Annotated in this window: 63 protein-coding genes and 1 tRNA gene (1 of these 64 running past the window's edge); 42 read left to right on the plus strand and 22 right to left on the minus strand. The window is 37.9% G+C overall.

Features of this window, described 5'->3' with window-relative positions; genetic code table 11:
- The first annotated feature begins 68 nt into the window (after window positions 1-68).
- The 7 genes from ispF (at window position 69) to rpoS (ending at window position 6,022) form a co-directional block, all read left to right on the plus strand.
- Window positions 69-557 (plus strand): 2-C-methyl-D-erythritol 2,4-cyclodiphosphate synthase, encoded by a 489-nt coding sequence (gene ispF, locus ABVT42_RS01510; RefSeq protein WP_353873458.1) that lies wholly within the window; start codon window positions 69-71, stop codon window positions 555-557.
- Entirely contained in the window at window positions 550-1,644 is a 1,095-nt protein-coding gene (gene truD, locus ABVT42_RS01515) for a tRNA pseudouridine(13) synthase TruD (protein WP_353873329.1), read from the plus strand. The genes ispF and truD overlap by 8 nt, the downstream gene beginning before the upstream one ends.
- Window positions 1,637-2,386, plus strand: a complete 750-nt coding sequence (surE, locus tag ABVT42_RS01520; protein ID WP_465251055.1) for a 5'/3'-nucleotidase SurE — start codon at window positions 1,637-1,639, stop codon at window positions 2,384-2,386. Before truD ends, surE begins: the two co-directional genes overlap by 8 nt.
- Window positions 2,383-3,051, plus strand: a complete 669-nt coding sequence (locus ABVT42_RS01525) for a protein-L-isoaspartate(D-aspartate) O-methyltransferase (protein WP_353873330.1) — start codon at window positions 2,383-2,385, stop codon at window positions 3,049-3,051. The genes surE and ABVT42_RS01525 overlap by 4 nt, the downstream gene beginning before the upstream one ends.
- A complete protein-coding gene (locus ABVT42_RS01530; protein WP_353873331.1) occupies window positions 3,048-3,632 on the plus strand; it encodes a YqaA family protein in 585 nt (194 codons plus the stop codon). Before ABVT42_RS01525 ends, ABVT42_RS01530 begins: the two co-directional genes overlap by 4 nt.
- 267 nt (window positions 3,633-3,899) lie before the next feature.
- Window positions 3,900-4,886 carry a peptidoglycan DD-metalloendopeptidase family protein gene (locus ABVT42_RS01535; RefSeq protein WP_353873332.1) on the plus strand — a complete coding sequence of 329 codons (987 nt, stop codon included), beginning with the start codon at window positions 3,900-3,902 and terminating at the stop codon, window positions 4,884-4,886.
- Window positions 4,887-5,053: 167 nt separating this feature from the next.
- Window positions 5,054-6,022: an RNA polymerase sigma factor RpoS gene (gene rpoS, locus ABVT42_RS01540; protein WP_353873333.1), complete on the plus strand. Its 969-nt coding sequence runs from the start codon at window positions 5,054-5,056 to the stop codon at window positions 6,020-6,022.
- 176 nt (window positions 6,023-6,198) lie between these two features.
- On the opposite strand, the gene ABVT42_RS01545 is transcribed toward rpoS, so the two are convergent.
- Genes ABVT42_RS01545 through ABVT42_RS01555 form a run of 3 tightly spaced genes read right to left on the minus strand, consistent with a single transcriptional unit; the run spans window position 6,199 to window position 7,413 of the window.
- The gene (locus ABVT42_RS01545; RefSeq protein ID WP_353873334.1) at window positions 6,199-6,462 is read right to left on the minus strand and encodes a BolA family protein; all 264 of its coding nucleotides are present in this window, start codon (window positions 6,460-6,462) and stop codon (window positions 6,199-6,201) included.
- A 31-nt stretch (window positions 6,463-6,493) separates the two neighbouring features.
- Window positions 6,494-6,793 (minus strand): YciI family protein, encoded by a 300-nt coding sequence (locus ABVT42_RS01550; RefSeq protein WP_353873335.1) that lies wholly within the window; start codon window positions 6,791-6,793, stop codon window positions 6,494-6,496.
- A 2-nt stretch (window positions 6,794-6,795) separates the two neighbouring features.
- Complete coding sequence (locus tag ABVT42_RS01555; protein ID WP_353873336.1) at window positions 6,796-7,413, minus strand: inner membrane-spanning protein YciB; 618 nt, start codon at window positions 7,411-7,413, stop codon at window positions 6,796-6,798.
- 388 nt (window positions 7,414-7,801) lie between these two features.
- Between ABVT42_RS01555 and ABVT42_RS01560 the strand changes: the two genes are divergently transcribed.
- The 11 genes from ABVT42_RS01560 to ABVT42_RS01610 all read left to right on the plus strand — a co-directional run bounded on the left by ABVT42_RS01560 (window position 7,802) and on the right by ABVT42_RS01610 (window position 16,442).
- The gene (locus ABVT42_RS01560; RefSeq protein WP_353873337.1) at window positions 7,802-8,641 is read left to right on the plus strand and encodes a PHP domain-containing protein; all 840 of its coding nucleotides are present in this window, start codon (window positions 7,802-7,804) and stop codon (window positions 8,639-8,641) included.
- A 208-nt stretch (window positions 8,642-8,849) separates the two neighbouring features.
- Window positions 8,850-9,470, plus strand: a complete 621-nt coding sequence (locus ABVT42_RS01565) for an L-threonylcarbamoyladenylate synthase (protein ID WP_353873338.1) — start codon at window positions 8,850-8,852, stop codon at window positions 9,468-9,470.
- A 189-nt stretch (window positions 9,471-9,659) separates the two neighbouring features.
- Window positions 9,660-9,744 (plus strand) — tRNA-Leu (locus tag ABVT42_RS01570).
- 443 nt (window positions 9,745-10,187) lie between these two features.
- Entirely contained in the window at window positions 10,188-11,273 is a 1,086-nt protein-coding gene (locus ABVT42_RS01575) for a PP2C family protein-serine/threonine phosphatase (RefSeq protein ID WP_353873339.1), read from the plus strand.
- The gene (locus ABVT42_RS01580) at window positions 11,266-12,348 is read left to right on the plus strand and encodes a serine/threonine protein kinase (RefSeq protein ID WP_353873340.1); all 1,083 of its coding nucleotides are present in this window, start codon (window positions 11,266-11,268) and stop codon (window positions 12,346-12,348) included. Before ABVT42_RS01575 ends, ABVT42_RS01580 begins: the two co-directional genes overlap by 8 nt.
- Complete coding sequence (locus ABVT42_RS01585; protein WP_353873341.1) at window positions 12,345-13,421, plus strand: serine/threonine-protein kinase; 1,077 nt, start codon at window positions 12,345-12,347, stop codon at window positions 13,419-13,421. Before ABVT42_RS01580 ends, ABVT42_RS01585 begins: the two co-directional genes overlap by 4 nt.
- A 108-nt stretch (window positions 13,422-13,529) precedes the next feature.
- Entirely contained in the window at window positions 13,530-14,723 is a 1,194-nt protein-coding gene (locus ABVT42_RS01590; RefSeq protein ID WP_353873342.1) for a tyrosine-type recombinase/integrase, read from the plus strand.
- A gap of 91 nt (window positions 14,724-14,814) precedes the next feature.
- Entirely contained in the window at window positions 14,815-15,162 is a 348-nt protein-coding gene (locus tag ABVT42_RS01595) for a hypothetical protein (RefSeq protein ID WP_353873343.1), read from the plus strand.
- Window positions 15,155-15,478, plus strand: coding sequence for a YkvA family protein (locus ABVT42_RS01600; protein ID WP_353873344.1), 324 nt, complete (start codon window positions 15,155-15,157; stop codon window positions 15,476-15,478). The genes ABVT42_RS01595 and ABVT42_RS01600 overlap by 8 nt, the downstream gene beginning before the upstream one ends.
- Before the next feature lie 10 nt (window positions 15,479-15,488).
- Window positions 15,489-15,956 (plus strand): hypothetical protein, encoded by a 468-nt coding sequence (locus ABVT42_RS01605; protein WP_353873345.1) that lies wholly within the window; start codon window positions 15,489-15,491, stop codon window positions 15,954-15,956.
- Between the two features lie 66 nt (window positions 15,957-16,022).
- Window positions 16,023-16,442: a DUF2787 family protein gene (locus ABVT42_RS01610; RefSeq protein ID WP_353873346.1), complete on the plus strand. Its 420-nt coding sequence runs from the start codon at window positions 16,023-16,025 to the stop codon at window positions 16,440-16,442.
- A 148-nt stretch (window positions 16,443-16,590) separates the two neighbouring features.
- On the opposite strand, the gene ABVT42_RS01615 is transcribed toward ABVT42_RS01610, so the two are convergent.
- From ABVT42_RS01615 to ABVT42_RS01625, 3 genes are all read right to left on the minus strand, one after another.
- Window positions 16,591-17,508, minus strand: a complete 918-nt coding sequence (locus ABVT42_RS01615) for a hypothetical protein (protein WP_353873347.1) — start codon at window positions 17,506-17,508, stop codon at window positions 16,591-16,593.
- Window positions 17,509-17,618: 110 nt separating this feature from the next.
- Window positions 17,619-18,104, minus strand: coding sequence for a hypothetical protein (locus ABVT42_RS01620; protein ID WP_353873348.1), 486 nt, complete (start codon window positions 18,102-18,104; stop codon window positions 17,619-17,621).
- 48 nt (window positions 18,105-18,152) lie between these two features.
- Window positions 18,153-19,034 carry a helix-turn-helix transcriptional regulator gene (locus ABVT42_RS01625; protein ID WP_353873349.1) on the minus strand — a complete coding sequence of 294 codons (882 nt, stop codon included), beginning with the start codon at window positions 19,032-19,034 and terminating at the stop codon, window positions 18,153-18,155.
- A gap of 238 nt (window positions 19,035-19,272) precedes the next feature.
- Between ABVT42_RS01625 and ABVT42_RS01630 the strand changes: the two genes are divergently transcribed.
- Entirely contained in the window at window positions 19,273-19,644 is a 372-nt protein-coding gene (locus ABVT42_RS01630) for a hypothetical protein (protein WP_353873350.1), read from the plus strand.
- A 394-nt stretch (window positions 19,645-20,038) separates the two neighbouring features.
- Here ABVT42_RS01630 and ABVT42_RS01635 read toward each other — a convergent pair whose 3' ends face one another.
- Both ABVT42_RS01635 and ABVT42_RS01640 read right to left on the minus strand, forming a co-directional pair.
- Complete coding sequence (locus tag ABVT42_RS01635) at window positions 20,039-20,644, minus strand: translation initiation factor IF-2 N-terminal domain-containing protein (RefSeq protein ID WP_353873351.1); 606 nt, start codon at window positions 20,642-20,644, stop codon at window positions 20,039-20,041.
- A 166-nt stretch (window positions 20,645-20,810) separates the two neighbouring features.
- Window positions 20,811-22,127 (minus strand): hypothetical protein, encoded by a 1,317-nt coding sequence (locus ABVT42_RS01640; protein ID WP_367023369.1) that lies wholly within the window; start codon window positions 22,125-22,127, stop codon window positions 20,811-20,813.
- Window positions 22,128-22,411: 284 nt separating this feature from the next.
- Between ABVT42_RS01640 and ABVT42_RS01645 the strand changes: the two genes are divergently transcribed.
- The 4 genes from ABVT42_RS01645 to ABVT42_RS01660 all read left to right on the plus strand — a co-directional run bounded on the left by ABVT42_RS01645 (window position 22,412) and on the right by ABVT42_RS01660 (window position 26,995).
- Entirely contained in the window at window positions 22,412-23,455 is a 1,044-nt protein-coding gene (locus ABVT42_RS01645) for a tyrosine-type recombinase/integrase (RefSeq protein ID WP_353873353.1), read from the plus strand.
- Window positions 23,456-23,585: 130 nt separating this feature from the next.
- Complete coding sequence (locus tag ABVT42_RS01650; protein ID WP_353873354.1) at window positions 23,586-23,843, plus strand: helix-turn-helix transcriptional regulator; 258 nt, start codon at window positions 23,586-23,588, stop codon at window positions 23,841-23,843.
- A gap of 89 nt (window positions 23,844-23,932) precedes the next feature.
- Window positions 23,933-24,181, plus strand: a complete 249-nt coding sequence (locus ABVT42_RS01655; protein ID WP_353873355.1) for a hypothetical protein — start codon at window positions 23,933-23,935, stop codon at window positions 24,179-24,181.
- A gap of 75 nt (window positions 24,182-24,256) precedes the next feature.
- Window positions 24,257-26,995 (plus strand): hypothetical protein, encoded by a 2,739-nt coding sequence (locus ABVT42_RS01660; RefSeq protein WP_353873356.1) that lies wholly within the window; start codon window positions 24,257-24,259, stop codon window positions 26,993-26,995.
- Between the two features lie 118 nt (window positions 26,996-27,113).
- On the opposite strand, the gene ABVT42_RS01665 is transcribed toward ABVT42_RS01660, so the two are convergent.
- Complete coding sequence (locus ABVT42_RS01665; RefSeq protein WP_353873357.1) at window positions 27,114-27,923, minus strand: ImmA/IrrE family metallo-endopeptidase; 810 nt, start codon at window positions 27,921-27,923, stop codon at window positions 27,114-27,116.
- Window positions 27,923-28,264 (minus strand): helix-turn-helix domain-containing protein, encoded by a 342-nt coding sequence (locus ABVT42_RS01670; protein WP_353873358.1) that lies wholly within the window; start codon window positions 28,262-28,264, stop codon window positions 27,923-27,925. The genes ABVT42_RS01665 and ABVT42_RS01670 overlap by 1 nt, the downstream gene beginning before the upstream one ends.
- A 540-nt stretch (window positions 28,265-28,804) precedes the next feature.
- On the opposite strand from ABVT42_RS01670, the gene ABVT42_RS01675 reads away from it, so the two are divergent.
- The 12 genes from ABVT42_RS01675 to ABVT42_RS01730 all read left to right on the plus strand — a co-directional run bounded on the left by ABVT42_RS01675 (window position 28,805) and on the right by ABVT42_RS01730 (window position 39,458).
- A complete protein-coding gene (locus ABVT42_RS01675; RefSeq protein ID WP_353873359.1) occupies window positions 28,805-29,158 on the plus strand; it encodes a YegP family protein in 354 nt (117 codons plus the stop codon).
- A gap of 37 nt (window positions 29,159-29,195) precedes the next feature.
- A complete protein-coding gene (locus tag ABVT42_RS01680) occupies window positions 29,196-29,978 on the plus strand; it encodes a hypothetical protein (RefSeq protein ID WP_353873360.1) in 783 nt (260 codons plus the stop codon).
- A gap of 10 nt (window positions 29,979-29,988) precedes the next feature.
- Entirely contained in the window at window positions 29,989-31,044 is a 1,056-nt protein-coding gene (locus tag ABVT42_RS01685) for a lipase family protein (RefSeq protein ID WP_353873361.1), read from the plus strand.
- Window positions 31,045-31,061: 17 nt separating this feature from the next.
- Window positions 31,062-31,712, plus strand: coding sequence for a hypothetical protein (locus ABVT42_RS01690; protein WP_353873362.1), 651 nt, complete (start codon window positions 31,062-31,064; stop codon window positions 31,710-31,712).
- A 13-nt stretch (window positions 31,713-31,725) separates the two neighbouring features.
- The gene (locus tag ABVT42_RS01695; RefSeq protein WP_353873363.1) at window positions 31,726-32,010 is read left to right on the plus strand and encodes a hypothetical protein; all 285 of its coding nucleotides are present in this window, start codon (window positions 31,726-31,728) and stop codon (window positions 32,008-32,010) included.
- A 29-nt stretch (window positions 32,011-32,039) separates the two neighbouring features.
- The gene (locus ABVT42_RS01700; protein WP_353873364.1) at window positions 32,040-33,410 is read left to right on the plus strand and encodes a hypothetical protein; all 1,371 of its coding nucleotides are present in this window, start codon (window positions 32,040-32,042) and stop codon (window positions 33,408-33,410) included.
- 1,331 nt (window positions 33,411-34,741) lie between these two features.
- On the plus strand, window positions 34,742-34,894 hold the full coding sequence (locus ABVT42_RS01705; protein WP_353873365.1) for a hypothetical protein: 153 nt from the start codon (window positions 34,742-34,744) through the stop codon (window positions 34,892-34,894).
- A 152-nt stretch (window positions 34,895-35,046) separates the two neighbouring features.
- Window positions 35,047-35,508: a hypothetical protein gene (locus ABVT42_RS01710; RefSeq protein ID WP_353873366.1), complete on the plus strand. Its 462-nt coding sequence runs from the start codon at window positions 35,047-35,049 to the stop codon at window positions 35,506-35,508.
- Window positions 35,453-35,923, plus strand: coding sequence for a hypothetical protein (locus ABVT42_RS01715; RefSeq protein ID WP_367023373.1), 471 nt, complete (start codon window positions 35,453-35,455; stop codon window positions 35,921-35,923). Before ABVT42_RS01710 ends, ABVT42_RS01715 begins: the two co-directional genes overlap by 56 nt.
- Window positions 35,924-36,492: 569 nt before the next feature.
- Window positions 36,493-36,738: a FeoA family protein gene (locus ABVT42_RS01720; protein ID WP_353873368.1), complete on the plus strand. Its 246-nt coding sequence runs from the start codon at window positions 36,493-36,495 to the stop codon at window positions 36,736-36,738.
- A gap of 104 nt (window positions 36,739-36,842) precedes the next feature.
- Window positions 36,843-39,179, plus strand: a complete 2,337-nt coding sequence (feoB, locus tag ABVT42_RS01725) for a Fe(2+) transporter permease subunit FeoB (protein ID WP_353873369.1) — start codon at window positions 36,843-36,845, stop codon at window positions 39,177-39,179.
- 18 nt (window positions 39,180-39,197) lie between these two features.
- Window positions 39,198-39,458 (plus strand): FeoC-like transcriptional regulator, encoded by a 261-nt coding sequence (locus ABVT42_RS01730; protein ID WP_353873370.1) that lies wholly within the window; start codon window positions 39,198-39,200, stop codon window positions 39,456-39,458.
- 97 nt (window positions 39,459-39,555) lie between these two features.
- On the opposite strand, the gene ABVT42_RS01735 is transcribed toward ABVT42_RS01730, so the two are convergent.
- The 3 genes from ABVT42_RS01735 to ABVT42_RS01745 are packed head-to-tail and all read right to left on the minus strand — an operon-like array spanning window position 39,556 to window position 42,023.
- Window positions 39,556-40,104, minus strand: a complete 549-nt coding sequence (locus tag ABVT42_RS01735; protein WP_353873371.1) for a TlpA family protein disulfide reductase — start codon at window positions 40,102-40,104, stop codon at window positions 39,556-39,558.
- Between the two features lie 5 nt (window positions 40,105-40,109).
- Window positions 40,110-41,030, minus strand: coding sequence for an NAD(+) diphosphatase (gene nudC / locus ABVT42_RS01740; RefSeq protein WP_353873372.1), 921 nt, complete (start codon window positions 41,028-41,030; stop codon window positions 40,110-40,112).
- A 57-nt stretch (window positions 41,031-41,087) separates the two neighbouring features.
- Window positions 41,088-42,023 carry a YeiH family protein gene (locus ABVT42_RS01745; protein ID WP_353873373.1) on the minus strand — a complete coding sequence of 312 codons (936 nt, stop codon included), beginning with the start codon at window positions 42,021-42,023 and terminating at the stop codon, window positions 41,088-41,090.
- Between the two features lie 173 nt (window positions 42,024-42,196).
- Between ABVT42_RS01745 and ABVT42_RS01750 the strand changes: the two genes are divergently transcribed.
- Genes ABVT42_RS01750 through ABVT42_RS01760 form a run of 3 tightly spaced genes read left to right on the plus strand, consistent with a single transcriptional unit; the run spans window position 42,197 to window position 44,357 of the window.
- Entirely contained in the window at window positions 42,197-42,583 is a 387-nt protein-coding gene (locus tag ABVT42_RS01750) for a GntR family transcriptional regulator (protein WP_353873374.1), read from the plus strand.
- Window positions 42,583-43,440 carry an ABC transporter ATP-binding protein gene (locus tag ABVT42_RS01755; protein WP_353873375.1) on the plus strand — a complete coding sequence of 286 codons (858 nt, stop codon included), beginning with the start codon at window positions 42,583-42,585 and terminating at the stop codon, window positions 43,438-43,440. The genes ABVT42_RS01750 and ABVT42_RS01755 overlap by 1 nt, the downstream gene beginning before the upstream one ends.
- The gene (locus tag ABVT42_RS01760; RefSeq protein ID WP_353873376.1) at window positions 43,437-44,357 is read left to right on the plus strand and encodes a hypothetical protein; all 921 of its coding nucleotides are present in this window, start codon (window positions 43,437-43,439) and stop codon (window positions 44,355-44,357) included. Before ABVT42_RS01755 ends, ABVT42_RS01760 begins: the two co-directional genes overlap by 4 nt.
- Window positions 44,358-44,970: 613 nt before the next feature.
- On the opposite strand, the gene ABVT42_RS01765 is transcribed toward ABVT42_RS01760, so the two are convergent.
- Complete coding sequence (locus tag ABVT42_RS01765) at window positions 44,971-45,285, minus strand: DUF2288 family protein (RefSeq protein ID WP_353873377.1); 315 nt, start codon at window positions 45,283-45,285, stop codon at window positions 44,971-44,973.
- A gap of 360 nt (window positions 45,286-45,645) precedes the next feature.
- Between ABVT42_RS01765 and ABVT42_RS01770 the strand changes: the two genes are divergently transcribed.
- Window positions 45,646-46,152 (plus strand): DUF3016 domain-containing protein, encoded by a 507-nt coding sequence (locus ABVT42_RS01770; protein ID WP_353873378.1) that lies wholly within the window; start codon window positions 45,646-45,648, stop codon window positions 46,150-46,152.
- 14 nt (window positions 46,153-46,166) lie between these two features.
- Here ABVT42_RS01770 and ABVT42_RS01775 read toward each other — a convergent pair whose 3' ends face one another.
- The 8 genes from ABVT42_RS01775 to metG are packed head-to-tail and all read right to left on the minus strand — an operon-like array spanning window position 46,167 to window position 53,902.
- Window positions 46,167-46,805, minus strand: a complete 639-nt coding sequence (locus tag ABVT42_RS01775) for an electron transport complex subunit E (RefSeq protein WP_353873379.1) — start codon at window positions 46,803-46,805, stop codon at window positions 46,167-46,169.
- Complete coding sequence (gene rsxG, locus ABVT42_RS01780) at window positions 46,802-47,500, minus strand: electron transport complex subunit RsxG (protein ID WP_353873380.1); 699 nt, start codon at window positions 47,498-47,500, stop codon at window positions 46,802-46,804. Before rsxG ends, ABVT42_RS01775 begins: the two co-directional genes overlap by 4 nt.
- Before the next feature lie 8 nt (window positions 47,501-47,508).
- Window positions 47,509-48,564 carry an electron transport complex subunit RsxD gene (gene rsxD, locus ABVT42_RS01785; RefSeq protein WP_353873381.1) on the minus strand — a complete coding sequence of 352 codons (1,056 nt, stop codon included), beginning with the start codon at window positions 48,562-48,564 and terminating at the stop codon, window positions 47,509-47,511.
- Window positions 48,565-48,589: 25 nt separating this feature from the next.
- A complete protein-coding gene (gene rsxC, locus ABVT42_RS01790; protein ID WP_353873382.1) occupies window positions 48,590-50,236 on the minus strand; it encodes an electron transport complex subunit RsxC in 1,647 nt (548 codons plus the stop codon).
- 13 nt (window positions 50,237-50,249) lie between these two features.
- Window positions 50,250-50,837 (minus strand): electron transport complex subunit RsxB, encoded by a 588-nt coding sequence (gene rsxB / locus ABVT42_RS01795; protein WP_353873383.1) that lies wholly within the window; start codon window positions 50,835-50,837, stop codon window positions 50,250-50,252.
- A complete protein-coding gene (gene rsxA, locus ABVT42_RS01800; protein ID WP_353873460.1) occupies window positions 50,837-51,418 on the minus strand; it encodes an electron transport complex subunit RsxA in 582 nt (193 codons plus the stop codon). The genes rsxB and rsxA overlap by 1 nt, the downstream gene beginning before the upstream one ends.
- 56 nt (window positions 51,419-51,474) lie before the next feature.
- The gene (locus ABVT42_RS01805) at window positions 51,475-51,831 is read right to left on the minus strand and encodes a hypothetical protein (protein ID WP_353873384.1); all 357 of its coding nucleotides are present in this window, start codon (window positions 51,829-51,831) and stop codon (window positions 51,475-51,477) included.
- A 40-nt stretch (window positions 51,832-51,871) separates the two neighbouring features.
- Window positions 51,872-53,902 carry a methionine--tRNA ligase gene (gene metG, locus ABVT42_RS01810; protein WP_353873385.1) on the minus strand — a complete coding sequence of 677 codons (2,031 nt, stop codon included), beginning with the start codon at window positions 53,900-53,902 and terminating at the stop codon, window positions 51,872-51,874.
- Between the two features lie 179 nt (window positions 53,903-54,081).
- Here metG and apbC point away from each other — a divergent pair, with 179 nt between their 5' ends.
- From apbC to ABVT42_RS01825, 3 genes are all read left to right on the plus strand, one after another.
- On the plus strand, window positions 54,082-55,188 hold the full coding sequence (gene apbC / locus ABVT42_RS01815; protein ID WP_353873386.1) for an iron-sulfur cluster carrier protein ApbC: 1,107 nt from the start codon (window positions 54,082-54,084) through the stop codon (window positions 55,186-55,188).
- Between the two features lie 148 nt (window positions 55,189-55,336).
- Window positions 55,337-55,900, plus strand: coding sequence for a dCTP deaminase (gene dcd / locus ABVT42_RS01820; protein WP_353873387.1), 564 nt, complete (start codon window positions 55,337-55,339; stop codon window positions 55,898-55,900).
- A 498-nt stretch (window positions 55,901-56,398) separates the two neighbouring features.
- Window positions 56,399-57,010 carry the 5' portion of a DUF599 domain-containing protein gene (locus ABVT42_RS01825; protein WP_353873388.1) on the plus strand. The gene runs 114 nt beyond the window's last position, so the window shows 612 of its 726 coding nt (coding positions 1-612); the start codon lies at window positions 56,399-56,401; the stop codon falls past the right edge of the window.

Consider the following 57,010-nt stretch of genomic DNA (forward strand, 5'->3'; position numbering starts at 1 on the left):
ACATGACAAAGTACAAGTTGAAATATTGTGCAAAATAAATTGCTAAATTTAGGAGTCGAGTGTCTGTGATGCGAATAGGTCATGGTTATGATGTGCATGCATTTGGTGGTAATAAACCACTGATTATTGGTGGTGTCAAAATAGATAACCATATAGGTTTAATTGCACATTCTGATGGTGACGTGCTGTTACATGCGGTATGCGATGCCTTGTTGGGAGCCGCAGCTCTTGGTGATATTGGTCGCCATTTTCCCGATACCGATCAAAAATTTGCCAATGTTGATAGCCGTGATTTATTGCGCAGAGTTTATCAATTAATTGCTGATAAAAGTTATTTAATCAGTAATATTGATATCACGGTGGTTGCACAAACACCCAAAATGTCACCTTACATTTCACAGATTTGTCAAAATCTGGCGGAAGATTTAGCAATTGGTATTGACCAGATTAATGTAAAGGCAACCACAACAGAATCTTTGGGTTATATTGGCCGAAAAGAGGGGATCGCAGTACATTGCGTTGTAATTATTGAAAAAATGCCTGATTCCAATGATTGAATTACCACTGCCAAATGAATTATTTGAACAACTGCCGCGTCTCAATCAGCAACCTCTGATTGACGCTCATTTACGCACGGTTGCGGATGATTTTCAGGTTAATGAGATACTTTCATTTGAGCCTGAGGGAGTTGGTGATCATTTATTTTTATATATTGAAAAACAAAATTGCAATTCTGATTGGGTAATTTCTTATCTACAACGTCATTTTAAATTGAAGCCTGCCGATGTTGGCTATGCGGGAAAAAAGGATCGCTACAGCATTTCTCGTCAGTGGTTTAGCCTTTATTTTCCAGAGAAGAGAAGTAATGAAGTTTCGGCTATTGTCGAGACCATTGATAATGATTCTTTTAAAGTATTAACCGTAACCAGGCATGTGAAAAAGTTGCGTGTTGGTGCAATTTCTGAAAATCAATTTTGCATAACTTTACGTGGTTTGACTGAAAAACTTGACGAACAAATTTTTGGCTCATTAATTGCGAATGGTTTTCCTAATTACTATGGTTATCAGCGCTTCGGTCATCAGGGAAATAATCTTAGTAAAGCATTGCAAGTTTTGGCCGGTAAAATAAAAGTGAAATCTCGCTCTCGTCGAGGTATCTATTTATCTGCTTTGCGCAGTTATTTATTTAATATTCAAGTCGCGTATCGTATCAATCATCAATTGTGGTCAACAGCCCTTGATGGCGATTGCTTCAGTTTATCTGGCAGTCGCTCTTACTTTCATTGTGATAAAGTTGACCAGCCAACTATTGAACGATTAGCGCAGGGCGATGTAAGTATCAGTGGCTGGTTAGTTGGACAGCAAGCCTCAGAAGTGACTGGTGCTGCTTTAACGTTGGAACAATCTGCATTGACTGATTTTCAACCGGTTATTGCTCTCATTCAAAGTAGCCCTCTAGGCCAAAGATTACAATCTGCGCGTCGGCCTATACGAGCATTTGCACGTGATTTTAAGGTTTTGGCTAGCAATCAGCAGCAACTCACCCTACAATTTGGCCTGCCAAGTGGCAGTTATGCAACATCATTGTTAAGAGAGTTGTTTAGAATAAAGGATTTGGCCCTGTTAGAGAATCGAAATGATTAATATATTGCTAAGTAATGATGATGGTGTAGATGCGCCTGGGATAATTATTCTCGAAAAAGTACTTTCTCAAAAGCATACTGTAACTGTTGTTGCACCACACAGAAATCGCAGTGGTAGCAGCAATGCATTGACATTAGATAATCCTATTCGCTGTAAGCAGTTAGATAATGGTTATTATTCAGTATCAGGCACGCCTTGTGATTGTGTTCATTTAGGTTCGCATCGCATTATGCATCAAATGCCTGATATTGTGATATCGGGCATTAATCGCGGTGCAAATCTTGGTGATGATGTTCATTATTCAGGCACCGTGGCTGCTGCGATGGAGGGGCGTAGTATGGGATTTCCCGCAATTGCTGTCTCTCTGGCGGGTAATGAATGTTATAACTATGTGACTGCGGCAAAAGTGATTGAACGAATGCTACAGCATTTAGGTGAATATCCATTAACTTCAAATATTATTCTTAATGTTAATGTACCCGATTTACCTATCGAAGACATAAAAGGTTATCAAATTACCCGTTTAGGTAGCCGTCATCGTGCAGATACAATTGTCGCTGGAGAAGATCCTCGCGGCGAAACAGTTTATTGGCTTGGGCCACCTAGTCAACCTCAAGATATTGGTGAAGGGACTGACTTTAACGCCTTAATAAATGGATATGTTTCAATTACACCTTTGATCATTGATTATACAGCTTATCAAAGTTTTAATGCTGTAAATGAATGGATGTCAAAATTATGATTTCAAAAAATCTTGCCGGTATTGGAATGACTTCGCAGCGAACGCGCAGTCGGTTAATTCAGCGCTTGCGAGATAAAGGCATTGTAAGTGAACAAGTACTTGCGGTAATGGAAAAAACACCGCGCCATATTTTTATTGATGAGGCTTTATCGCATAGAGCCTACGAAGATTCTGCTTTACCAATTGGTATGGGACAAACCATTTCTCAACCATATATAGTTGCTCGAATGACAGAATTGTTAGCAATGAGTGGCAAGCTTGATGATGTACTTGAAGTGGGTACTGGGTGTGGTTATCAGACCAGTATTTTGGCGGGTGTTGCGCGCCGAGTCTATACAATCGAGCGAATTAAGCCTTTATTAAAGCAAGCTGCGGAACGATTTAAAACATTACAATTGCATAATGTTACTTTTCAACATGGTGATGGATATTTGGGGTGGCCCGCTCAAGCACCTTTTGATGGCATAATTGTTACCGCTGCACCAGAGCAAATTCCACAACCATTGATTGATCAATTAGCCATCGGTGGTCGTATGGTAATTCCTGTGAGTATGCCACAAGGTATACAGCAACTCCATTTACTCGAAAAATCAGAAGAGGGTATCAGCCGCATGCGGGTTGAAGAAGTTAAGTTTGTTCCTTTACTCGGGGGAATTATAGAGTGAAAATTTTTACTCCCATGTATGAAACCTGTTTGCGTTGGGCAAAACACCAATACGCCACTTATTATTTAGGGGTGATGAGTTTCGCTGAATCGATTATTTTTCCAATTCCAGTTGATGTGATGCTGGCACCCATGTGTTTGGCCAGATTAGACAAAGTTTGGCACTATGCACTGGTGGCCACAGTGACGAGCGTGCTCGGAGGTGTGTTTGGATATTTTTTAGGCATGTTCTTTTTTGAAAGTCTGATTTATCCTTTACTGGAAAAATTTAATTATGTACCAACTTACGAACATGCTGTGCAGTGGTTTGATAAGTATGGAGTCTGGGTAGTTTTTGTGGTTGGTTTTGCTCCGATCCCTTATAAAGTCTTTACCATTAGTGCTGGAGCGCTAAACATGGCACTTATTCCCTTTATTATTGCTTCAATTTTTGGTCGGGCAGGGCGTTTCTACTTGGTCGCCGGTTTAATGAAATTAGGGGGAGTAAAGATGGAGAAAAAACTCCATCAGACGATTGATTATTTAGGATGGGGAGTTGTGATAGTTGCTATTTTTGCTTATTTGTTGTACAAATATGTTTAATAGTTAATTAAAACAACTAATTAAGCCATTAACCTAACCTATTACTTGAGATGAAGTATTATCTAGCTTAATTGATATGTTTAATATTTATACGAATTAATTGAATTAATTCAATACTTACCCACGCTGAGCCGTTAAATGCTGCGTAAGTTGAAGGTGCTGTGCTGACTTCAGCAGTGCCTTAAAAAAAGCCGTTAACGGAACCGTCGGTTTGTGATTCGCCGTTATTAACTATGCGATAGGTTTTTCAACAATTCAGTGAAAACATTGGACAATAAATTTTTCACCCAAACCTCAAAGTATTTTGTGGTGACTTTTTTATTTACTGCATTAATCGCGTGCAGTAATCATGCGCCTGCACCCGTATACGATCTATATTCCCATTCTTCTCCAACTCAAAAAGCGGGCAGAGTTAAGTCGGTTGAAAAAGATTATCAGAATGTTGATGTACGCGAAGTTAACTCTGATAAACAATTTCATTTAGTGAAACCCGGAGACACATTATTTTCTATTGCCTGGTATTACGCACGAGATCATGAAGAATTGGCGAGTATTAATCATATTAAAAATAATATTATTTATCCTGGACAAAGAATTTATTTACAGTCAATAAAACAACAGCCATTATTTGATCCCGAATCACTTATTTTAGCCTTAAATAAAGAAGTTTTAAAAAAGCCTGTTGAGTTATCTCCAAAAAATACTGCGCCGGTGCGTATCGCGAAAGTTGCAAAGCCCCTACCGGCTACTCGACTAGAAAAATCATCAGATAAGACGTCTATCACTAGGCAAAACTTAAAAAAGTCGGCTAAAGTTAATATTGTTGATAAAAAAAATAGAAGACCAAATACCTACCAGTCTATCGAAAATGACAATTCAATTAATTGGATATGGCCGACGGAAGGAAAAATTCTTAACCGGTTTTCTGCTAAAGGTAATACCAGTCGCGGCTTGGATATAGCTGCCTCAAAAGGTCAACCGGTTAGAGCAACAGCCCCAGGACGGGTTGTTTACGAAGGTAATGGATTGCGAGGTTATGGGAATCTGGTAATTATAAAACATAATAATAATTATTTGAGCGCATATGCGCATAACCATAAAGTGCATGTCTCTGAAAATGAGTTTGTAAATGCGGGTCAGAGAATTGCTGAAGTCGGAAGTAGTGGTACGCATATTGATAAGTTGCATTTTGAAATTCGCTACAAAGGTAAGCCGGTAGATCCACTAAACTACCTGCCGAAAAAAAATTACTAATTTTTTTTTTAAAAACCTAAAGTTATATTAATGACAGCCGATAAACTTCTTAAGGCTATCAAATAACAACAGTAGCAATAAAGTATAGTCGTGTTTTTTCGGGTTTTCATGTGGAGAAAACTCCAACTTTTTCAGGGACATGTGTCCGTATGGTGGAGAGCAAAACAATGACAAAAGAAACTGCAAGTTCCGTTACCCCATTTGATGATGATGATTTGGACCTACTTGAGCCTGATATTTCTCATTTAAAGGAAATTGATGATCAGGAAAAGTTCAAACAGGAAGATAATCGTAGAGAAGGTGGCTTTGATGCTACTCAAATGTATCTCGGCGAAATTGGTGCATCTCCCTTACTTTCTGCGGAAGAAGAAGTTTATTATGCTCGAAAAGCACTTAAAGGCTGTGAAGCTTCTCGTAAGCGAATGATTGAGAGTAATTTACGTCTGGTTGTAAAAATTGCTCGTCGCTATAACAATCGTGGTCTGGCCTTATTAGATTTAATTGAAGAGGGCAATTTAGGACTGATTCGAGCGGTAGAAAAATTCGATCCTGAACGTGGATTCCGTTTTTCAACCTATGCAACTTGGTGGATTCGTCAGACAATAGAGCGTGCGATAATGAATCAAACTCGCACGATTCGATTACCCATCCATGTAGTTAAAGAATTAAATGTTTATTTAAGAGCATCTCGCGAATTGGCTCAAAAGCTTGACCATGAACCAACTGCTGAAGATATCGCTAAAAAACTAGGTAAACCCGTTGAAACAGTTGCTCGAATGCTCGGTCTTAATGAAAGAATATCATCTGTCGATTGCCCCATTGGAACCGACAATGATAAGCCGCTTTTAGACACAATTGCTGATGAGCGCGAATGTGGTCCATCTAATCGTTTACAAGAAGAGGATCTAAAGCAAAGTATCGAATTTTGGTTGAACCAACTCGGTGAAAAACAAAAAGAAGTACTGGCCCGTCGTTTTGGATTATTAAACTATGAGGCTGCGACTTTAGAAGATGTGGGCTTAGAAATCGGTCTCACTCGAGAAAGAGTGCGTCAGATTCAGGTTGAAGCGTTGCGTAGACTTCGTTTTATGCTTGAACGCCAAGGTTTAACGCTATCTAGTATTTTCAATGTTTAAATCGACACTTAAACATTAATAAATAAAAAAAGCACAATATTAGTTGTGCTTTTTTGTCGCTGCTATTTTACTAGTTAACTCGTTATGAGCTGATAAACAAATCAAGCCTTATTGTTAATTATCGTCTTGAAACTCAAATTACAAAATACAATCACTGAATGGTTGGATACTTATTGTTATTCACTAGAGTTGATGACTAAAGCATGAATATCCGTTTGCATCATATCGCCAAGTGCTTTGTAGACTAATTGGTGCTGTTTGATGGTTTTTAGATCGGCGAACTGCTTGCTTTTAATCTTAACCGTGAAATGTCCCTTACCACTTCGTGCACCTACGTGACCCGCATGAAGGTGACTATCGTCGATAATTTCAATATGAGTTGGATCTAATGCCTCACTTAGGAGTTTAGTCATTTTTTCAATACGCGCTTGATTGTCCACCAGAAAAAACCTCATGAAAAAAGCTGTCTTATTAGGGTAGTACTTTTTTGAACGGTTTGACAGTCACAGATTGATAAACACCTGCTGCCAAATAGGGATCTTCATCTGCCCATACTTGAGCGTCAGCAAGTGAGTCAAATTGTGCAACAATTAGACTACCACTAAATCCGGCATCACCAGGCTCAGCATTATCAATCGCTGGGTGCGGGCCTGCCAGTATTAATCTGCCGTCTTCATTGAGTTGTTGTAATCGAGCAAGATGGGCAGGTCTTGTCGATAGTCTGAGTGATAAACTATTTTTTTTATCTTCAGCAATAATTGCGTAAAGCATGATTATTCCTTTTCGTTAGATTTATTAGGAGATGTTTTTTCAGAAAAATCAGTTTGTTGGTTTGATTCTTCTTTAGGTATATAAGGAAATATTTTACTGATTGTATAAATAACTAATGTCAAAGTTAGTCCCATTAAACCAAACAGTTTGAACTTTACCCAAAATGCTTCTGAAAAATTGAATGCAATATAAAGATTTAGAAAGCCAAAAAGAATATAGCCAACAGGCCATATTAGATTTATTTTTTTCCAAATATTTTCTGGGACATCAAGATTCTCTTCGATGGCAGCAGATAGCATTTCTTTGATAAAAAGCTTATTTAATATAAATTGACGGTATAAAAATATACCAGCCATTACCCAAACTAAAATGCTGGCTTTCCATTGAACATAAGCTGCATCATGAAAAACCACGGTCATCGCACCAAATACTGAAGTGATTAGCAACGTCCAAAGATGGAGTTTTTCAAATTTTCCGGTTAATAGCCGAGACCCGACAGTTTGAATCGCAGAAGCAATAATTAACCCTATTACAGCAGGTTGCATAGGGTCTTTTACGCCCGAATAAAAATAAATGCCGACAAAAACTAAAATAGGGAAAAAATCGAGGAAAATTTTCATAAAGTTAGTATCTCTTTCTCAACACGCTTTTGCAGTAGGGGATAATACTTATACAATTGTGTGGTTAAGTTGCTAATTCAAAAAGACAAATTAATCACTAAATTGTTATTCTATAAGCAATTTTAAAATACAGACCCGCTATCATAACTGGTAAAATCTAACTTGGCCAAGAAAGATTAGACAATTCAGCTTAATCAGTATTGAAAATATGTATTATATTTCCCTGAATAAGTCCAAAGGACTGATATGATGCGTCAATTAATATCAAAAGGTTTGAATAAAAACTAAGTCAACTACTTAACTCTGGTTTGATAAATTGAGTTGTCATTGATTTTGTCACTAAATGATAGAATTACCGGATAAGTAAGTTGATTAACAGGACTAAAATATGCTTAAGTTTGACTTTCACTGTCATAGCTGTTTTTCTGATGGCGCGTTAACCCCGACACAATTAATAGACTATGCCGTTGAAAGAGAAATTAAACTGCTGGCGCTAACCGACCATGATTGTATACATGGATTGAGCGAAGCTCACAATCATATTCTCGAAAAACAGTATGATATTGAATTAATCAATGGAGTTGAACTAACGGCTCTTTGTGAATTTGGTGAAGTGCATGTTGTGGGATTGGGAATCGATTCTACCAATACATCTCTTTTAAGCACATTGGCGCAACAACAAGCTGAGCGCAAAAAACGTGCAAGGCAAATTGATGAAAAACTGAACTTGCTAGGTGTACACGGTGTTCTCGAGTACTGTAATCAAATGTCTCCAGTTGCGCTGACTCGAACACATATTGCACAAGCGATAGTTGCTCTAGGCTATGCCAAAGATATGAAAGCCGCATTTAAGAAGTTTTTGGGCAAGAATGGAAAAATTAAAGTTGCGAAAAACTGGATTGATTTAAGTGTTGCCATTGAACTAATTAAACAAGCCGGGGGAGTGGCTGTTTTAGCTCATCCAACTAGGTATCCACTATCAAATCGAAAGTTGGGTTTACTTATTGCCCATTTTGCACAATTGGGGGGAGAGGCAATAGAAATGGCTTATCCAAGTTTGAGTAAAGATAAAATTGAGTGGTTGAAGTTACATCTTGAAATGCATCAGTTGCAAGCATCTAGCGGTTCTGATTTTCACTATCCAGGGTTAAAGTGGACTGACCTTGGAAAATTTCCCTTCTTGGATCGAAGCATACCGCATATCTTTGAAGAGCGTATACAAATCTGAGCTAAACAGTAAATAGCACTATTAATATTCATTAACAATGCTATGATTGTCGGCCAAACTTAGTGTGTATTTTAAAGAGTTAACATATTCAGGCGGAGAGTGGTTAAAATAGACCTTAACAATTCTAGCGCCAATGTTTTACAACAATTGAATTTGATAGGCTTGTTAATTTGCATTTTAAACGCTTTATTATTTTCGAGGACATCAAATGACACAGTTTTTTCAAGTTCATAGCCAAAATCCTCAACCACGACTGATTTCACAGGCGGTTGCCTGCATCAGAAATGGTGGGCTGATTGTTTATCCCACTGATTCTGGTTATGCGCTAGGCTGTCATATTGGAGATAAGAAGGCGTTAGATCGAATTCGGCGGATTCGCAAGCTCGATAGTAAGCATAATTTTACTTTGGTGTGTCGTGATTTGTCAGAATTGGCTATTTTTGCGAGAGTTGATAATGCGGCATTTAGAGTACTAAAAAATTATACACCAGGACCATATACTTTCATATTAAGAGCATCACCGGAAGTCCCAAATCGGTTGCAACATCCAAAGAAAAAAACTATCGGAATACGTGTTCCAGATAATAAAATTGCGTTGGCATTATTGGAGTCGCTTGGCGAACCGTTAATGAGTACCAGTTTGATTTTACCCGACATGGAAGAAACATTGGCAAACCCTGAAGAAATATTTGAAACACTCAAAGGCAGAGTTGATTTGGTCATCGATGGTGGTTTTTTAAGTGATATGCCGACCACAGTTATTGACATGCTTGATGGGGTGCCTAAAGTAGTAAGACGTGGGGCTGGTAATCCTGACGAATTTGAGTAACAATTTGATTGAAATTCGATCAAATTCAAAAAGAATTAAAAAAACTCATTTAATTGATTGCATTCGATAAAACTTTCGATATAATTGCTCGCTCGATTTGGAGCCAGAGTGGCGAAATTGGTAGACGCAGCGGATTCAAAATCCTTTGCATGGACAGCAAAAATCTTGAGAAAACACAGTTTATATTGTGCCAGTGTGATGGAATTGGTAGACATAGGGGATTCAAAATCCCCCGCAGCAATGCGTGGCGGTTCGAGTCCGCCCACTGGTACCATTCCCTTGAAAAATAAAGAGTTTTTCAAGATTGTAAGCCGACGTAATGTCGGTTTTTTTGTGCCTTAAATTTGCCTTTTTATACATTTTTGCTGTTATAAACACCCCTTTGGGACTATCTTCATAGCCCTATAACTAGTCTAAAACTCTACCTCTCCGGTCTATATCTGGTCTTTTGTCTGTGCGTATTCTGTGAGTGTTGAAACTTAATAAAAGCTATTAATATTCATCGCTGTTTGTAGTGGTTTTCATCAGGATATCTGATGTTAATTAATGCCTTCTCTGGTCGATTTTAGGTTTCCATTTTGTGCTGTTGTCTTTTTCTTGGAATACTCCTGTTCTTGATGCTAAATGCTAAATGCTTGTAATTTCAATTCTAAATTTCAGTCACATACTGTATATTAGAGCTAAAGTAAACCAAAAGCTGCTCGGTCAAAATAATTTATGGAACAAGATGCAATAAAATTACAGATCCAAGACTGGTTATGTAGAAAAACTGCTAGCGTTGGAGTGCGTGAGGTGCTTGGCTTTCCTGTAGCTGTCGGATCGGATATTGGGAATGTTAGAGCTGAGAATCAAGATAAAGCTGTTATTTTGAGAGCTCAAGTTTCTGCTAATAAGTTTTTTTTAGTTGGTATTCTGTGTGATGGCATGGGAGGAATGGAAGAAGGCGCGGACTGTGCTTCTTTGGCTGTAGCGTCGTTTGTTTCTAGTTGTATAAGAAATCGAAATTTGCAGATAAAAGATCGTTTACTTCAAGGTGTAGAGCTGGCTAATCAAGAAGTTTATAACAAGTATAATGGTGATGGTGGAGCTACACTGACAGCCTTTATTTTGGATAGTGACGAGCAGTTTGAAGCTATAAACGTCGGCGATAGTAGAATTTATGTGGGACAACGTAACAGTCTGAACCAAGTGTCAGTTGACGATACAATTGCAGGTCAGCTAAATCAACATTCACCCGCTTCTCAATTGAGTAATAAATTGCTTCAATTTGTTGGTATAGGTAGCGATATAGAGCCGCATTTGCTAGATATGCCAGCTTTACACTCCATAGAAAAAGTTTTATTGACTAGTGATGGTATTCATTACATAGACGAGAGTACTTTACAGTCCATTTCCATGCAAAAAGTAACTTCGCTTGAGTTATCAAAAAGGTTAATTCATGTAGCTAAATGGTGTGGTGGACATGATAATTCTACAGTAATCGCTCTCTCTGATTTAGCATCACTTTTTAACTCATCTGAAAATGTAAGAACTGGGACTGTACAACTTTGGGATGCCTTTGGCGATGTACAGTTCATAGGTATTGAAAAAAGTCCGTCTTACGAGCAACGCCTTGCTACCGCGCCAGTTGTAGCAGATATTTGTGATGCCTCATTAGAAAAGAGTGATTCATCTATTGAAAGTAGTGAGCCTGAGCCCACCGAAATGAAAAAAACAGTTAGAAAGCGAAAGCGCAAGAAAGTAGAAACTGTAGAACCTAAGAAAGCTAAGAAGCCTCAATTAAGGATTGATTTTGATGACTAGTAGTATAGCCCCCGAGCTTCCGCCTCGTTATGTTCCTGATGGTAGTATAGGTAGTGGTGGATTTAGCGACGTATTGTTTTGCACAGATATCCATTTGGATAGAAAAGTGGCAGTTAAAACAATTAAAGATTTGTCTGAAGTTGCTCGGCTTAAGGATGAAGTGTCGGCATTGATGAAGCTTCGCTCAAAGCATGTGGTTCAAGTTTTCGATATTGTTGAAGGGAGTGGTGATTCATTTGCTATTGTTATGGAATTCATCGATGGTGTTGATTTATTTAACTTGGAATACAAAAATCTAGACTCGATAGCATTGCTGAAATTGCTTTGGCAAATAGCGTCTGGAATTACTGATATACATGCTGCAAATGTAATTCATAGAGACATTAAGCCAAATAACATGAAGCTCGATGGTGAAGGTATTGTAAAAATATTTGATTTCGGGTTAGCTAGAAATGTTGGTAAGGACGCTAAAACAGTAGGTTTTAAGGGAACTGTAGGGTTTTCTGCCCCCGAACAATTTACGCTTGATGAAGTTTATTTTACTTCTGCGATTGATGCTTACGCATTTGGAGCAACAGCCCTATATTTAGCTACACAAGATCTACCAACAGAACTTAAGGGGAGTTTTCCGCCACAGCCAATACCTAGTAATTCGTTCGAATGTGATTTATTGAAGCCTTACCCTCAGCTAATTAAGTTGTTTGAGCAGTGCCTGCTACATGATCCTAAAGCTAGGCCTACAATGTCTAAGGTTCGTGATGAAATTGCTAAATACCTACTGTTTGATAAGCATCAAGCGTTAGCTGTAATAAATGGTCAACCTCATATTATTAATAAAGACAGAAGAAGTGCAAAGTTAGGGTTAGGTAAAATTGGTTCATTTGAACTTAGCTATAATGGTCTGAACTTCTCATTAAATAATGTGGCTGGTGAGGTTTATGTTAATAATATGCATGTAACAGGTGACATTGAAATACCTAGTGCGTGTGTTGTTGGTATAGGAGCCGCGCACCGTCATTATACAGAACGGAGTTTTGTTACTTTTGATGTATCTAACCCAGAGGTAGCGCTATGAAAGGACCACATACTAAAGGTAATCGTGTAGCATCCAGATATGAAATCTTAGATTTTGTTGGCGAGGGAGGGATGCAATTCGTTTATAAAGCACATGACGAAGTTCTTGATAGATTTGTCGCGCTTAAAACGCCTAAAGATGCGACAGCTGAAAAGCGTTTTCATCGAAGTGCGGTTGTTTCATCAAGAGTTAACCATCCTAATGTAGCAAAGACACTAGACTATGTTGAAGAAAATGGACGTCCCTACCTAGTTGAGGAATTGATTGAAGGTTTTGACCTGTCTAAAGCGATTTTGAAAGAAGTGGATTTTTTAGACCCTTTTCTTGTTGCAAAAATTTTTCACCACCTCTCAAAGGGGTTAGCTGCATCACATCATGCGGGTGTTGTTCATCGAGATTTGAAACCAACGAACATAATGGTGACTGGTAAATACCAACTAACTGAGTTGAAAATCACTGATTTTGGTATCGCTAAAATGGCGGAAGAAGAAATAGTTGAAGCTGCTGAAGGTGGTGATATAACTAACAGTACATCTGCAACTGCGGTAGGGGCGCTTCCTTATATGGCTCCTGAAGCCATTGACACTCCTAGAAATGTAACCTTAAAAGCGGATGTATGGTCATTGGGGGCTATGATGTACGAATTGTTGACAGGATTTAAGCCTTTTGGTTCAGGTCTACGTGCTGTTAGACACATTGTCGAAGGGAAGTATGACCCATTCCCTGCATTTATAACTTCAAACCCTCAATTCAGTTATCTTTCATCTGAGCTAATCTCATTAATTGAGAGCTGTTTAAGTGTTGATGTGAACAAAAGACCTAGCGCTGATCAGCTAGTCGAAAGATGTAGTTTACTATGCTATCAAGTTAGTGAACGCTTTGTAGGAACCATGAAAAATATTAATCATGGGAAGTGGGGCTTTATATCTGTACCTGAACAGGATGATGTCTTTTATCACGTTGATAGTATGTATGGCACAAAACCGATTATCGGTGAGAAAGTGATGTTTTCCAAATATGTAGGTGGTGGTGCTGATAGAGCGTTACCCGTGGTTAGGTTAAAACACCTCTAGTTATTACACTAACTTGATCTTAGGTGCATATAACTCTTACCCCCGCGACATATTAACTTTTAAACACATATCAAAACCTCGGTTATAACCAATCAACCGAGGTTTTATATGAAGAAAAAATTCAAATTCACCAATGCTAGCATCAAGGCATTACCAGCTAATCCCAAAGATGCTAAAGGTACTGACTTAGAAGTATCAGATACTGAAATTATTGGTCTTAAATGCCTATCTGGTAAGAATGGCAGTAAACGCTTCTTACTCAGGTATACCTTTCAAAGTCGAAAATGCAGTATCGCACTGGGCAGGTTTCCCGAAGTCGATGTTGGTGCTGCTCGCCGCATCGCTAGCAAATACAAGTTGCAACTGGCCGAAGGCGTTAACCCGCAGAGCGCTAAAAGCTCAACCAGTAACATGCCTACCGTTTCAGAGTTTTTCTGGAGCACTTACTTACCTGTAGCAAAACAACGAAAGAAATCTTGGGACGATGATGTATCTCGCTTTGAACATCATTGTAAATCTATCTGGAATATCCGTTATGACGAGCTAAAAGCAAGTCATGTTCAAAATGTGCAAAACGAAATGATGGCGACGAAATCAAAGCGCGGTAACTACGCACCAGCGACCTGTAATCGTGTATTAGCCTTGGTCAAAACAATAGGTTCATTAGCTGAAAAGCTGCTAGATATTCCTAATGTTGCTAAAAAGGTGTCAATGTTGCCTGAAAATAATGCTCGTACTCGTTACTGCTCTATTGAAGAAGTACAAGCCATTATTAAAGAAGCAAGGCGTTATCATCAATTCACGATTGGTGCCTACATTGCCATGTTGTTTCTAACTGGCTGTAGAGCTTCTGAAATGCGATTAAGGAAGTGGGAAGATCTTAACTTAGCTGAGCGAACACTGACTATAGGTAAAACCAAGAACGGCACACCTCATGTTGTATATCTTACAGATATGATGCTTGAGATTATCTGTGATTTACCTCGTGTAAGTGGTAATGCTTATATATTTGCAGGCACAAAGGCAAACAGGCCTATTTGTGAAGGACGTTACGCATTTGAGACTATAAAGAAACGGGCGGGAATACATAAGCCAGAGGAAGTTGTATTTCATACAGCTAGGCACTCTTTTGCGAGCAATATGCTAAGTCATAGCAGAGAAACAGGCGCGGATATTCGCACTGTACAAGTGCTGCTGAATCATAAGGATTTAAGTTCAACGATGCGTTACAGCAAGATATCACCAGATAAGCAGCGCGATACCATGAACAGCTTGGATGGGTTACTCACGTCTAACTCGTAACAACACTCATATTAAACACATATCACTAATACGACATTAACAGCCAGAACCTTTGCAGGTTCTGGCTTTTTCATTTCTGGAGTATTTAATCATGCAGATCATTAACCATTGGCCTGATGCCGACGAAATAGGTTTACCAGTCAAAGTCTCGTCAGAGCTAATCAATTATCTAGTAGAGCCATTTGCTAGCGAGTCAGAGGCACAAGCGTTCTGGCAAGAATGCCCTAGCACCATAATAGTGCTATACGAAAATACAAATTTGGTAGAGCTTAGTGGTTCTATACGTCAATCAATTTCATTTTGCCTTAACTATCCTGAATTTGAAGAAGCGTTACCAAATGGCTATCGCTTGTTGCTTGCGATTATCAATGATGAAGGCGCAGGGTGTTATTTAGTGTTGCCATCAAACCTTGATATGACTGAGGTGGTGGATGGCTAGGAAAAAGCAAAGTCCTTTCAGTCATACTAAAACATGGCAAAAGCTCAAGCAGATTAAAGGCATTAAGCAGCTTACAGAAAGCGCACTTTTGCTTTACAGCTTAATTCTTGATGGCGATACACCGAAGTGGGTTAAAGCGGTTTGTATCACTGCTATCGCCTATCTAGTTTTTCCGATGGACTCTATCCCTGATGCACTTCCTACATTGGGCTACAGCGATGACTTGTTATGTATTAGCACTGCAATTGGTGCTGTAACGAGTCATATTCAACCACATCACAAAGGCCAAGCTAACGATATTTTCAACCAACTATAGGAGGCCAATCATGGCTCGTAAAACGACAAAAGATCAAAAGGAACATAGTAAAAAAGCGGATGCTGAGCAATTACCAGAAACCCATCAAATTCTGATTGATGATAAGGCAAGTAAACTCAGCCCTAAGCAACCTGGATTTATTTACTTTGAGCTGGGTAAGCACTTAGAAACTAACGAACTTGAACTTCGACTGAAAGGTAATGATGGTGGCGGTCTGCACTCGAAAGAATGGGTGAAACTATCTACCATCTTAGAAATATTAGACCAGCAAGAGGAAGATAAACCGTTCAAATCTGGTGTATTCAAGCCAGTATTTGAAGGTAAGAGCGCCAATAACGCTTCTTTCATTGCTGCGGCTTTACGCTGTAGTGCTATAGCACTGACAGATTCAACCGAAAACTCTATCTTTCTTCATGTGCTTAATAAGAATTTTAAGAGCAGAAGAGAGACATTACTCAAGCTCGCCAATAGTAAGTAAATAGCACCAGCTCATACTGGTATCTCGCCGCTAGGGTTCTCTAGCAAACTAAAAAAGGAAATCATAATGAAACTGACTTTTGACCAAAGCCAGTGCTTTGCTGTGCCTGAAAAACTGTTCTCAGTATTAAACATTGAACTGGCTAAATGGTCTAACGCTAATCAATCAGCTACTAGCATTATCTTTAATTTCAGAGATGTTAATTACAGTCCTGAAAACGGTGGTTTTCACCCTGTCGAGATAAGACTGATTAAGCGAAAGGCGTTATGGCATTTTGATTACATCACTGACTTTAGCTACCACGGTACTGGATACCCTGAATTGGTGAAAGAAATTGATGTATGTTTTCAATCAGCTGAAGTAACCCATTTGCATTTAGGCTTGCTGACCAAAGTGAGTGCAGATGAACTAGTCGAGCTGTTTCTAACCAACTTCATTGATTATGTCGAAATGGATGTGTTCACGGTTGAAATAGCGTTTAGCTAAGCTAAAAGTAACGGGAAAAGACCAGAAGACACGGAAGGTCTTCTGGTTATTTCTCACATGTAGGGCTACAGGCCTTACCTAGTAAGAGGTTTAGTTTTTTACTTTCAGATTGACGCGGCGGATTCCGTATCCGCCGTTTTTAACCTTGTTAGGAAAATTTATCTTTTATTTGATATATATAAGCCGCTTCTTCATATTTTGATAATGATGCACCAATCTCTTTTTTCTTCTTATGAGAAGCTACTAATGCATCAAATAACTTTTCTCCTATTTTTAAGTAATTCCCTTGAAGCAAAGCACTTCCTATTGAAAATGCTTTTTCTTTTAAAGAGGTATTTACTTCTTTCTTACTCTTCTTTTTAGCTTTTTCTATTGCAATATCTATATGTCTGGCCTTGAGTTTTAGATCGAGAGAAAAAGATTTTTGTGCTTGTTCATAGATATCACTTATATTGGGTTTGTTACTTTCTAACTCTCTAGCTACTTCATTAACGAATTTTGATATATATATTAGGTAATTCTGCCTTTCTTCAGCAAACTTTTCTTTAAAAGCGTCAAGTTCGTTAGTATCGAACGCTTGTATTGAGGGGAGTGTTAGCGTAATACCGCAGCTAGCTAGCAACATTAGAATCGACTCTTGAGAATAGTTGTCAATTTGTCTAATGGTGTGTGCATTAATGAAAGCGTCAGGTGATATTACAATTGAACTATTATTTTCAATGCTAGGAATCATTGAATTTAGCACTTTATTTACTGCTTTTGGGTCAATCCAATCTGAAGATATTTCGCGGACGGCATTTTCAAAGGAAGTAGGAGTAGAGTTTTTCGAAAATAGGTCACATTTTGTAATTTCGCTTAAAATATAACTGTCACCTTGTGCCTTTGGTCTGAACTCTTCCACTTCGTCAAATACAAATCGGACTGCATTACATTGTTCCTCAAACGAACTATTTCGCGACGAGTAACCTCTAGTTATAGACATCAACGCACTCATGCAGTTTGTATTTTCTATTGATATAGCTTCATTAGCATTAAATTTAATCGAATCAGATATAATCGCTTTCATATAGCATCCTTACTAACTATTAAGGATAATCATTTTAGGTCGCACATTTCGATTGTTCAAATATTGAGTTAACTTGTTTGGATGAAAAAATAAAGCTAACGCAAAGCGCGTTAGCTTCTAAATCCATAAAAACTGGTTAGTTCCCACTTTATCGGTTCAATAAAGTCTTCAGGATCGTTACCCATTGGGCAAGGGTTCCAGTCTTCTTTTGGCAGTGTTGGGTAGCCTTCGATTTGCCCGATAATATCTTCACAGCAGTCGTTGATAGGCTCGTGACAATAATGAATCAGCTTGTCTTGCTTATTGAAGATCGCAACGCCGAAGTTGGTGATATGCTCTACTCTGCCTATGATGCTACAGCGGATCAGATCATCGTTTTCAGTGTTGATGAAGCTCCGTAGATCGGATTCCGTCGCTTTTAGTTCCTCATACAGCGATAGCTTTAGCTGATCCAGAGACTGACTTTCATCGGAAAAGAGTCGGTCAAGAACATTGCCTTCTAAGTCGAAAATGCTGATGAAGCCATGTGCTGATGTTATTGTTTGGCCTACTGATTCAGGTGCAATATCTAGCGCCATTAAGATAGATTGAGACATAAGAATTCCTTAGTTTGAACATGTTCAATCTATTGTTCTCCACTGCGCCTATTTACTCATTTTGTCTATGGAAAACTGTAACTCTGTTAATAAGGCTTGTTTCAATTCTTTAGGCGATAAAATTTCGATATCAGGCAGCCAATACTTTAGTACTGGGAGTATTTGATTTTTGTCTGTTATTAATGCTGTTGCTAATAGGCAACCGTCATCAAGCTCTTTGATGATGTTTTGCTCTGGCAGCAGGTTGCTAGAGGTAAAATGACTGGCTATTGCAGCATCAATTTTTACTACGACTTCTATTGGTGTTTCTGTTAACCATAACATGGCCTGTTGTCGAATCTGCTGCTCTACAGAAATGTCATATTCGAACTTTTCAGGAGCTATGTTTACCTTACTTATCTTAGTAACTTTAAATGATTTCAAAGTCCCATTATGTAACGCAGATAAATACCAAACCCCACGGTCATTCACGAGCTTATAAGGCTGAGAAAAAAGATAAGTCTGTTGCTTGTATTCAAAGTCGACCAAATGATGATTTTGAATGGCCAAAGTAAGTTGTTTGAAGGACTCGGTGTATTCGGATATATCTTCAACTTTAATATCTCGAAACAAGAATGGCGGTTGCTTGTTTGTAGGTCTGTTAAGTGACAAAACATCAAAAGATGGAAACATTGAAGCTAAGCCCAGTTGTTCTAAAACTGGCTTAAGATCAGCTTTCCTACTTCTACCTAAGTACACTGGATTTAGAGAATAAGTCGAGCCGTCTCTTTCAATTGGCAGATAACAAAGTCGCTCATTGAAATCTCGCTGAAGTGTTCTTTCGGTCACATTAAACTCTTGTGCTAGAACGGACAAAGTTAAGCGCTCACCAGAATTTAATCGAGTAAGTATCAATCCTAACCTTTTAGCCAGAGTGTCATGTTCAGTCATCCACATAATTCTATGGGGGCACTGCGAAAAGAGGTGACGTCCATGTGAAAATTTTTACGAATCTAGCTTTATTACGCTAAGCCTTTTGACATAAGGCTTTTAGCTCTTGGCTTAGCTCTCCGAATAGCCAAAACACCTCGCATTTTATTTAAACCAACTGATTCGGCGCGACACAACCTGTCGAGCAGACTAGTTACACTTGAATTAACTATTGAAAGATCAATAAGAAGGAATAGACATGGAATCATCGAAGAATAAGTTCATCTTAGCTGTAATCTCAGCACTATTATCAATCTATATATTTTGGCTGGCTTGGGGTGCTGACGAATTCAACCTAGGTAGAGCTGTATTTTCTAGCGTATTAGGCGTTGGCTTTGCCTTATCAGTGCTAGCAGTTCTGCTTGGTGCAAAATCGCAGCTATTAAACAAAGCTACAATGCTTCTAGTTGGAGTTCCTTCTCTCATATTGCTTGCGTTATTTGTGTGGTTCTTAGTTGATGGGACTTGGGATTTCACATTGAGTAAGGCTGCTGGTGTATTTGCATATGCTTACGGTGTTTATATCGCAGGGGCACTGGCAAGTCATTCAGAGCAACAGGAAGCATCCTAGTTATGAGTTCGCTCATTTACTTCATTGTTTTAGTAGTGATTGTTCTAGTACTAAATAAGATATTTGAAGATCCGAAAGCAGCTGTATTAGCTGCTTTTTTCTTTTTAGTACTTGTGACTTGCGCGGGGTAAAGTCTATGTTGTCTTTCTTAATTAGCTTTATAATTTACTTAGTGCTGGTGATTGTAATTGGAACGCTATTTGAGCTGCCACCTAAAGTGGTTCTAATTGCGTTTGCTATTGGGGTTTGGTGGTTGTTCTTTTAGTTAACCCAATCGTTCCTGCAATTATGCGATGACGTGCAGGTCTTTTGGCATTGTTAACTGAGACGGGCTATTAATCTTTAGAATATCTGAATTATTAGAGGCAATCACAATTGTGATTGCCTCATAGTGTTAGTCGAGAGTATCTACCATCCATTGCAGTATCGCTTTAATAGAGTGAGCTGAGGATGTTTTATTGTTTTCGTCCTTGCTAGGGTTACTGATAGGTGTATTGTCGGTTTTAATACTAGTATCACTAAAGTCATCAACGGGTTTATTTTTTAAATAGACGAGCAGCGTCTCTTTATCAGCTTCTGATACTTGGCTGAACTCATCTTTAATGTTTAGGCCAGCTTCGTTAAGTTGTTTTAACAAATAGCTTGGGACTACACCCATTTCCTTAGCAAGTGTTTTCACAGTTGTCTTTGGTTTTCTTTTTAACTTTAATTTTTTTGAATGGGGATTAAGATAAACTGGTTGTAACTCGCTCACTACACTATCGTAAAGAGAAAAGAAGTTCTCAGGCATATCTTCTTCTGAAAAGTTTTCTTCATGGACTAGCTTATTGCGAGCAGCACCTAAAGCTTTTAATTTTTTTAATTGAGGTTCAGTTAAAGAGTTTTGTACGGATATAGCTTGGCTAATAATACTATCACCTGTAGCGCCAAGCTCATTTTTTAACAATAGTTCTATATTCTTAGCCGCTTCGATATAGTCTTTATATGTCGGGTTTTTCATGGCTTTCGTTTACTTCCATTTATCTTTAATTCTGAGAGGGTAAATATCATTAGACTGGTGATTTAGTGCCTCTTTCACTTCTAATTTCGTTTCTATTTTTAAGAGTAACATATTGAAGTTACTAACTTTAGTTAACGTGTGTTTTTATATTATGGGGGTTGTAATGCTACCACGCCTCATCAGGATCAATTCTAGGCATTGATCTATATATTTGCCCCAACAAATCTGCGTCGTCATTAACATTAATACTCTTTGCTAGCGTGTCAGCCATGAGTTTATGCATTTGTGAATCAGTCATGTTTTCTAAGTCATTATATTGAATAGCTGAGCCGTCTTCATTAGTCGGAAGCGTTGATACATCATATTCCTCAGGCTTATTAGCTGTTTTCTTTTTCTTAACGTCTTCTATAAATTTTACCAATCCAATAGGAGCAATGACCATAGGTGTATTAAGCTGCCAGTGCTTCATTTTAGCACCAACAGGCTCAATAGGAATTTGTAATGTGATGGCTGTGCCTGATGTCATGCAGAAGAGGTAATTTAATGCTAAACGAATGTTTTTGGCGCTATTAATGAAATGGCTAGGATCTTTACGGCCTCTGTCTTTCAATGCCGATGTACTGGCGAATTGGATTTGTTTTTTTGTCTTTAATTCAACAGAAGGTAAAGCTAATAATTTAACTAATGCGGGCTCATCAACAGCATTGGCTAATTTATCCGAAACCGTTAGATAAGCTGAGTTGTCCAATGTTTGAGTGAAGATATTATCGACTCTTTCTGGTGCAGTACCGTTAGTTTCTATCCAGTCTCGGTATAAAGCTGAGTCATAGAAATGAAAGTCATTCAGTGAATTGCTGGTATTTAGTAGGTTGTAGAGCAGCTTGGAACCATTCTTTTTATCAATCGAAGTATTGGCTAATCCCATGAATGAAAAGGCCAGAAATAGCTTAAGTGACCAAGTAGGATCAGACTCAATCTGAGATTTAACCTGATTTTTCCTTAACTTGTACCATTGCCACTTGGCGTTATAGCCTTCTAGTTCATGGTGTTGTGGTTCTTCACTGCCTTTAATCTCTTGATTAGGTAGTAGCAGAGTAACATTAACGTATTCTTTACTAGGCGCATCCAATGGACATAAGTCATTAATGAGCTTAAATAACTGGGTTTCGTGGTGGCCGTATTTTTGATCTTTACCAGCAATAGCCAATAACTTCCCGAATAAATTGGAAACCTTAAACCAAGTGCCAGAAAGGGTATTTTTAGTGTAATTAGGTGCTGGAGTGTTATGTAATAAATACTGGTAATGATGCTCTTCTAGTTTGGTTTCTATCCCATCTAGTCTTTTTGAAGGGTAAGTGAGGTTTTCGAATAATTCTTCACTAGTTAAACTGGAGTCGATACCGAGTGCGTATTTTATAGCTTTAACTTGTGTCTCATTGGAGCCTAGTCGAAGTAAATACTCTTCAGAAACCGATCTTATCACCTTGTCCATTATTCCAATCTTCCCCGTTATCGACTACTTACTGATAAAAACATGATGCAATTTCCCGCTTAACTAAAAAATGGGAGAAGACCATGTTCATTGAAATTGATTATACGAAAAAAGCATTCGAAGCGGCAGCGAGAATTGATGATAAAGATACTGAGTATAGGGTAAAGGGCAAGCCTCACTTGCGATTGATTGTCTATAGCCTTCGTAAGTCACTATTAGTTAGAAAGTGCTGGAAAGGTAAGCGCTATGTAAAAACTCTTGGTTCCTTTCCTACCATGAGCCTTAAAACTTTTGAGCGATTAGCTAATGAATATTGTGAACGAATTGAATCGGGAGAGTTAAACAAGTTATCTCGTCGAGTCACTTTAAATCGATTCTTTGACCGTATTTGTATTGAACAGGCCAAGAAGAATAAGAAGAGCTGGAAGAGTGACTTAGGCCGCTACAACCTCTATATACGTGAAAGTATTGGTAATCACTGGCTTGAAGATATTAAAAGCTTCAATGTGGAATGTTTACTAAATGATTTACCTGAGCATTTATCTGATAGAAGCCATGACCTTATCCGCGCATTATTGTCAGGTATCTTTTCTTTAGCCGTTAAATATGAGCTATTAGATAAGAATCCAGTGTCTGTTGTGCCAGCCCGTAACAACTGTAATGTGAACACCCGAACGCTGACAGAGGCTGAGCTAGTCGCCTTCATTCGATCTTGCTTGGAAGAAGCTGATCCCACCAAAGATAACTTCTCGTTTCATGCTCTATGCTTATTGCTGATGATATTTACGGGAATGCGCATTGGTAACTGCTGCACTATTCGCAAAGAAATGGTTTCGCCTGATTTCAGCGCAATATATCTACGTGATACTAAGCAGGGTAAACCGCAAACCATCTTCTTATCTAAACAAGCACAATGGATAGTGAGAACCGCAACTAGTCTAAGCTGGAATGAATATATTTTTCCGTCAGCTTTAAAAGACAACGCGCCTATATCCTATCCGAGATCTGTGTTTGTACGTATCTGTAAACGTGCGGGTATTGCGGTTAATGGTAGCAATCACCCGATACAAGCAGGCTTTCCAACTGAGCCATTTAACATCCATGCTGGGCGTAAAAGCTTTTGTTCTCATGTACTAAAGCAAACAGGTGATATTCGACTTGCTAGCACTTTGCTAGGCCATTCCTCTTTGTCTGTCACTGAAAAGCATTATGCTTTTTTTCAAGATGACCGTTTACAAAATGTTGTGGATGATGTGGCAGATGACATGACAGCCAACATCCTTAATTTTCCTGCCCTAGAAGCCGATTCCTCTTGCTAATAATAAACATCATTTAACCTTAATAAGGTTGGGTTAACTTTCCCAACCTTCCCCGCCTTTTCTAAATAAATTCAGAACTCCCTCATTCTATCCCTACCGATTAAACACGAATAGCACTCAGGTTTGGGGGATGGAAGAAACATTTTTAACTAAGCAACAAATCGCAGAGCGTTATCAGCTCTCGGTTAAAAGCGTGAACACCATGTGTTCCGTAAAGGGTGAAAGGTCTTTACCTCCTTTCATCAAAATTGGACCACATGCCAATAGTCCCATTCGATTTCGATTGACTGAAGTATTGGCATGGGAAGAAGAGCAAGCGCAATTACAGCGTCAACGTGATGCGGAAATTGAGCAGCAAACAAACTTAGAAGACTTACTGGGTTTGTAACAACTTAGTCGTCAATGCAGTGCATTGGCATTTATTAACCGAGCTTGGCGGCTCACTAAATGAATATTTTTAACAAAGAGGAAAACATTATGTCTACAGCTAGAAAATTAAATAAATCGAACTTCATTCGCACACCAGTAGGTGCGTTTAACAAGAATCATGCAATTTCTATTACTCCAACTGATACAGGCGTTGCCGTTTTAGGTGAGAATAATGCATTGCTGTTTTGGCTTCCTGAGTCAGATACCAAGAAAGCTCAGCTGGTAAGTGACGCATTATCAAATGCAATAATTGAGAATAAGCCAATTGATTGGAAACGACTAGGCTACGAGGCCTAACCAACTTTTAACCTTTGCCGTCAAGCATTTTCAAATAGCCCTGAATATCAGGGCTTTTTTTATGAGTTTTTTACTATGATCGAATCAATTAATACTAAACAGCCATATTTTAGCATTTCGCCCAGAGCTGGATTTAATACCAATATGGCTATGCCGTCCTTTGAAACGGCTGGAAGCTATTCAAATAATTCTATTGATATTGAAGCTCTATTAACCGAGAAGCGCAACGCGCTTGAAGAGCAATTATCGGGTAAAAAGAAACGTCAGCGAAAACGCCATGATATGCGATTAAGCCCTATCTTCGGTTTTGATACTGAGTACCAGTATGACGAAGATGAAGATAAGAATACCGTAATAGCCTACTCCTATTGTATTCACTATGACGGGCAGCAGTGCAGCGGTGTGTTTAAAGTTAAACAATTTGACGAATCAGGTCGAATGAAGTTCGATAAGTTCTTCGTCAAAGCTATTGAAGCCGCAATTAAAGCTGAAGTATTAGCAGGTTGGGAAGATGCAGAGCATGTAGTGATGGCGGCTTTTATGATCCGCGCTGATTTGTTTAGCTTTTCAGGTGCGTTTAAAGACTTTAAGACTCGCTTAGATGGTGTGCGAAAATCAGTAGTAACCATTAAAGAAGACTATGCCGTAGATATCGAAGCGGTCTATAACCGTGGCTTAGATTTTAGCGAGCAGAAGCTATGGGATAAAAACCGCAACCGCCGTGAAGTAGATATATCTTTCTATGACTTAATGTTACTTGCTCCAGCAGGCTTTAATCTAAAGAAAGTGGGCGAATTAGTAGGCTTACCGAAAATAGATATTGAAGCGCCATATAGCATTGAAAGAATGATCGAGTTCATGCTTGAAGCTCCTGAAAAGTTTGATGAGTACAGCATACGTGATAGTGAAATTGCGGCCTTGTATATGGAAAAGATGATTGAGTTTTGTTGTGATGAATTAGGCTTTTCTTCCGTGCCATATACAATTGGTGGTATCGGCGTTAAGCGCTTTAAATCCCTTCTTGAAGGTGACTTTAACGAGGTATTTGGTTTCGAAGAAATCAAAGAAACGGTTTGGTCACATAAGAAAGCCAAGCCCGTTACCATGAAAAAGCGAGTAGTTAGCTTGCTACGCTCTATCTTTGAACAATTTGCAATTGAGGGTTATCACGGCGGTCGGAATGAAAGCTTTCTGAATGGTTTGTCTCCTAAAGGTCGATGGAAAGACTATGACGCCCCTTCTTGCTACACCACCATTCTTAATAGGTTGCGACCATTGGATTTCGAGTCTTTCCGAACAACCAAGAACCCTCAAGATTTTGTAGGGGACAAGTTCGGTGTTGCATACATCAAGTTTAAACATCATGGAAATCCGCGTGTAACTACGTTGCCAGTTAACGCTGGTAGCAAAGGTCTGTTTTATGTCAAAGAAGGTGAATGTGTTGTTGGTAGTTCTGAAATAGAAGTTGCATTAAACGCTGGCGTGGAAATTGAAATAATTCAAGGCGTGGTCGGCGATTGGGTAGATCCTAACAATCGTATTTTCTTAGCATTTATGCAGGAAGTTCGGGCAGAGCGAAATAACTATGAGACTGGCTCTTTTGAAGAGCGCATGTGGAAAGAAATTGGAAATAGTTTGTATGGAAAATTAGCACAGGGACTTAGGAAGCGTGCCGTGTTTGATACATCTTCTGGTTTAAGTAAACAAATACCGCAATCACCAATAACTAATCCTTTATTTGCTTTAATTGTGACAAGTGATGCTAGAGCATTAATGACAGAGATGATGTTGAGCATTCCAGAAGAGCATTACATAGGCAATGTAACGACTGACGGCTTTACAACAACTGCTGATTTAGACAAAGGTGAGATAAATCTAAACGGTGCTATTTGCCAGCGTTTTCGTGAGTGTTATCACATGATTGAATCTAGCGATAAGGAAATTCTAGTTAAGAAGCATGAGGTTGCTCGTTTGAATTTTATGAAAAACCGTGGTCAGGAAACCGTTGAATTCATTGATGGCGAAGAGCCGATTCAAGCACGTGCAGGCATCACCCTACCTAAAGGAGTTGAAGACAAGCACCAATATATGCGTGATTTGTACTTTAATCGTTATGTAGGTCAGGAGATAACAACTAAGCACTTAATCTCTAACCGTGAAATGTTCATTGATGAGCGTGACTTTGTTTCTGTTGAACGAACTCAGGTGATGAACCTTGAGTGGGATATGAAAAGAGAGTTAGTTAACCCCGTAGAAATGACTCATGACGGTGTTACCCATATTTTCTGTGAAACAGTGCCGCATAAGAACTTGGATGAAGCAATGGAAATGCGCGCTCGCTTCGATGGCTGGCGTGTTAATCACTGCCTTAAACGCCTGAGTGATTGGGAAAGTTGGGAAGATTATTGGCTGACTACACGTTTAACCTTGCCTACGGGTATACGTTACCAGTTTCTTAAAGGTGAAGATGGAAAAGTATTGAAAACCAAGGATGGTCAGAAGATTGGTGAAGGTAGTGATGGCATTCTACGTAGGCTGTTCATACGTGCCTATATGCAAAATTGTTGTGGTTTAAATAGTAGCAGCGTTGAGCGTAAAGAATTAGCTGAATGGTTGACTGATAATGGCTACATTACAACGGCCAACGAAGTGCGTGGTGCTGCCAGAGCCTTGTTTGTTGAAGGTGTTGTTCCCGTCACTGATAAGGCGATTAAGCTATTGCACCTGTTGCTAGAACGCTTCCCTGAATTTGAATATCAGGCTTTGTTTGATCCCGAACAGTTAGACGAGTTAGAGCGAAGGCTTATCGCTTAAATAACTGAAAGGCTACGAAATACTGTAGCCTTTTTCTTTTTGATCGTTTGATGGTTGCTTGCCAAGTCTTATGTTTTATTGGTTTTAGGAGTCGTGTGTTGCAAGGTTATGGGGGTGTCTATTTCTCTCTTAGTAGGGTGACTTTATATCCATTTTTCTGAAAAAATGTTTGCTCTATCATGATCTCTGGGAGCTTATGTTTTTCGGTATTTTTAAACCAACAAGAAGCTTGAACCCGCACTTCCTCTGATACGCTTTGCTCTTTGACCTTCAACTGTCTTGCTTGGCTAGACTCAGGCAATAACTCGCCTTTATCTATATTCAGTGCGTAAGGAACTTTCTTAAAGTCGCGCCAACAATACCTGAGTTTATCATCCTTAGAATAAAATAAAGCGAAAGGTTTTGAACCGTATTTGGTGCACTTGTTTGCAGTAGCTTCAAAGCTCATTTGAAACAGGTCTGAAATCTCTTGTAGGTTTTCGATACTAGGCAATAAACTATCGAATTCTTTCTTAAGAAGGTGTTCGGGTAGCAGCAGTAATTGAGAAAAGTCGTTAGCTTCTTTTTCGATTGTGTCTAAAGAATACGACGAAAAGGACACATCAGCATTACTGCATGTTCTGTTGCCATTGTGATGCAACAACAAAAAGTGCCCTAATTCATGCCCGATTGTAAATCTCTGTCTACCGATTGGCCGATTATTAGACTTGTTAAAGTATATGACGCCATACTCTTTGCCTTCGCCAGTAACTAACATTCCTTCGATGCTTTCAGTGTCAATGGGCTCTATTTTTATTATACCAGCCGCGTAAGCTAGCTCTTTAACTGGCACTGGCGGTGTAATATCTGGACATTGCCTATAGATTTCATCAACCAACTCCTTTGGAGAAAAAGCATCAGCCAACTCCATGGTATCTAATTTCAGCATTAAACTCCGTCTTTTTTAGTTTCCAAAAATGATAAAGCCATTTCTATGGCTGTTTCAATAACTTTCAAGTCTTCCTCTGATTTATTATCGGGATCAATTTGTCTTAATAAGGCTGTAATTTTTTGATTTTTAGGCTGCTCATCTGACTCTCCAGCAAGAAAATCAATAGTAACGCCATAATATTTTGCCAACTTCTTTAATAGCTCTAATGACGGGTTTTTAGTTTTTCCTTTTTCTAGCTCCCATACATGAGGCTTTGAAACCCCGATAGCATCAGCAACAACTTGCAGTGATACTTGTCTATTTGCCCTTAGATCTCTTAGCTTTGCAGATAACGACATTTTACTCCCCAACCTTTTTTCAGTCCGTATGATATATCTAACTTTAGCATAAAGATAGATCTTGACAAGATATTTTGTAAGGACTAATCTAACAGTCGTTAGAAATATCTAACGATGTTTAACGCTTTTTATTATGAGGTAACACAATGGCAAAAAATGGCGTATCAGGTGACAACAGAAGACATGGTGCAGTGCGAGGTCGCTCACAAACCCGAACTTCAAGTGGTCATTGGGTAAAAAGGGACTCTACGACTGGTCGATTCATGGATGTGAAAACAAGTGATAAGACACCATTCAAAGGTGTCACAAAAGAAAGGTAGGTATCGACTAATAGTCAATACCTGTGTTCAGTGGACATAAAGGTTTAGATTGGCAGATCTTGAACCTTCAGGCTGTAAAACTGAGGTCGCAGCCTCTTGGTTAAACTTAAACACCGTCAGAACGTGATTAAGCATAACTGTAGTTGATCCGCAAAACAAGTGATCTCGTGTGAAGACCATATTGGTCAATATTTATTAACTTATATAGGAATGTTTAATCATGACTAAATTTGAAATTTTTACTGGTGCAGATAACCAGTTTTACTTCCGTTTAAAAGCTTCTAATTCAGAGGTCATTTTGAAAAGCGAGGGCTATACAACCAAACAAAATTGTCGAAATGGTATCGCGTCAGTAAAAGCTAATGCTCCTACTGATTCAAACTATGATCGACTAACTTCTAGTAATGATAAGTATTACTTTAATCTTCGCTCTGCTCATAATCATCAAATTATTGGAACAAGCAGTGAAATGTATGAATCCGCTCAAGGCCGAGATAACGGAATTGAATCTGTTAAGCGCAATGCGCCAATTGCAGATGTAGTGGATTTAACTACTAGCTCGGTATATAGCTAGGGCTCTTTGCTCTAGCTTTTCTGCTTGAGAGGTATGCATGTTTGAGCAATGGTTAAACAGTAATTTCACACATAGCTTGCTGCTGTCGCCTTTGATGGGAATAGTTTTTGGGGCTTTGTTTGCAGGGTTAACAAAGTCAGCGGACAATCAAACGCCAAGAACAATCATAAAGACGCGAGAAGTTTATAAAGAGCGCGTTATTTATCGGAATGGAAATCGTAGTAAATCGAATAATGATGATGGCGGAATCGTAATTGCCGCGGGAGTCGGGCTGTTATTTATCATATGGCAGTACGCGGTTTGGGCTGTTGAAGTTCATCAATATTTGAGCTTTACATTATTTGGGGTTTTAAGTTTCTGCTTAACAACAACTGTTATCTCTCTCTTCAAGGGGCAGTTTACTAGTAATGAATGGTGGGTTTATATTCTATTTCCTTTAGCGTTTTTGTCTTTGTCTGTTTATTTACTTGGAGAAGTAAAAAGTAGATTTGATCCTGAGCTAACGCCCTTAGCTAAAGAAGCTGGAGTGTACAAATTTTATTTCAAATCACTTAGCGATTACGGAAGGACATTTATGATAACTCACGTTTTGGGTGTCGCTTGTTTAACTGTACTAATTCTAACTACAACATTTGTTGGTGTTCATTATTTAAGTTTAATGAATCAGAGAACTGGAGGTGTGATGCAGGGCTTCTGGTCTTTCATGGTTAGAGCTACCGAAGTTGTATCGGGCAGAAAAGGAACTGTATTAAGTACTTTCTTCGGAGTCCTTTCTTTCTTACTTATAAATGAGCACATTGCTCGATGGACTAGCCAATAGGGGATAGGTCATGAAAAAAATAATTGCTCAAAATGCAGTAGAAGTTGAAATGGTCGATAATTTATTGGCTAAAGAAGTACCTACCTATCGTCAAGCATATAGTGACAGAACATCATGGCTTATGGCCTGCTTTTCTGAGTTGGCTTATATCCGTTTTAACCCGCTGTTTACAAGTACTGTACAGAAAGATCTGATTACAAAGTACTTGGAAGAGTTTGCGGAAAAGACGAAGAAATCTAGTCTACTTAAGTTAATTGATATTGTTGGCTATGACCATGAAGCAGAAACCGAGAAACTGGTAGCTGAACTTAGCTCTTTAAATGCGGAGTTGATTACAACTTTCGATTCCAATGGTACTCAGGCTATCTTAGTCTCGACCAATAAATTTATTACTTTATCTTTTAGGGGCACTGAGGCAACCAGTATAAAAGATATTAAGTCAGATGCTAAAGCGAATACTACTAAATGTGACAGTGGCGGTAACATTCATAGTGGTTTTAAAGGTGCCTTTGAAGAAGTTGAGCTTGATATTCAAAACTTCCTAAACAAAGAAAAGTATTCAAACAAGCCGCTATTTATTACTGGCCATAGCTTGGGTGGGGCACTAGCTACAATTGCTGCTAAGAAACTAAAGCATGTTGGTGGAATTGCTGCGTGTTATACATATGGAGCTCCTAGAGTTGGTGACGAGGAGTGGATATCAAACATTAAAACTCCCCTTTATCGTGTAGTAAATGCAGCTGATTGTGTGACTATGATGCCTCCTGGCTCAGATACGATTTCTGCACTTAGCTGGCTGTTAGGGCTTATACCACGAGTCGGGAAAAGTATTAGGCGCTTTCTTCTATCCAAATTTGGTGGTTATCTTCATGGTGGCAACATGCGCTATCTAACTAATTGTACTGGTGGGAATTATGACGCGGTTAACTTGCTGTATTCTGTGAGCTTCTTCTACCGCATAAAAATGCTTTATGTTAAAGCATTGCCTTGGAGCAAGCCATTGGCTGACCACTCTATAAGTCTTTACCGTAAAAAGTTAGCCATTGTTGCTACAAACCGAAATTAAAAGAGGAGGATTTCAACATGCGTAATTATATCCTGTTAGCCATTTGTTTAGTCGCTATATCTGGTTGTGCAACAATTCCTGCTGAAGCCCCTAGTTTATCAAGTGAATTAGGGAAGAGGATTTCAGCATTAGAAAGTGCCAACGTTACGTTATTAAACCGATACTTTGACCAGAAAAGGTTAGAAGTAGATAGGTTTATTCAAGAGGTATGGCTGCCAGAGTTTGCCAGCGAATTCTTTCAAAAGCCTTTCATGGCTGATGCGTGGAATACTATTGTTTCAGAGAATGATAAGAAGCAGCGGTTAATGTTTTTGATGAAAACTGGGCCGAAATTACAAGAAGCTATAAATAAAAAGCGACTTGAGTTGATACAGCCTCTTGATGAATTAGAAAGGCATATTACAAGCAATATTAAAGCTGAATACGAGCAAGCAAGAGGGATAAATAACAGTATAACAAGTTTTTTACTATCAGCAGCGAAAGTTACGGAAAATAGAGACAGGTACTTAGATATGCTCGGGGTCACGGATGATAAGCTTGCAACTCTTATAGATAGAACAGATACCGCGGTGTCAGGTTTACTGGTTGAAGGTCGCAAAGCAAATGATAAAGCTGATTCAGTGAAGAAGTTTGTAAAGAAAATCAAAGATATTAAAGAATCAATCTAATAAGGAGGCTCCTATGCCTATTAATTGGGAAGAATTTGACCAAAACGTAGATCAGGCTATTACAGAATCAGTCGATGCCGTTGATACAAAGTTAGCATCGCACATTTCATCTATTACGAGGTTAACCGATGATGAAGTTAATGAGTTATTTCCGGAACCGGCAGATCTCAAAAAGTTAGCTGAGCTATTAAAAATAGTTAAATCAGCAGAAACACGAAACAACAAAGTTAATTCAATCATTAGTAATTCAGAAGAGTTTGCAGGGGTTGTACTTACTTTATTGACAAAACTAACGTAAATATAATTTAGTTAAATAGGAATATATAAATGTCAGAAAAAACTCACCAACAAGTTCAACCACAACGGCAGTCGCAACCTCAGTCACAACCGGAGCGGCGCTTTGTTTCATTAATTGAACTGTTGTTCGTAGTCTGGTGGTTATATTTATATAGTTTTTTGGATGGAAGCAAAGTAGTAGATGCAAACTTATTTGCTTCTATTATTTATAGCTTCTTCTTCTGTAAGTACTTTTTATCAAGGTTCGTTAATTCCTATAAGTTGTACCGTGATCACTTCAAAAGTGGAGCTGAATTCTCGGAGAAGTATAAAGGCTACTTATTTAGGAGTTTGATTACTTTTTTCGTTTTTGCTGTAGGAAGCTTTTTGTTATCACAAGAAAAAATTATATATCTTCTTAATATCGTTCTTCTTTCCGGGTTAGGGTTCATTTTAACGATAAAAGTCTTACTTTTTAAATCATTTATTATTTTTGAATATAAGGTGGATGCATGGGCTAAGTCATTGGATAAATTTGAGCAACCGCCTAATTATTTTCATTGGTTTGGTTTAATCGGCAGTGTTTCAGCTCTATTTTATGTTGGACTTTTTTCTAAACTTGACTTGGTCAGTAATTTAACAATTTTTGTTTTTAGCTTTATCATCTGGTCATTCTCTGTTTTAAGTCTTCATAATAAACTTAAATTAAATGATAAAATTTTAAAGTCTATTTTCTTTGAATTTAATTTGAATAAGTTGGTTGTGGTAACAGCATCTTTATTTATCACAGTTGTAACTTATTCTAAACTCAATACTTTATCAGGGTTAAATGGTTCAGATTACCCTTTAACCTTGTCTACAGTTTTTATATTCACGCTTGTTCTTATTCCAATCTGCTATTTGGTTTACTCTGGTATAGCGATGATGCCTTACCTACCACCATTGGCAAAAAGTGGCTACGGTCAAAAAATAAAATGGTTGTTTAAAGCACTGTTTAAAGGTGATAGCTTTACATCAAGTGATGATGTTACAGCATATAAAGGTCTTCAAATTAGAAGCTTTTATGCTATCCACTATGTTGCGATCTATTTTTATATTGGTGTATTTGCTCTTCCCTTTATTAAGAATATTGATAGTAACCTGGGTAATGTTGCATTTGAATTTGATTTAAATGATAAAGTGCATTGTGGTGAGCTGATAAAGCAATGTAGCGATATCATGCCTGATCATAAATATGTTTATTTAGATCCTAGTAAAGTTAAGTTTTCTGGGGTTACTTTGGAACACCGAGTAGTTTTTAATGGTCAGTGCAATGTGAACGGTACTGGTGACATAACCTTTTTGAATGAAAAGCTTCTAATTAGTGATGGTAACAAATTAGATGATTGCAGAAGAAAACTGAGTGAAGCTTTTAAAATATAAAAAAACGGGTAATAAACTTGAATTGGTGTGCCTATTCTATGCGTGACATAATCAACGGATATAGATTGTTTTTAATCGATATCCGTCGCGTTGAAGTGTTTTAAATTATTGATATCTATATGTGTTTATGGATTTTTAACGCCTTGCAAACAATTCAAAATCCGCCGGTGGCAACACTGTGCCGGTTCGAGTCCGGCCTCTGGTACCATACTCTAAACGAGCATCTTACATCTTGTTAATTCTTGTCGCTTTATTTTACCCAATAAGATAAAACCTCCCTTTATATTTTTTTAGAAAATACTTTTTTAATACTAATGTTCATTTAGTTAAATTATCGCATCGAAATATCGAATCCTAAGTAATATATTTTAAAATATAGTGTCTTTAGGTTTAATTTAAATCATCGGTGGATTTGAGAATAAACCTATCCCTATAAGTATTTTAATCTCGGTATGAAATTAAAAGAGATTAAATTGAATACTTATAGCACATAAAAAATAAGCTACTCGTTGACTTCATTAATCAAAGTTTTATTTTTGGGTTAAGCTATTTTTATTTATTGCTCGTTATATTGTTAAACGAAACTAAGTTTTTAAAGTTAATTACTTACATCTGAATTTTTCAAATTATCTCTCTCAATAATTAAAACTAGAAATGTAAAAAAACTGATAAATAGATGATTGAAAAAAAATTATTTATCAACTACTTTTCATCAAGGTGCTTTGTTAAATTGCATTATCAATACAATAAGTCGAATGCGCTAAATTCTTATTATTTCAAATAAACAAAGTAATAAATGATAACGTTATTTTTGATATTGCTATTAAATAGCGAATCGTTTTGGTTGGTTGCAAGTTGGTTTTTGGTTGTTGTTTTTTTGTTGTTTATATAAAAGAGATTTAGAGTGAAACTTTTGATTTTATGGTTTAATTGATTGCTTAAATTTGTTGTGTTTTTTAGGTGTTTTTTTAAATCATAAAAGTGTATTTTGGAAAAAATAATTTCAAGGTTTTTGCTGTTGATTTTTTGAAAAAAATAAAAAAATAGTATTTTTAAAAACTGTCTAGTAGCTCTCGCTTTTAAAGTTGCTTGAAAATCTTTAGGTATGTTTTCATAACAAAGGATGTTTCAGATTATACATCATTAAAAAATAATACTTATTTCTGTAAGTTTTATATTTGCTTTTATTAAATTAGATTTTTATTGAATGTAAATGTTGGTTTCGAAACTAGTTGTTTTTTAATAAAGTTGAACATTCATTGTATGAAGAAGTTGTAGCAATAATGCCATAGCTTTTTCGTTAAATTATGAGTATATTATGGAGCGCAAAGATGATAGAAACTTTATTGGTATTTTGGATTTCTCTGTTTGGCGGTGCTGAACCGGCATCATTGGAAAAAGTGACAAAAGACACCGAAGAAGTTATCCCTTATGGCAACGGCGGTGGTGCTTGCCCAGGCGGTGTTTGTAAACAAAAAGAATGATATAAGCAAAACCGATAATTATGTTTATTCAATGGATTGAGTCAATCCAAGAGCACGGCCATCAGATTTGGGTTGGTCTGTGCGTTACGACTCTTATAATAGGATTTGCACTGTGCGCTGGCAATTTGAGGCGGCGTATTCTTATTGGCATCATGATCGCGTTTTGGGGTGTCAGTCAAACTTTTTATACTGACTTTTATAATGCACCAATTGCGCGTTATTTGTGGTTTCCGTATTGGGTAGTGTTGGAATGTATTACAATATTTAGTATCTATTATGCTAAACCATTAACTTTATATTGTGCACGCCAATTTAATTTAAAAGCAAATTCACCAAGTCGAGACGAATTACATCAAGAATTAATCATTGCCGTATTAGCTTTTATTGCACTTTGTTCTAATATTTTTCAGTTAGCATCGGCTTTAAGCGGGTATGGCTTTGAAACCGCTGAAATTTACACTTTAATTAATCGACTGACACTGGGAATGACCGTTATCGCTTTGATTATTCCTGGAAAGAAAGGGCTAATGTCATTCAAGGATCTGTTTAGTGAAAAAAATGCTGATTTGGCTAGTGATCGGATTAACAGTAACCAGTCTGTCGATCGTTTTTGAGTCAAACATTGCTATTTTAATTTCTATGGCTTTTTTAATCATGCCACCAATAGGTGTCATTGTGATTAAAACTGTTGTACGCAATATTTCATTAGCAAAAATTTTAACTCGTAATAAAAAAAGCCAATTAGTTTTAATTTCATCGCTGGGTGTTCATGCACGTAAAAGTCGCCAAGAGCGTATGCGGAGCGAAGCCATTGAATTACAAAATGAACTTGAACGAATTAACCAAATTACTGACCACAGTATCAAGTTGCTCAGAATGGGGCAGTGGAAAATCAAAGCAGATATTCATCACCAACTATATGCGGACATTGAAAACCATATAGATGATTATTCTGATGAGATAAAACTCGAACTTGGCTTGATGGATAACCAATCCGCAGAGTGTTGTTGTAAATTGGCTCAGCGTTAAGAATTATTTATATTTGAGAATTTTTATAAAACTCTCCTTTCAAACTTTGCCTCAATAGCATTTCTCTTCTGTATCTACTCATTTATATCATTTTAGGGATATTGCAATTTAGTGATTTAAATATATTTATGCTGTTTGGGGATTTAGTGATTCGCTGATGAAGTAGTGGATAGGCAGATCGGTTAAAGATATAGGCTAACTGCGAGATATTGAAAATTACTCTAATCGAAAATCAAATAGCAGATTTGAAGCAATAATCTTGTTGCCACAAGTGAAAATCAGCTTAATAGGGTTGGATTTATAAGTTATTGAATTAATTAAACATTTTTTTGGATTTTCAAAACTGCAACAATATTTGATCTTAATCAGTAAAAATCTGCATTCGAAAACACTAATGTAGTTGAAAATAATTCGCATTTTTACTAGTATCTACTCAATCAGGTTTTTGATTTTTAATAAATCTCAGCGATTTATAAATTTCACAACAACCAATTTAAACCAAAGAGCTAAGTAATCATAAATTATACCAATTTAAGATTGCAATTAAGTAAATTTACTGGAGAAAGTCGATGACCTTTAGTTTGGCCGAAGTAGAAGCTAAACAAAAAGTAAAAGTTGTGAGCTTAGGTTCTGCTAACAGCATTTTTCGCAAAAAGTTGTTGGCAATGGGACTGACTCCAGGTATTGAAATTGATATTACCAGAAAAGCCCCCCTTGGTGGCCCACTAGAGCTTTATCTTAGAGGATTTTCGCTAAGTTTACGACGTAATGAAGCTTTGGGTATTCGAGTCGAATTGCTCGACTCCGTAGGTTAGTGAATTAAGCTGACAGATCCCGTAAATTTTATCTGTGTATACCGCAATAAACGATTATCACTCGATATCAATTAATGCTTGTTGCACCTGAAATACTTTAAACTATGCCAGAGCATTCCAAAACAACTCAACCAATTGTCGCATTATGTGGTAACCCCAATTGTGGTAAGACAACCATATTTAATTTACTGACAGGCTCTCGACAAGAGGTCGGAAATTGGCCTGGAGTAACGGTAGAGAGAAAATCTGGCGTATTTTCACTCGATAATACCAGTTATCAGGTGGTTGATTTACCCGGTACATATTCACTTGATGTAGTTGATGAATCAGTAGCACTCGATGAAAAAATAGCCAGAGACTATATTCTTTCGAATGGTGCTGATCTGATTGTCAACATTATTGATGCATCTAATATTGAACGTAATTTATATTTGACCACGCAATTATTAGAAATGGGTAAGCCGGTCATCATATTACTCAATATGATGGATGTTGCTAAAAAGAATAATGTTGATATTCAAGTAGAGCAACTAGCGAAACTAATTGGTTGTCCTATTTTGCCTATTTCGGCACGTCGCATGCGAAACCCAAATGAATTGCGACAGCAAATCACTTATTATTTGAAGAATTTACCTGAAACAACCAATTTACAGCTCGAACTTGAAGAGCCCTTAAACTCTACATTTTCTAAAATTAAGCAGATTTTAACGCCATATGCGCAGTCAATTGGGGTGAATGCCAATTGGTTGGCGCTTCGTGTCATGGAAGATCAGCGCAATCAACTACCAGAAGAATTAAAACCTCAAGTTCAGCAGACTTTGCAACCTTTGAAGCAAGCATATGGTGAAGATGTTGATATTGCGGTTGCTGAATCACGTTTCAATAAAATTATTCAATGGGTGGAAAAGTGTGTTAATAAAAATGGTCAGTTATCTCGTCAGGTATCAGTAAAACTCGATAAGCTTTTCTTAAATAAGTATTTAGGCGTCCCCGTATTTCTATTGATGACTTATTTGATGTTTGTATTTACCATTAATGTTGGCGGTGCATTCATTGATTTCTTCGATATTGCATTGGGTGCGATTTTAGTTGATGGCGCGACTATTTGGTTACAACAGCTGGGGACTCCTGATTTATTGGTAACGCTTATTGCAAATGGAGTTGGCGGCGGGATTCAGGTGGTGTCAACCTTTATTCCGATTATTGCAAGTCTCTATCTGTTTTTGTCGGTTATGGAGGATACCGGTTACCTTGCACGAGGTGCTTTTGTCATGGATAGATTTATGCAGTCCATTGGCTTACCTGGAAAATCATTTATTCCACTCATGGTGGGATTAGGTTGTACCGTTCCTGCAATCTATGCAACACGTTCACTTGAGTATCAAAAGGATCGTATCATGACTGTGATGATGAGTCCTTTTATTTCTTGTGGTGCTCGACTGCCCGTTTATATTCTTTTTGGCGCAGCATTTTTTCCAGATAATGCACAAAACCTGGTCTTCGCACTTTATTTAATTGGTATCGCTATTGCCGTATTTACTGGGATAGTACTCAAATACACTTTACTGAAAGGTGAAAATACGCCGTTTGTTATGGAGTTACCAACCTATCATTTACCCAATGTACGAAATGTTTTACAGAAAACCTGGGAAAAGCTCAGTTCATTTGTATTAGGTGCAGGTAAGTTAATTGTGCTGGTTGTTGTCATATTAAGCTTTTTAAATTCTCTTGGAACTGATGGTTCATTTGGAAATGAAAACTCTGAAAAATCAGTATTGACCAATATTGGAAAAGCCATTACTCCAGTATTTGCACCGATGGGAATTAAAGAAGAAAACTGGCCCGCAACTGTGGGAATATTTACAGGGATATTTGCTAAAGAAGTTATTGTTGGGACTATTGATGCACTTTATTCCAGTCAACTACCGACTGTCGAACATACCGAAGAAGCGCCATTTGATCTGCTTCTTTCGCTAAAAAAAGCTGTGGGCACAATTCCTGAAAATTTATCTGGTGTCTCGAATAGTTGGTCCGATCCTGTTGGTATTGATATTGGTGATGTGTCTAATCTTGATACAGTTGCAATAGATCAAGAAGTACACCGAAATTTATTTGATATTTTAAATAGCGTATTTGACGGAACGCTTGGTGCATTTTCATATTTGTTGTTTATTTTACTTTATTCACCCTGTGTATCTGCAATGGGGGCAACCTTTAAAGAAACTGGTGGACGCTGGACAATTTTTTCGGTGAGTTGGACTACCTTTTTGGCATATAGTCTAGCAACAATTTGCTATCAGTTAGGCCAGTTAAATATTAGTCCAATTTCTGCATCTATTTGGATTGGCTTTTTTGTAATGCTCCATATTGCTAATTTTATGTACCTGAAATATCGTGGCCGCCAGTTAGAGAGTCAGCGTCCCGTTGCAGTTCAGGCTTAATCGAGAGTTGAAATTACAATGTTAATGGAAATCAAGCTGCTTTTAGATAAACGTGGGGAAATGACACTCACTGACTTAGCAAATCATTTTTATGTATCTGAAGGAATGATGGAGTCGATGCTGGATAAATGGATGAAAAAAGGCAAAGTGATTAAGTGGGAAAATAGTGGAAGCTGTGGTTCTAGCTGTGGTTCTTGTAGTGAATCAAGTGAGGTAAAAGTTTATTATCGATGGAAAAATGTTGCGCAGAAACCTATTTTCGCGCAAGTCAGAGAATAGCCTGTAGAAATTAAAAGCAGGCAGGCTATTTTAGACTTACTGTTATTTTGTCGTACTGCTTAGTTGACTGCTTTTTTAACGCTAAAATATCATTTTATTAAATTGAATCATTCAGCTTTAGCTGCCACTGTAGTCCAACTTCAGTAGAGTAGCCTCTACTTCTGGCCAGCACTTTACCATCTTTTGAAATCAAATAATAACTTGGGTAGCCGTTAATATTAAATTGATTTCGAGTATTATTATCACCTAAAAGAATAGGCATCGATAACTGGTGCTTATTTAGAAATTCGTCAATTTCATTGAGTGATTGCCAATCCAATACAATGGCCAGCACCAGAAGATTTTTAGAATGCTTCTGATAGATTTTTTCAAGATTATCAATTGACAAATCACAGACTTTGCACCAAGGAGCAAAAAAATATATGAGTGTATTTTGCTCTGACTGGTTCAATTGATATTTGGTGACACTACCTTGAATGTTCAAAAGTTTTAGTTGCTCTATAGGGAGTTGTTCTCCTGTCGCCAGCATATTGCGTTGTTGCCAAGAAATAACACCATAAAAAATTACAGCAAACAAAGTTGCTTCGGCAATAAGCCTAGTTGTTTTTTTCCACCATGGTATTTTAGGCAAGGACGAATGATTCAAATTGATTACCTAAGTTGAGTTTGAAAAGCATTCAAAGATTTTCCGGTATTTTTATGATACCAACGATCAATTAAAAAGCGAGAAATCGAAACGGAAAATGGCATTTTAAGTAAGCCTTGCTGCATGCTTTTTTCAAAGCGTTCGATATTAAACCATTCTGCTATTTCAATTTCATTGTCATTTAAATAAATTTCAGTTTGTGTTGTTTGACAAGCAAACCCAAGCATTAATGAACCAGGAAATGGCCAAGGTTGTGAACTAATATACTCAACAGAATCAATATTTAATCCAACTTCTTCTTGGCATTCTCGTTTAACTGCTTGCTCAAGTGATTCGCCATGCTCAACAAAACCGGCTAGTACTGAATACCGGTGTTCATCCCAAACAGGTTGGCGTGCGAGTAAAATTTGTGATTCACCACTTTGATTGTTTTCAACTGAAAATATAACTGCGGGCTCTATTCTGGGAAAATGTTCTTTCTGACATTTTTTATTGACGCATCGCCTGGAGTGGCCGGCTTTAATAATCTGGCTTTGTTGGCCGCACCATCCACAAAATTGATGAGAGTTATGCCAATTAAACAAGCCTTGGGTATAAAATAATAAGCCTAAATCGAGATTATCAACCAGTAACCCTGCCGCTCGCAGTGCTTTAAATTCAAAAGTATCAAATGATGAATTGTTTTGAATAATTTGATGGGCAAAATACGGAATTTGTTGATATTCACCTAGATAAATTTGATTTGAAAGGAGGGGCTGATATTTTTTTATAAGTCGTGATGAAAAATAATGACCTATTTCACCAAACAAAACTTGTCCTTCATACCATAGAATGTGCCGGCTGGCGGGATGAGCTCGTTGTTGTTCAATAAATGATCTGTCAGTGCGCAATTCGGCTTGTCGGTTGATTGGTATCACTTGTATCATTGATGAAAATACTCTTTGTTACGATTAACGATTAGTTAGGGAACGAAAATAGCAGTGCTAATTAATAAATTTAATCAACCAAAGTGAGAATATTGATACCAGAATCCATAATAAAATACCTTGCAAGAGCGCTCGCCATTGAATTTCTGATAATGTATTTTGGTTGAAACTTGTACCAATTAAGAACAAACTGAGCGCCATTCCCTTTTTGGCAATAAGATTTGAAACTGGGCGAAGCTCGCTTAATATCGGCCAAGTCGCTGCAGCGATAGTAGCAAGAATAAATAAAATAATGAATGGGGGAATGGTAAATGCTTTGCCGAGTTGTTTGAAAAATAATCCCGCAATGAATACTAGCGGAACAATCCAGAGTGCTCTTGCAAGTTTGGTTGTGGTGGCAACCTCCATTGCCTGTTCTCCATAAGATGCCGCTGCACCGACGACTGAGCTGGTATCGTGGATACCTAAAGCCGACCAAAGGCCAAATTCTTTTTCTCCCAAACCTAGCTGTTCGCCCAATACTGGATAAATGATCAGAGCAAGCGCATTTAATAAAAATATAATTGAGATAGAAATAATAACATGGTTTGGGTTAGCTCTGATGGTTGGTGCTAATGCTGCAATTGCACTTCCTCCGCAGATTGCAGTTCCGCCTGATATTAGAAAAGATAACTTTTGTTCGACTTTGAACATCTTACCAATGAAGTATCCAAATACTAGTGTAAATACGATACTTAAAATGGTGATGTTGAAACTTTCTTTTGCCGTTTGCAGTACATCAGAAAAATTTAAACCAAGACCAAGGATGACAATACTACTTTTTAAAATAATGCTGGACGCCCAGTGGGTTTTTAGCGGAAAGGGGTTACCAACAGTTAATGCAAATCCAACTCCCAACAGCAAACTGAGCGCAATACTGATATAACCACTAAAGACTAAAATAATCAGTAAAGTGAATATGCTAATAGATATTCGAGGCGAGTTGACTGGCATAAAATGTTAATAAATGTGAAGTTTTCATCATTATAGCCTCAAAATCACTTATATAACAGACAGTTAGTCATTTTACCAAGATTGTTTGTTGAGTTTGCAAAATACACTGAAGTGGTGTTATAGTTCAATAGTACACCAAGCATGGTTTTGAGAATTCAACTTGAGAGAAGCCTATGAATGCAGTGCAGTGGAATGACCAAACGCCGATTTTTCGGCAGCTTAAGGAAAAGGTAATCGAATTAATCATGGATGGCGAAGTAATAGAGGGCGAAGCTGTGCCCTCAGTACGTCAGGTTGCGGCAGATTATCAGATTAATCCTTTGACCGTTTCTAAGGCGTATCAAGAACTGGTTGATGACGAAGTTTTAGAAAAGAAAAGAGGGCTGGGTATGTTTGTAACTGAAGGTGCGAAAGAAAAATTGTATGCAGAAGAGCGTCGTATATTTTTGCAACAGGAGTGGCCTCGCATCATCAAACGTATTCAGCGGCTGGGGATAAATATGGATGAGCTGACCAGCGAAATTAATCAGTCAACTGAACAGTCAACGGGGGATAGATAATGAGTGCTATTATTACTGCTTCTGGATTAAGTAAAAGCTATGGATCATTTCATGCGGTAAAGTCTGTTAGTTTTTCTATAGAACGTGGCAAAATTGTTGGTCTTGTTGGTCCTAACGGTGCAGGTAAAACCACTGTATTAAAAGCAATTCTGGGGTTAACCTCTTATAACGGTAAACTGGATGTTTTGGGCTATGATCCACAAACTCAGCGTGATTTATTAATGCAAAAAGTTTGCTTTATTGCAGATGTTGCGGTTCTTCCCAAGTGGTTAAAAGTTTGTGAAGCAGTTGAATTTGTTACTCAGGTTCATCCTCATTTTAATTTAGAGCGTGCGAAGTATTTTTTGAATAAAACCAAGATTAACTGGAATTCCAAGGTTAAAGAACTTTCTAAAGGTATGGTCGCACAGCTTCATTTGGCACTGGTTATGTCAATCGAAGCGGAACTTTTGGTATTAGATGAACCAACACTTGGACTGGATATTCTTTATCGAAAAGAATTTTATAATCAGTTACTCGCGGAGTTTTTTGATGAAGGACGCAGCATTGTGGTTACTACGCATCAAATTGAAGAAGTTGAAAATCTATTAACGGATTTAATTTTTATTCGAGATGGAGAAATTGTGCTGGATGCTTCAATGGATGAAATTGGACAAAAGTATGTTGAAGTAATGGTTAGGCGAGAAGATATAGAAAAAGCGCAGGCGCTCAATCCTGTTATGGAGCGAGAAGTTTTTGGAAGAAAAGTATTTTTATTTGAAGGCGTAGCAAAAGATGTACTCGAAACGCTGGGCGAAACTCATTCACCAAGTGTTGCTGATTTATTTGTTGCAAAAATGAAGGAGAGGCAGTTATGAACTCATTTAAAGCACTTGTTAAAAGAGAGTATTGGGAACACAGAGGATCATTTGTGTATGCTCCTTTAATTATGGCCGGAATATTTCTAGGTATTATTTTAATCACCATACTGACCGGAAATAATGTTGAAGTAAATAACAACGGTGTTATTTTGTCGGAAGCAGGAACTTTGGTGCATGAAAAATTACTCAGCTTACCAGATGAAGCCAGGGGGCAATTAATGTTAACCTTTTTCGCTGGATTGACTGTCTCTTTTGGTATCGTACTATTAGTGGTAAGTGTATTCTTCTGCTTAGGTTCGCTTTACGACGAACGTAAAGATCGCAGTATATTATTCTGGAAATCACTACCCATTTCAGACAGTGCGACAGTACTTTCAAAGTTTATAGCCATCGTATTACTAGCACCTTTGCTATATTTGGCCGTAATTATTGCTTTTCAGTTGGTCTTTTTGATTATCGCAACTATTTCTGCCTGGTTTGGTGGACACTCGGGTAGTTTATATTGGACATCCGTCAATTTATTTGGATTCTTCTTTAATAAAGGTTTTTCAATGTTTGTTGCTGCGCTTTGGTTATCGCCAGTATGGGCTTGGTGTATGTTAATGTCGGCCTGGGCTAAAAAGGTACCTTTTATATGGGCCGCTTTTCCGATACTGATGATAGCATTGGCTGAAGGTTATATATTTGGATCCATTTCATTCATTGAAACACTTGGTAATCATGTTGCAGCAGGGATAACCATTCAAAATGAAGTTTTCGAAGCGATTAAAGATAATGGTCATGAAATAGCTGAGCTTAATTTTAATCGAGCTGGAGAGGCCGTGATGACGCTACAGTTTTGGATAGCGCAAGTCATTGCTGCGGTATTTTTAATAGCGGCTATCTATACACGACGTTTTCGCGATGAATCTTGAACTATTGGATTTATTGTGAGAGAATTGAGAACTACTATAAAAAGGTGTTAATGATGATACTTAATCGCAAAAGTGCTAAAAGAACAAGTAATATTAGCTTGTTTATCGCAGTGGCTATGATAACAACCATTTTTGGTGTGTTGAAAACACAAGGCTATGAGGTTGACATGCTTACCGATAAGGGAATACATATTTGCAAAGCAGGTATTACTGATATTCTGAGCGTACTATTTCTATAGCCATTGGCTAGACTTAATTGACTCTTTGATATTTCAGTATTTATTGGGTTTTATGGTCAAATATTTGGAGTCTAATAAGTCTGTTTTTGGGGGTTATTCAATAGTGATTGAATGAGTCATCAGTATCGTGTTTTAGTCTAGGCACAAGTATTATCAACTTTATCTATAAGTATTCATTGAGCCACTTTAAAGTAAAAACGGGGATAAAACCCCGTTTTTTTATGCATAAATATATTTAAAAGTAAGCAATATCCCAGAATAAAAGTAAATATTACAATTAGTTTATTTGGGTATTCATGAGACTGAAAGCGCAATTAAATGACTTAGAAAGTAATGAAGTCAGCTAACTCAGTTAATTAACTCGGTTATTCAATCTAGTTTACCGTTTTGGTTAACTGACAAACTACATACGGTGCAACAACAACAGTCCATAAGTCGGGATTATTCTGGCAATTAGTTTTGACCCACTGTGGGCCGGCAAATTCAATATCTTTGTTAAGAATCAGAGTTTCTATTTCATCTTTCTTGTTTTCTGCAATTTGTGCGGCTACTTCAATCAAGTCTCGTCGAGTTGATACTACGAGTAAATTACCTTTAGCAAAGAATAATTCTAATTCTTTCCACTTTAATTTGGCTGTTTCTAAATTCAATTTTGTTTTAAGTGGTAGTAGATTGTCGGTATCAGTCACGATAAATTCTCATTAGTTAGCTTGCGTCTTGTTATAACCATTACGTAAAAATCTTCAGTAAACACTTGGAGTCAGCGGATATTGTCAAAAATGGTTTTATTGGCTCATTTAAGGTTTGATACATCGTTGTAATTAGTGACTTTACGCACCTTTTCATATTTTTACAAATTACCACTACGAAGTACCACTAAAAATATTGTCTAATAGCCTTAATCTAAAATAATAAATGAATTTGTCTGAGATGTCGAAATCTCGTCTTTCTACATATTTTAGATAATTTGGGTTTCAAGCTTTTATTTTGAATAGCTATAATCCATGTTAGAGTAATCGAGATACTGTTATTTACCAGGAGAATACCAAATGAAAATAAGCACAGTTCAATTGTTAATTTTAACCGGAATTAGCCTGGCCGCACTTTGTATTCCTACAGTAGTTGCTGCGGATGTCGAGGTAAAGCTAATTGAACCTAGGAAGTTCAGAGATATTGATGTGACTAGTAAGAGCCTCAATAAAAGTATTGAGGATGTACATCATTCGCTATCGCAATTAATCAATCAAGTTGCCAAAGAATACCTCAAAGATTCAAATAATCTGATTATTGAAGTGACTCAGGTAGATTTGGCTGGATATATGGAATGGACTCGAAATGCTCGTGAAATTCGAGTTGTTCGTAACAATGATCGTTATGTATTGGAATTTAGCTACCGTTTAATCGACTCGACAGGTAAAGTGCTAAAAGAAGGCAATGCGAATATTCGTGAGTTCCTGCACGATTCTCCTAGTAAAAAACGTTTACAAGATTCTCACTTAGTTGGTTATATGCGTGATGACCTGGAAAAATGGTTTAAAAAAGAATTTAATAATTAAAAAATAAAATAAACTTACGATTTTATATCATCGATTTTATTTTTAATTGCCACCAGAATCGCCAATCCAATAAATGCACCTGGTGGCAATATGGCAAACAAAAACTTTTGGTCAGTTAGATAAAACCGTAAAGTTAAATCTTTTGCCCATTCACCCAATAATAAATGTGCGCCGTCAAAAATTGTGCCTTGACCAACAAACTCTCTCAAGCCGCCAAGTAACATTAATACAAGGGTAAATCCAAGGCCTTGTGCTAAACCATCAATCATTGAAGGAACCACCGGATTTTTCGAAGCAAACGCTTCTGCTCTACCAATAATGGCACAATTGGTCACGATTAATGGAATAAAAATACCAAGTATTAAATAGAGCTCATAAGTGAAGGCATTCATGATTAGTTGAACGTTGGTAACAAAGGAGGCAATCAACATAACAAATACAGGAATTCGAATTTCTTTTGGAATATGATGGCGGATGAGTGAAACAGTTGTATTTGAGCCAACTAGTACAAAGGTGGTTGCTATGCCTAATCCCAGTCCGTTAATTAGCGTACCTGTAACGGCTAATAGCGGACAAAGTCCCAATAATTGAACTAACGCAGCATTATTGTTCCACAATCCATCATGAATTAATTGTTGATGCGCTTTTATCATTGCTGTATTCCACAGTTTTGTTGACCGTTAAAGAGGTTAGCAGAGTTTTCCTGATAAAAAAGCAGAGCATTATAGACTGCTTTAGTAATTGCACGCGGTGTTATCGTTGCGCCAGTTAGTGCATCAAATTCACCACCATCTTTTTTTACACGCCACTTTTCTGGTTCTGGTTGCTGGAGTGATTTTCCTGAATACTGCATTATCCAGTCTGATTTTTCTATTTCAATTCTATCACCCAATCCTGGTGTTTCGGAATGCTCAGTTACTCTAACACCTGCAACTTGACCATTTTGATAAATGCCAATAGCTAAATGAATTCTACCTGAGTAACCTTCTGGTGCGATAGCTGTTGTGAAAACAGCATAGTTTTGTGTATTGTTTCGCATTCGATATAGCGGTACTGGCTCAGTTTGACCTAATAACGAACCGTTCATGATTATTGTGCAGTCGTGGTAAGCATCATTGTCATACTCATTTGCCGGCACAATTTCGTTGAGTCTACGAGCCAATGCCGCTTTTATTTCCTGAGCAATTTTGTCTTTGGTAATTTGGTAGGTTATTGCAATTAACCCCGTTGATACAAGTGCAAATAAAGCCAAAATCAAACCATTTTTTCCAATTGCTTTTTGCATTAATGTATTATTTTTTTCATCTTTTGTTGATGAATTATCATGAAGTGAGTTTGAATTATTCATTTGATTGGTCACTCATCAGATGATTTTTGTTGATGACCATAAATGATCGGCTTAGTGTAATGATCAATCATTGGGGTTGCCATATTTAACAGTAAAACAGAAAAACCGACCGCTTCAGGGTAGCCACCAAATGTGCGAATGATTACAATCATAAAGCCAATCGAAAAACCATAAATTAAGCGACCTTTAGGTGTTGTTGCGGCTGACACAGGATCAGTGGCGATAAAAAAGGCACCTAACATAGTGGCTCCACTAGAGAGATGAAACCAGAGTGGCATATAGAGTTGACTGTCAAAAGATGATAATAAAAAGCTGGTAATTAAAATGCCACTGAGTACTGCTGCTGGAATATGCCAACGAATGACTTTAGCAAAAAGCAAGTATATGCCGCCAACTAAAAAGCCAGCATTAACCCATTGCCAACCGGTCAAATTTTCTTGAAAGTAAGGTTTACTTAAAATTTCGGTAGTCATAAATCCTTGTGTCATTTCTGTTTTGCTAAAGTCCAGAGGCGTTGCCATCGTAAAGCCGTCGGCAATTTGTCTAAAAGTATTAGCCGTTAGATGGTTGCTTGTTTCAGAAAATAAAATAATTTCCAAAGAGTCGATAAAACCTGGTACTTGTAGAGCAAGTTCGCGCGAAGGTAACCAGACCGTCATTTCATATGGAAAAGAAATTAGTAATAGTACATATCCAACCATTGCAGGATTAAAGGGATTAAAACCAAGCCCGCCATAAAGTTGTTTTGCAAAAATTATGGCGAACCAGCAACCCACCATGCTCATCCAAAATGGTAATGTAGGAGGTAGTGAAAGTCCTAACAATAATCCAGTTAACAAAGCCGTGTTATCCGTTAATGTCAGACGCGGTGGCCGTTTGCGCAGTCGTAGTACAAAGTACTCTGCACTTAAGCAAAAAAAGCTACATAGAAAAACATTGATCAGTACACCAAATCCAAAAAAATAAATTTGAATTATTGCGCCAGGAATTAAACCAAAGCAGACCAATTTCATTATCTGGCTAGTTGATAATGCGTCATGAAAAAAAGGAGATGACAGTTTCATTGTAGCTTTTTATTCCCTACGAATTTTATTTTTCTGTTAGATTATCTGATTGACTTTCAGATGTTTGTTGAACACTTTTTTTCTTTTTGACGCGTGCTAATGCTTCATTAATTGCCGCTTTTTTATTATCAAGGGAATCATCATTTAGTGTCACTTTTTTTCTGGCTTCGGCAGCTTTTGCATGTTTATTTGCACGTTCAGCTTTAGCTCTCGCTAGACGCATTTCGCGAAATTCAAATCGTTGTTTGGCTTTATCTGACGCAATCTGTTTTTGCTCATTATGCTGAATAACCGATTTAGCATAACGATAATATTGCACTAGTGGTATTTCACTTGGACATACATAAGCGCACGCCCCACACTCAATGCAATCACTTAACCCTTGGTTTTGCAAGTTATCCCATTGATCGCTTTGACTAAACCAATAGAGTTGTTGAGGAAGTAAATTGACAGGGCAAACTTTCTCACATTCACTACACCTTATACATTCCTGATGTGGTATTGACTCGGTTAACCAGCGCTGTGTATTGGGCGAGTCATGATTGAATATGAGACAGTTGGTTGATTTGCTTACAGGTAAATCAAATCGATAAAAACTTTGCCCCATTAATGGGCCACCCATAATGATTCGAGACAAACTTGAACGATCAATCTCGAATTGTTCGATGAGTTCATCAATTGTTGTGCCAAATGGAATCCAATAATTGCCAGGACGACTAATAAGGCTGCCCGTAATTGTAACCAGTCGGCGAACAAGCGGTAGTCCTTGAATAACTGCTTGGTAAATGGCATATAAAGTTGCAATGTTTTGTACAACTAAACCAAGTGTTGCAGGTAATTTTCCTTTAGGCACTTGTTTGCCGGTGACCAGCTCAATTGTTTGTTTTTCTCCACCACTTGGATACTTAGTTGGCGCGACACAAATTTCTAAGGATATCTGGGTTGTATTAAAGTTTTTGGCATCTAGAATGGCATGTTGTAGCGCAGCAATTGCTTCAGGTTTATTATCTTCAATAGCTATGACGATTGATTGCGCAGCGAGTATTCTGGCACTGATGAGAGCACCTATAATAATCTTCTCTGCATGTTCCTGCATTAAGCGATCATCACAGGTGATATAAGGTTCACATTCCATCGCGTTAACAATTAGTGTCTCTATAGGGTTTGCTGATAATTTTATATGTGTAGGGAAGGTGGCGCCGCCTAGTCCAACTATTCCCGCATCCTCAATACGTTGTCGCAAAAGTATTGCCGATGCATGCTTCCAGTCTAGTGGGGTAAATTGAATTGACGAGTCAGATTGGTCTGGTCTAATTTTCAGTTCAATGGCTGTTTGTGGTAGCCCTGAAGGATGTCCCAAATAAAACTGGCCAATTGATTTTACAATGCCAGTAGCAGGTGCATGAATATGTGCACCGATGCCATTGCCATGTTCAATTAATAACTGTCCTTCTGCAACTTGTTCATTGACTGCGACCAGAATTTGTCCTGGATTACCAATACTCTGCTTAATTGGAAGAATAAGTCGATCCGGCAGTTTAATTTTTTCAATGGCTGACTGATTAGAAATGGTTTTATATTCTTCGGGATGAATGCCCCCATGAAATTCTCCCGGCGCACGCTTGGTAAACTCATTAAATATTATGTTTGTTTTTTCCTCTGTGTGACTCATAAAAACACCTTAATCATGAGAGTATTTTGACAGGGATATTTTGTGAATTAGCGACTTTTGTCTGTGGTTCGGGTTTTGGCCAATGCCAGTCATCTGTCGTTACCTCCAACTCGACCATATCAATGCAGTCTACCGGGCATGGTGCAACACATAAGTCACATCCAGTACATTCCACCTCAATGACTGTGTGCATTAATTTAGCTGCGCCTACAATTGCATCAACTGGACAAGCTTGAATGCATTTTGTGCAGCCAATACATTCATCTTCACGAATTACTGCAACTCTTGGTCTTAAGGTTTCACCGCAGCTTTCATCGAGATCGATAATGTCAACATCAAGTAATTCAGCCAATGCCTTAATTCCAGCTTCACCACCGGGTGGGCAACGATTGATGGCTTCTCCGTTAGCTATTGCTTCAGCATAGGGTTTGCAACCTGGGTAACCGCATTGGCCGCATTGCGTCTGTGGTAATATGGCATTGATTTGTTCAACAATTGGATCGCCCTCAACCTTGAATTTGATAGAAGCAAATCCTAATAAACCGCCACATAAAAATGCGAAAATGACGAGCGTACCTGTGGCAATCAATAATTCTAGCATCAGAATTTTACCAATCCAGCAAATCCCATAAATGCCAAAGACATTAATCCCGCAGTAATCAGTGCAATAGATGCGCCTTGAAATGGCTTAGGCACATCTGCTACAGCGATGCGCTCACGTATGGCTGCAAAAAGTATTAAAACAAGTGAAAAACCTACCGCCGCGCCAAAACCAAAAATAATTGATTGTAAAAAATTATGGTTTTGGTTGACGTTTAGTAAAGCAACACCCAACACTGCACAGTTAGTTGTGATTAGCGGTAAAAATATTCCTAACAGTCGGTAGAGCAGTGGACTGGTTTTGTGAATAACCATTTCAGTAAATTGTACAACAACTGCAATACTGAGAATGAATGAGAGTATTTGTAAATACTCTAGATTCAGTGGTTGTAAAATATAAGTATTGATCAAATAACTGGCAACAGAAGCAAGCGTTAGCACAAAAGTTGTTGCTGCTGCCATACCTGCGGCAGTTTCAACCCGACTAGATACCCCCATAAAAGGGCATAAGCCAAGAAATCGGGTTAATACGAAGTTATTGACTAGAACAGTACTAATGAGCAATAGAACAATTTCAGAAATCATGTTTTACCACTTAATTGAGTTCTCGTTAGCTGTTAATGCTGATTTAGTTTTGACTAAGTTGGCGATTTTTCTTTCAACGATTGATCTTTTCTTGCTTCGATAAAATATCGGATTGCGAGCAGCGTGGCAAAGATAATACCCCACACCAGCAGTAATAATGTCAACCCTTCATAAATTGCGCCAACCCCATCCACTTCTGCATTTAAGATGGTATTTAGCACCATCGGCGCATAAGAGTCGGCGTCACGCACCTGTTGGGGGGTAAATGCCCCTGTAGCAAGTAAACTGACAAATCCCGCACGCAAAGCAAACGGCGCTTTGCGCATTTTCAAGTCAACTAAAAATAATAAAATTAAGCCTAGCACAATATAAGCAATCCAGGCTTGTGGATATAAATCGAAACTTTGCATATTTAGTGTATCTTCTCGTATCTTCCAACCTTTGAACGGTTTACTTTACTCGCATTCCTGGTTGAGCGCCTTCATCGGGATTCAAGATCCATAAATCTTTACCACCCGGACCCGCTGCCAATACCATTCCTTCAGATTCACCAAATCGCATTTTACGTGGCTTGAGATTTGCCACCATTACGGTCAGTTTTCCTTCGAGATCTTCGGGTAAATAGGCCGATTTAATGCCTGCAAATACTTGCTTGGTAACACCATCAAGATCCAGTTGAAGTTTAAGGAGCTTTTCGGCACCTTCAACATGCTCTGCTTTAATAATTTTGACGATACGTAAGTCGACTTTATCAAAATCGGCAAATTCTATTTCAGGCTTGAGTGGATCGGTTAATTGTACTTCGCTGACCGGTGCATTTTCTGCAATTGAATCTTCAACGATTGCATCTAGCTGCTTTCGCTCAATTCGCTGCACCATTGGTTTAAAGCGATTGATCCTGTGTTTTTCGAGTAATCTTTCGGTATCTCGCCATCTTAAGGGAGCAATGTTGAGAAAGTCTTCAACTTGTGCTGCAATTTTAGGAATGGCGGGTTTTAAATAAATGGTTAAAATTTTAAATAAGTTAATTGCAATAGTACAAATTTCTTGAACTTGCTGACTGCTGGCTTCGTCTTTAATTTTAACCCAGGGTTCTTCTTTATCAACATACTGGTTGGCTTTGTCGGTTAATGCCATAATTTCTCGTACAGCTTGACCATATTGCTTATCTTCGTAAAGCTGAGCAATTTTTTCGGCGGCATTTTGAAATTCAGCAATTAGCGGATGAATTGTTGATAGTGCTGCTAGCTTTCCATCGAAAGATTTACTGATAAAGCCTGCCGAGCGGCTTGCAAGATTGATATATTTGCCCACCAAATCTGAATTGACTCGCGCGATAAAATCGTCGAAGTTTAAATCAAAATCATCAATACGATTGGTGAGTTTGGCCATAAAATAGTAGCGTAAATATTCAGGCTTTAAATGGTTTAAGTAGGTTCGCGCTTTAATAAAAGTCCCTTTGGATTTAGACATCTTTTTACCATCAACAGTTAAAAATCCGTGAGCATGAACTTTAGTTGGTTTTCTAAATCCGCTACCATCTAGCATTGCTGGCCAAAAGAGCGTGTGAAAGTAAACAATATCTTTACCAATAAAATGATGTAGTTCGGTATCATTATTGACTTGCCAGAATTCATTAAAATTAAGTCCGTTTCGTTTATCGCACAAGTTTTTAAAACTCGACATGTAACCGATTGGCGCGTCTACCCAAACATAAAAATATTTGTCAGGTGCATCAGGAATTTCAAATCCAAAATAAGGAGCATCTCGCGAGATATCCCATTCTTGCAAACCGGCATTAAACCATTCGTCCAGTTTATTGGCGATTTGTTCTTGTACATGACCATCGCGAGTCCAGGCTTTAAGCATGTCTTCAAAGTCAGTCAGTTTGAAAAAGAAATGTTCTGAATTTTTTATAACTGGAGTTGCACCAGATACTGCCGACTTGGGATTGACGAGTTCGGTTGGACTGTAAGTTGCGCTGCAATTATCGCAGTTATCACCGTATTGGTCAGAAGAACCACACTTTGGGCATTCTCCTTTGACAAATCTATCGGGCAAAAACATTTGCTTTTCAGGATCGAAGAGTTGACTGATCTCTCGCTTGGCAATATGTCCAGCCTCATTTAGCTTACGATAAATATGTTCGCACATCATTTTGTTTTCTTCGCTATGTGTGGAATGATAGTTATCGTAGTTAACCAGAAAGTCTTCGAAGTCTTTCATGTGCTCTTCGCGTGTGGCTGCAATAAATTCTTCGGGTGAAATACCTTCTTTTTGAGCTCGCAGCATAATCGGTGTACCGTGAGTGTCATCAGCGCAAACACCTATACACTCATGTCCTCTCGACTTTTGAAATCGCATCCAGATATCGGTCTGAATATGTTCTAATAGGTGACCTAAATGGATTGAACCATTGGCGTAAGGGAGGGCACTGGTGACTAATATGCGTCGTTTATTAGTTGAATGTGTCGAACTCACTGGTTATATACTCTATTTTGTAAGGGTTAATACCAAAGGATTTAGTTGATGCAACTATACCGTTTTTTTAAGGTGCTTTCATCATAAATTCCTGTGAAGTCCTTACAAATTAAGCAAGTATTTCTGGCAATGATTCGGTTATAATCCGTTAAAATTTGCAAACCGATCGATGGAGCCTTATGTTAGACGAACAAGCAATAATCGAAGTAATTGGTGATAGTGTTTTCGGCTGTCTGCCAGAAGATTTCGATTTAGCACCTCATGTCAGAGAAACTACTGTTGTTGGTGATGATGTTAAACTGGAGTTAGTGTTGCCTTTTCCGGCAAATGGAATCAAACAGTTGCTTGCTGAAGAAATAGAGGCGGCAATATTACGAGCTTGGCCACAAACCAAGAGTGTTGCGGTATCGATTAAGCACCGAATTCGTGCCTACGAGACAAAAGCTGGTGTTGCACCTTTGGCCAGAGTCAAAAACATTATTGCTGTCGCTTCGGGTAAAGGTGGAGTAGGTAAGTCTGCAACGAGTATTAATCTGGCTTTGGCACTTAAAGAAGAGGGCGCCTCTGTTGGCATTTTGGATGCCGACATTTATGGTCCAAGTGTGCCCATAATGCTCGGTATCCCTAACGAGCGCCCTGTTTCCGAAGATAAAAAGACAATTTTACCATTACGGGCACATGGTATTGGTGCAATGTCAATTGGCTTTTTGGTTGAGGAAAAGCAAGCTATGGTATGGCGTGGTCCGATGGCTTCATCTGCCTTCCAACAAATTATTCGCGATACTCGCTGGGGTGATATTGACTACTTAATTGTTGATCTACCCCCTGGAACGGGCGATATCCAGCTTACAATGGCTCAAAAGATACCGGTAACTGGCGCTGTTATTGTTACAACTCCGCAAGATTTGGCCTTGGCTGATGCCAAAAAAGCCGTCAGTATGTTTGGCAAAGTTAAAATACCCGTATTGGGTGTAGTTGAGAATATGTCGACTCATATTTGTAGCCAATGCGGCCATCAAGAGGCGATATTTGGTGAAGGGGGCGGAAAGTTTCTATCTGTCGATTATGAAATCCCATTATTGGGACAACTGCCTCTGGCGATGACGATTCGAGAGCATTTAGATGATGGCAATCCATCGGTATCTGCTGAACCAGAAAGCCAAATAAGTTTAACTTATCGTTCAATCGCTAGGAATCTGGCGGCAACAATGAGTCAAACATTAGGACAGGACTTTTCTAAAACTGCAGATAGTATTTCGATAAAGACTTGGTCTCCGACTACTTGACACAAATTAGCTGAGTAAACCACTGAATTGTCTGGTTTAACTGAATTTCTCAGCAAGAAACGTAGAAAAATGACATTTAATGGTGAATTATAAACCCGTTAAATGTAACATTATGGGTTTGAAGTAGTTTATTTGTTGAGAAGATTAAATGAGTATTAAATCAGACAAGTGGATGCGCCGAATGGCGGCTGAAGGCATGATTAGTCCTTTTGAATCTGGCCAGGTTCGGGAATTAAACGGCAATAAAATCATTTCTTATGGTACCTCAAGCTATGGCTACGATGTGCGTTGCTCTGATGAATTTAAAATTTTTACTAACGTACATTCTGCTGTGGTTGATCCGAAAAATTTTGACGAAAACAGTTTTGTTGATGTTAAATCAAATGTGTGTATTATTCCGCCAAATTCCTTTGCACTTGCCAGAACGGTTGAATACTTTAGAATTCCGCGAAATGTGTTAACAGTCTGTCTTGGTAAGTCAACTTATGCTCGCTGTGGTATTATCGTTAATGTGACACCGCTTGAACCCGAATGGGAAGGGCACGTTACTCTGGAATTTTCAAATACAACGCCGCTTCCTGCTAAAATTTATGCTAATGAAGGCGTTGCGCAAATGTTGTTTTTTGAATCTGATGAAATTTGTGATACTTCTTATGCTGATAGGAGAGGTAAATATCAAGGACAAACTGGCGTTACCTTACCTAAAACATAGTCATAATGAAGAATACAATTCTTTTAATGAAGAAGCATTCTGCGGGTAGTTCTTTTTCTAGTTACATCAATTCGCTTTTTTAAGCGGTCAAAATTAAGTCAATTTTTCAAGCTCAATCAAAATTGAGTGGTTAGCTTCTAGCCACTCATCACTCTTTTTTCATTTAAAGAATTCTAAAATTCAATAGGTTATTGCCATATGTATTGATCAAGCTTTTGTCAGTTGCTTGTCAATTTAAATTATTTATTGTTATGGCGGACAAAACAGAATATCAACATAATTATTGAGTATTTTTGCATCATTATTTGAACCGAGTAAGCTTACCTAAGCAGAAGAGAACTTAAAACTGTAAAAATGTTGTGTTAGATTGGCAATTATTATCGTAAATTTAAATAATGTTCTTATCTGTATTTATCAAGATATTAGTCCTGCTTGAATAAGTTGGGATATCAAGATTGAGTAACGAAATTATCAATTATTTGAGGTTGATTGAATTTAATGAATATGAATGAAGCCATACCGGACTTGAATTTTTTTACTGTTGTTGATTGGATTGCACTTTATTGGTTTATTTTATGTTGGATTGGTTACACTTCTTTTGCCAATTATCGACTGAATCGTTCAACTAATCTTGCGCAAAGTCTAACAGAGTTGCGCGGCTTATGGATGAAATCTATGATTCAGCGAGATATGCGAATTCCCGATACGACGTCACTGGGAATTCTTCAAAGAACGGTCACCTTTTTTGCATCTACAACTATATTTATTCTTGCGGGATTATTAGCGGTATTAGGCGCTTCAGATAAAGCAGTAAAACTGGCACAAGCAATACCTTTTGTTGCTGAACATAGTCAGTCTGCCTGGGAAATGAAAGTATTGTTTATGGTATTTATTTTTATTTATGCATTTTTCAAATTTTCATGGTCAGTACGTCAATATAACTTTGCATTGGTAATGTTTGGTGCTGCGCCAGAGCAAAACTCTACTGATACCGATGACTATGTGCTTTGTTCAAATGAATTATTAACTTCTGCGAATAAGTCATTTAACTATGGATTGCGTGCTTATACCTTTTCAATGGCAGCAATAACCTGGTTTGTACATCCAATA

Source organism: Aliikangiella maris (assembly GCF_040719265.1).
GTDB classification, from domain to species: Bacteria; Pseudomonadota; Gammaproteobacteria; order Enterobacterales; family Kangiellaceae; genus Aliikangiella; species Aliikangiella maris.

Coding starts and splice junctions, on each gene's coding strand:
- ispF (WP_353873458.1), top strand. CDS start 69: ATGCGAATAGGTCATGGTTATGATGTGCATGCATTTGGTGGTAATAAA.
- truD (WP_353873329.1), top strand. CDS start 550: ATGATTGAATTACCACTGCCAAATGAATTATTTGAACAACTGCCGCGT.
- surE (WP_465251055.1), top strand. CDS start 1,637: ATGATTAATATATTGCTAAGTAATGATGATGGTGTAGATGCGCCTGGG.
- ABVT42_RS01525 (WP_353873330.1), top strand. CDS start 2,383: ATGATTTCAAAAAATCTTGCCGGTATTGGAATGACTTCGCAGCGAACG.
- rpoS (WP_353873333.1), top strand. CDS start 5,054: ATGACAAAAGAAACTGCAAGTTCCGTTACCCCATTTGATGATGATGAT.
- ABVT42_RS01550 (WP_353873335.1), bottom strand. CDS start 6,793: ATGCTTTACGCAATTATTGCTGAAGATAAAAAAAATAGTTTATCACTC.
- ABVT42_RS01555 (WP_353873336.1), bottom strand. CDS start 7,413: ATGAAAATTTTCCTCGATTTTTTCCCTATTTTAGTTTTTGTCGGCATT.
- ABVT42_RS01560 (WP_353873337.1), top strand. CDS start 7,802: ATGCTTAAGTTTGACTTTCACTGTCATAGCTGTTTTTCTGATGGCGCG.
- ABVT42_RS01565 (WP_353873338.1), top strand. CDS start 8,850: ATGACACAGTTTTTTCAAGTTCATAGCCAAAATCCTCAACCACGACTG.
- ABVT42_RS01575 (WP_353873339.1), top strand. CDS start 10,188: ATGGAACAAGATGCAATAAAATTACAGATCCAAGACTGGTTATGTAGA.
- ABVT42_RS01580 (WP_353873340.1), top strand. CDS start 11,266: ATGACTAGTAGTATAGCCCCCGAGCTTCCGCCTCGTTATGTTCCTGAT.
- ABVT42_RS01585 (WP_353873341.1), top strand. CDS start 12,345: ATGAAAGGACCACATACTAAAGGTAATCGTGTAGCATCCAGATATGAA.
- ABVT42_RS01590 (WP_353873342.1), top strand. CDS start 13,530: ATGAAGAAAAAATTCAAATTCACCAATGCTAGCATCAAGGCATTACCA.
- ABVT42_RS01595 (WP_353873343.1), top strand. CDS start 14,815: ATGCAGATCATTAACCATTGGCCTGATGCCGACGAAATAGGTTTACCA.
- ABVT42_RS01600 (WP_353873344.1), top strand. CDS start 15,155: ATGGCTAGGAAAAAGCAAAGTCCTTTCAGTCATACTAAAACATGGCAA.
- ABVT42_RS01605 (WP_353873345.1), top strand. CDS start 15,489: ATGGCTCGTAAAACGACAAAAGATCAAAAGGAACATAGTAAAAAAGCG.
- ABVT42_RS01610 (WP_353873346.1), top strand. CDS start 16,023: ATGAAACTGACTTTTGACCAAAGCCAGTGCTTTGCTGTGCCTGAAAAA.
- ABVT42_RS01615 (WP_353873347.1), bottom strand. CDS start 17,508: ATGAAAGCGATTATATCTGATTCGATTAAATTTAATGCTAATGAAGCT.
- ABVT42_RS01620 (WP_353873348.1), bottom strand. CDS start 18,104: ATGTCTCAATCTATCTTAATGGCGCTAGATATTGCACCTGAATCAGTA.
- ABVT42_RS01625 (WP_353873349.1), bottom strand. CDS start 19,034: ATGACTGAACATGACACTCTGGCTAAAAGGTTAGGATTGATACTTACT.
- ABVT42_RS01630 (WP_353873350.1), top strand. CDS start 19,273: ATGGAATCATCGAAGAATAAGTTCATCTTAGCTGTAATCTCAGCACTA.
- ABVT42_RS01635 (WP_353873351.1), bottom strand. CDS start 20,644: ATGAAAAACCCGACATATAAAGACTATATCGAAGCGGCTAAGAATATA.
- ABVT42_RS01645 (WP_353873353.1), top strand. CDS start 22,412: ATGAGCCTTAAAACTTTTGAGCGATTAGCTAATGAATATTGTGAACGA.
- ABVT42_RS01650 (WP_353873354.1), top strand. CDS start 23,586: ATGGAAGAAACATTTTTAACTAAGCAACAAATCGCAGAGCGTTATCAG.
- ABVT42_RS01655 (WP_353873355.1), top strand. CDS start 23,933: ATGTCTACAGCTAGAAAATTAAATAAATCGAACTTCATTCGCACACCA.
- ABVT42_RS01660 (WP_353873356.1), top strand. CDS start 24,257: ATGATCGAATCAATTAATACTAAACAGCCATATTTTAGCATTTCGCCC.
- ABVT42_RS01665 (WP_353873357.1), bottom strand. CDS start 27,923: ATGCTGAAATTAGATACCATGGAGTTGGCTGATGCTTTTTCTCCAAAG.
- ABVT42_RS01670 (WP_353873358.1), bottom strand. CDS start 28,264: ATGTCGTTATCTGCAAAGCTAAGAGATCTAAGGGCAAATAGACAAGTA.
- ABVT42_RS01675 (WP_353873359.1), top strand. CDS start 28,805: ATGACTAAATTTGAAATTTTTACTGGTGCAGATAACCAGTTTTACTTC.
- ABVT42_RS01680 (WP_353873360.1), top strand. CDS start 29,196: ATGTTTGAGCAATGGTTAAACAGTAATTTCACACATAGCTTGCTGCTG.
- ABVT42_RS01685 (WP_353873361.1), top strand. CDS start 29,989: ATGAAAAAAATAATTGCTCAAAATGCAGTAGAAGTTGAAATGGTCGAT.
- ABVT42_RS01690 (WP_353873362.1), top strand. CDS start 31,062: ATGCGTAATTATATCCTGTTAGCCATTTGTTTAGTCGCTATATCTGGT.
- ABVT42_RS01695 (WP_353873363.1), top strand. CDS start 31,726: ATGCCTATTAATTGGGAAGAATTTGACCAAAACGTAGATCAGGCTATT.
- ABVT42_RS01700 (WP_353873364.1), top strand. CDS start 32,040: ATGTCAGAAAAAACTCACCAACAAGTTCAACCACAACGGCAGTCGCAA.
- ABVT42_RS01705 (WP_353873365.1), top strand. CDS start 34,742: ATGATAGAAACTTTATTGGTATTTTGGATTTCTCTGTTTGGCGGTGCT.
- ABVT42_RS01710 (WP_353873366.1), top strand. CDS start 35,047: ATGATCGCGTTTTGGGGTGTCAGTCAAACTTTTTATACTGACTTTTAT.
- ABVT42_RS01715 (WP_367023373.1), top strand. CDS start 35,453: ATGCTGATTTGGCTAGTGATCGGATTAACAGTAACCAGTCTGTCGATC.
- ABVT42_RS01720 (WP_353873368.1), top strand. CDS start 36,493: ATGACCTTTAGTTTGGCCGAAGTAGAAGCTAAACAAAAAGTAAAAGTT.
- feoB (WP_353873369.1), top strand. CDS start 36,843: ATGCCAGAGCATTCCAAAACAACTCAACCAATTGTCGCATTATGTGGT.
- ABVT42_RS01730 (WP_353873370.1), top strand. CDS start 39,198: ATGTTAATGGAAATCAAGCTGCTTTTAGATAAACGTGGGGAAATGACA.
- nudC (WP_353873372.1), bottom strand. CDS start 41,030: ATGATACAAGTGATACCAATCAACCGACAAGCCGAATTGCGCACTGAC.
- ABVT42_RS01745 (WP_353873373.1), bottom strand. CDS start 42,023: ATGCCAGTCAACTCGCCTCGAATATCTATTAGCATATTCACTTTACTG.
- ABVT42_RS01750 (WP_353873374.1), top strand. CDS start 42,197: ATGAATGCAGTGCAGTGGAATGACCAAACGCCGATTTTTCGGCAGCTT.
- ABVT42_RS01755 (WP_353873375.1), top strand. CDS start 42,583: ATGAGTGCTATTATTACTGCTTCTGGATTAAGTAAAAGCTATGGATCA.
- ABVT42_RS01760 (WP_353873376.1), top strand. CDS start 43,437: ATGAACTCATTTAAAGCACTTGTTAAAAGAGAGTATTGGGAACACAGA.
- ABVT42_RS01770 (WP_353873378.1), top strand. CDS start 45,646: ATGAAAATAAGCACAGTTCAATTGTTAATTTTAACCGGAATTAGCCTG.
- ABVT42_RS01775 (WP_353873379.1), bottom strand. CDS start 46,805: ATGATAAAAGCGCATCAACAATTAATTCATGATGGATTGTGGAACAAT.
- rsxG (WP_353873380.1), bottom strand. CDS start 47,500: ATGAATAATTCAAACTCACTTCATGATAATTCATCAACAAAAGATGAA.
- rsxD (WP_353873381.1), bottom strand. CDS start 48,564: ATGAAACTGTCATCTCCTTTTTTTCATGACGCATTATCAACTAGCCAG.
- rsxC (WP_353873382.1), bottom strand. CDS start 50,236: ATGAGTCACACAGAGGAAAAAACAAACATAATATTTAATGAGTTTACC.
- rsxB (WP_353873383.1), bottom strand. CDS start 50,837: ATGCTAGAATTATTGATTGCCACAGGTACGCTCGTCATTTTCGCATTT.
- ABVT42_RS01805 (WP_353873384.1), bottom strand. CDS start 51,831: ATGCAAAGTTTCGATTTATATCCACAAGCCTGGATTGCTTATATTGTG.
- apbC (WP_353873386.1), top strand. CDS start 54,082: ATGTTAGACGAACAAGCAATAATCGAAGTAATTGGTGATAGTGTTTTC.
- dcd (WP_353873387.1), top strand. CDS start 55,337: ATGAGTATTAAATCAGACAAGTGGATGCGCCGAATGGCGGCTGAAGGC.